Below are 57,671 nucleotides of genomic sequence, written 5' to 3'. Positions count from 1 at the left end.
CTCTTCAAATACTTTTTCTTTAAATATTCGATCGTTAAGTTTTACCCAGCGCTGTTTCTCCATCCGCACAAACTGGTACTTTTCGGCATCACTGTAAACGCCATAATCATAGCCAGTAAGCAGCGCCTGCTCTTGGGCATATTGAACAAGAGCGGCTAAACGCTTGGCTTGCTGCTCAACGATCTTTTGCTCGCTCGAACCCGATACTGACATAACAACCGAATAGATACCCATCGACATTAATAGCAATACCAAAATAACCTCCAGCAAGGTAAAACCTTGCTGGCGATTGCGATGAGCTAAGCGAGACCTCATCAATTTACTGATCTAAGTTCCAGTTACCAATATCGTCATTGGTACCTTCTTCACCATCTAAGCCGGCGCTGAAAATATCAATACGGCCTTTCTCACCTGGGCTAATTAGAATGTAGTCATTACCCCATGGGTCTTTTTGCAAACGACGTAAGTAGCCATCTTCTGGGTAGTTACGTGGCTCTGGACTTGAACTTGGTTTAGTGACCAAGGCTTCTAGGCCTTGCTCTGTGGTGGGGTAACGCGAGTTATCCAAGCGGTACATGTCTAAGGCATTTTCTAGAGCGATAATATCGGTTTTTGCCTTTTGAATATCGGCTTTTTCTTTGTTGCCTAATAAGTTAGGAACAACTAAACCGGCCAAAATACCTAGAATTACAATCACCACCATCACTTCTAGCAAGGTAAAACCTCGGCTAGTTGCTTGAGTGTGCATCGACTTTTGCATGTTACTTACTCCGAAATACCGGTAGGTGCTATAGCCCCACCATGTTATTAAGTTCCAAAATCGGCAATAGAATTGCCATTACGATAAATAGCACGATACCCGCCATGGTTACGATCAAGGCAGGCTCGAATATCCCTAATGCTATGTTCACTTGCGTTTCGAACTGACGGTCTTGGTTGTCGGCCGCGCGTTCTAACATTCCTTCCAATTCCCCAGAACGCTCACCACTGGCGATCATATGTAGCATCATCGGTGGGAACAATTTGGTAGCTTCTAGTGAAGAGTGCAAACTGCCGCCTTCGCGTACTTTAGAGGCGGCATCCAATACCTGGGCACGTGCGTAATCATTGGTGAGTACTTCACCGGCAATGCCCATACCTTCTAACAAAGGCACGGCACTGGCATTCAAAATACTTAAGGTTCTAGCAAAGCGCGCGGTATTAAGCCCCTTGCTCACCTTACCAACCACTGGCATGCCTAAAATTCGCTGGTGCCATTTCATTCTTATGCTGTCTTTCTGCAATAAACGCTGCCAAACCACCATCGCTAGCATGCCGCCGATTAAGAAGAACAGGCCATAATCACTCACTAGTTCACTTACATAAATCAAAAACTTGGTGGCGTTAGGCAACTCTTGCCCCATATGTTCAAACTGAGCCACTACCTTAGGCACTACCGACACCAACAGAATTGCAATAACACCTAAACACACAAAGGTAAGTACTGCTGGGTAGATTAAAGCTTGCATGGTTTTCATGCGCATCGCTTGGCGCTGCTCGGTGTAATCGGCTAAACGATCAAGCACTTTATCTAGGTGGCCTGATTTTTCGCCTGCAGCCACCATGGCGCAATACAGTTTTTCGAATACGTCGGGGAATTCGGCCATGCTATCGGCCAAGCTGTAACCTTCTACAACTTTGGAGCGCACGCCAAGAATAATGCTTTTGAGTTTAGGTTTATCACACTGTTGAGCTACCGCCTTAAGCGACTCTTCAATGGGCATAGCTGCAGCAACTAAGGTTGCTAGCTGGCGAGTTAATAGAGCTAAATCTGAGGTGCTAACTTTGCTTCGCAAGCGAAAACCAGCGCTGGCTTTTTGAGCACGCTCCGCCACTTGCTCAATTTTAAGTGGCGTTAAGCCTTGCTCACGCAGATGAGCGCGAACCTGACGCGCCGATTCCGCTTCATGAACTCCGTTAGATTTTTTGCCCTTTTTATTAAAGGCTTGATACTCAAATGCCGGCATTACACTAACTATCCTTCGCGGGTGACTCGCAATACTTCTTCTAGGCTAGTAATGCCCTTCAGCACTTTATTTACCCCATCTTGTCGGATGCTTGGGCAACTAGAGCGCACTGCATTCTCAATTTCTTGTTCGCTGCTACCAGAATGGATCATATCGCGAACTTCATCGGTAACCGGCAATAACTCATGAATACCGGTTCGGCCACGATAGCCAGTATTGTTACAGCTTTCACAGCCTACAGGGCGATACACCGTAGCATCTTTAGCAATGCCTAATAGCTGGTGTTCGTGCTCACTTACCAGATGAGCTTCGCAGCAATCTTGGCATAAAGTACGCACTAAACGCTGCGCTAACACCGCCAATAAACTCGATGATAATAAAAACGGCTCAACCCCCATATCGCGCAAACGGGTGACCGAACCAATCGCAGTATTGGTGTGCAGAGTAGATAATACTAAGTGACCGGTTAAACTGGCTTGCACCGCAATTTGCGCGGTTTCTAAGTCACGGATCTCACCAATCATTACTACATCGGGGTCTTGACGAAGAATCGCCCGTAAACCGCGCGCAAAGGTCATATCCACTTTGGTATTAACTTGGGTTTGGCCGATGCCTTCAATATTAAATTCAACCGGATCTTCTACAGTGAGAATGTTCCGATCTTTAGTATTAATGTCGTTAAGGCCAGCATACAAGGTAGTACTTTTACCGGAACCAGTCGGTCCGGTAACTAAGATAATACCGTGTGGTTTTTTCAGCAGTTCGCTAATCACTTCGCGGTAGTTTTCTGCCAAACCTAGGCTTTCAAGCTTCAAGCGAGAATTGTTTTTATCTAATAAACGCAGTACAACCCGCTCGCCATGGCTAGATGGCATGGTTGAAACCCGCACATCTACGGCACGGCCAGCAATACGCAAAGAAATACGACCATCTTGCGGCACCCGCTTCTCAGCAATATCCAAACGCGCCATTACTTTAATACGTGAAACTAACAAAGCGGCAAGCTTGCGGTGTGGGCGTAAAATTTCACGCAATACGCCGTCAATACGAAAACGAATCACCAGGGCTGCTTCAAAGGTTTCAATGTGGATATCACTGGCCCCTTCTTTAATTGCTTCACCTAACATGGCGTTAATCAATTTAATGATTGGCGCATCGTCTTCGGTTTCTAATAAGTCTTCGTTTTCCGGAAGCTCTTCAGCCAAGGTATAGAAGTCCATATCGTTGCCGATATCTTCCATTAACTGACGAGCTTGCGATGAATCTCGCTGATAACCTTCGGTTAAGCGCTGTTCAAACTCTTCATCAGACAATTCTTCGCAAGAGAATGTTTGCTGTAGTACGCGACGAATTTCTAATAAGGCTTCTAACTCCACCTTAGAGTTATGATAGACCTGCCAAGCGTCTTGCTTTTTTTCCAGCATTACGCCGTAAGTTTTGGCAAACATGTAAGGTAACTGCCAACCTTCTACCCCTTCCATGTGAGGGGTGTCAGACACTAAGGCCTTTTCATCTTCTAATACGTTTAGCTCAGCATCTAAGTCCATTACTCGGCACTCACTTGCTCTTTATTGGCAGCTGCCGCTTCGGCTTCTTTTGCCGCTTTCTCAGCTTCTTCTTTCTTTAAACGCTCATTCTTTTCTTTTAAGTAGTCGATGTACTCTTGAACTTCAGGCGATACATCATCTACCGAGTTAAATTCTGGCAATACAGGAACTTTAGTATCTGGCATTAATACTACGCCTAACTCTTCACGCAACAGTTGCTGAGCACGGATTTGGCTGTACTTACGCGAGCTCACGCTTTGCATGGTTACCGAGTCACGAATAATGGTTGGGCGAATGAAGATCATCAAATTACGTTTAACTTTCTTCGAATTGGTCGAACGGAACAAATGCCCTAATACCGGGATGTCGCCCAGTAGCGGCACTTTAGATTCACTCTCTTCAATTTGATCGTCTAACAAACCGCCTAAAATAATAGTGTCGCCGCTGTCTACTAACACCGTGGTTTGCAATTGGCGCTTAGCAAATACAACGTCTACCGACGTTTGACCTTGTACCTTAGACACTTCTTGTTCGATGGTTAGCTGAACTGCATCACCTTCGTTAATTTGTGGTGTTACCTTTAGCTTGATACCCACTTCTTTACGATCAACCGTAGTAAATGGATTATCGTTGCTGCTACTCGATGCCGAGCCAGTTAGTACCGGTACTTCTTCACCTACGGTAAAGAAGGCTTCTTTGTTATCAAGGGTGGTAATAGACGGTGTTGCTAATAAGTTTGAGCGAGAGTCACTAGCCGCAGCCTGAACTAACACGCCCCAATCAGCACCATAAAAACCAAAAGCGGCACCAGAAATCTTAGCCAAGGCGCTGGCTAAACCAGAGATATCGCCGGGCGTTTCTGGGTTTTCTGTACAGGTTTCACCGGTACATACGGTAGAACCTTTGGTGGGTTGAGCATCGTAGATACCTGCACCAATCTCACTAATTGATACACCGGCATCATTAAACTGGGTACCACCGGCCTTAGTGGCCCACTGCACGCCGAGGCTAATACCGTCACCTTCGGCGACTTCAACAATAATCGCTTCCACGTTTACTTGGGCACGGCGAATATCTAGTTGGTTAATTACGCCCTCAAGAGTACGCATATTATCTGGCTGAGCGGTAATTACCAAAGTATTGGTATCTTCGTGGGCTTCAATAGAGAAGTTACCACGTGAGTTGCTAGTATTGGTTTTCTTACTACCACCAGCGGCTTCTGCAGCTACCGTTTCGCTTACACCTTTAAGTACATCAACTAAGTCGCCAGCTTTGGCATACTTTAGGTAGAAAACACGGGTATTGCCGTAGGTTTCTAATTCACTATCAAGTTTTGCCACCAAGCGAACAATTCGTGCTCGAGCGCTAGGTTCACCTGATACCACAATACTATTGGTACGCTCATCGGCAACCACTTTAGGGATTAACAAACTGGCTGCCGCACCTTTACCACCCGTGCTAGCAGTAAGCGATTCAATAATTCGCACCAATTCACCGGCTGAAGCAAATTTAAGGCGAATAATATCTACCTCTTGGTCCCCGGCTTTATCCACTCGGCGGATAATTTCGACCAAACGATTCACCACTGCAGCGCGACCAGTAAGCATAATTACGTTTGATGGATCGTAGTGCACTACGTTACCGCCACCGGCATTATCATTTAGCTGACGCAATAAAGGCGCTAGTTCACGTACCGATACGTTTAGTACGGGAACCACTCGGGTAACCATTTCATCGCCAAAGGCTTGCTCATCGCGGTCCACCACCGGAATGGCTCCTGCTTTCGCATCTTTAGCGCGCACAACTTTGGTTACACCGTTTGGCATATCAATAACCGCAAAGCCGTAAACATCTAACACACTTAAGAAGAACTGATAGTACTGCTCTTCGGTAAGCAAATCGTAACTACGCACATTCACTTTACCGCGCACTGCGGGGTCTACGATGATAGTTTTATTGAGATTACGACCAACCGTGGTGATGAACTCACTAATGTCAGCACCTTTAAAATTGGCTGAAAACTCGGTGGCACTCACGACTCCACAAAGGCCTAATCCAATTAGGCCAACAAGGCTGTGGCGAACCAAGCGTAAGGCTTGCAACTTCATGTTAAATAAATCTCCGGTACTATTCATCTGGCAGGCTGAACAACACATCCTGCAACTGGCCATTGCGCTCAACGGTAACTGTAATATCCGTTAGCTCTGCCATCTCTTGCATCACTTGCATTGCTTGCGCGTTGTCGCGCAGGTCATATCCATTAAGAGCTACAGCTAAGTCATTAGCTTTCAAGCCCACTTGTTTAAATAAGGCGGCGTTTTTACCGGGGTTAATCCGATAACCACTTAAGGCTCCATCTTTACGAACCGGCGAAATACGAATGTAATCGGTTAGCTTTGAAGGGTCTTTTAATACTTCTTTTACGTCGACTTGAGCCGAACGGCTATTGCTAGACGCTTGGGTATTGCGCTTAGCGGTATTTGAACTCGCCCGAGACTGTGAGTTTTTGTCTTCTGGGTCTAGCAATAAACTTTCGTAAACACCGCGATGCAATAAAATCACCCGGTCAGTTTGAATCTCTTTTATGACAGCTTGAGTACCATTAATCGATTCATCTACACCGTAGGTTTGTTGCTTGCCACGGTGTTCGATAATGGCCAATGCTTTCGTTTGGTCACTACTCGCTACCAAACCAGACAGAGTTAACTTTAATGAGGTTTTCGGTGCATCAGTTGACGAAGGCGCTTGAACAACTGGTTTAGCCTTTTTGGCTTGATACTCACCGAACAAATGCAGTTTAGTAAGGCTAGATAAATCAACTTGAGCCGCTTTATTACTAGATTGCACTTGCTGAGGAACCCAGCGAAAAGCTTGCGAAGGCGTTGGCACTAATAACCAAGTAATAGACGCCAACTGATAAGCGGCAAAACACATCAATAGTAATGTGATTAATACGCTGCTCTTTTGCGAAGGAACGTAACGAGCAAGTTGAGTAGAAAAAGATTTAATATCCATTTATTCGTTATAATACATCTGTCATCGTTAACCGATTCTCGATCATCCTTATGAAAAAACTATGGCAAAGCGCCTCATATAGAGGGTTCTTCATTCTAAAGGGACTTAGGCGTAGAACAAGAGCTGCAAGTGTAAATTTTGCATTTAATTGGACTTTTATCAGTTTTCTGCTGGATAACGCACTAATCCAGGCCATAGCTAGCACGCATAAAACTGATATAATTTAATAGATAATATATAAGCCAGCCAAGACTTAGCATGAATTCACAAAACTCTAACAACTCTGCACCACGCATTGACAAGTGGTTGTGGGCTGCACGATTTTATAAAACCCGCGGCTTAGCTCGAGATATGGTTATGGGCGGAAAAGTGCACTACAACCAGCAGCGTTGTAAGCCAAGTAGAAATGTAGAAGTGGGGGCTACTATTAGTTTGTGGCAAGGCCAACAACAAATAGAAGTGGTTGTGCAGCAGCTAAGTGATAAACGAGGCCCTGCACCTCAAGCACAACTACTATACCAAGAGACAGAACAAAGCCTTAAAAAGCGCGAGCAATATGCAATGCAACGCAAGCTCATGGCTCAAAATGCCAGCCCAGAACGCCGACCCGATAAAAAGCAACGTCGGCAAATTATTCAGTTTAAACAACAATAGTCAGGCCTAAACATGAAGCAAGACATTCTAAATCGTTACTTATTCGAAGATTACAATCTACGGGGCGAGTTGGTGCAATTGCAGCAAAGCTACCAAGAAATCATCGATCAACAAAATTACCCTGCGCCTGTACAAACCTTGCTAGGCGAAATGCTAGCCGCAACTTGTTTGCTCACTGCAACTTTAAAATTTGAAGGCGACATTACTGTGCAGCTGCAAGGTAATGGCCCACTAAGTGTGGTGGCGGTAAGTGGTACCGACCAACAACAAATGCGCGGCATTGCCCGTTACGAAGGCGCTATCGATCCTAATATCGACTTTGCTGAACTGGTGGGTCAAGGCCACATAGTCATAACCATTACGCCTACTCAAGGCGAACGTTACCAAGGCATAGTAGAGATCAATCCACAAGGCGTTGCTGCCAGTATCGAAGCTTACTTCCAGCAGTCAGAGCAACTAAATACCAAACTATGGTTGTACACGGGAATGTTTGAAGGTCGCCCCCACGCCAGCGGCTTATTCTTACAAGCATTACCTGCCAGTAAAGATGAGGACGCGGAACACTTTGAGTTGATCTCCACCTTAAGTGAAACAACTACCGCTCAAGAGAGTTTTGAGCTAGACGCAGAACAACTGCTATTTCGTTTGTATCACGAACATAAAGTGCGTGTTTACGAGCCACAAGAAGTTTGCTTTAAATGTACTTGCTCGAAAGAACGTTGTGAAACCGCCTTAGCCAATATCGACCACAAAGAATTGCTCGAAATTTGCCACGAGAGAGGCCATATTTCGATGCATTGTGACTACTGTGGACACGACTATAAATTTAACGAAGCCGACGTTGAAAACATTTTCACGCGTAATATATCGACAAACCCTGCCAAAATTCATTAAACTGACCTCAGGAAATGCGGTGCGAATCGCATTTCCTAGATAGACCCCTAATAACCATAAAAAAAGTGCTGGTAATTTGACACCCCTCTCTTTTTGGTACCACTAAAGGGATAGAATCAGAGCCAACACCAAATAAAAAAACAATATAAATCTTACCTCTCTACCTACAGGAGACTGCTATGCTTGACGTTGCAGAAAAAGATCAGGTTATCGACCTGGCTCAATACGGCATCAAAGATGTGTCGGACGTGGTGTACAACCCCTCATACGAAGAACTATTCAAGGAAGAAACTCGACCAGAGCTCACGGGCTACGAACGCGGCATTGTTACCAAAACCGGTGCTGTTGCAGTAGATACTGGGATCTTCACCGGGCGTTCGCCAAAAGATAAATACATCGTTCTTGACGATACCACTCGCGACAGCATGTGGTGGACCTCTGAACAAGCTAAAAACGACAACAAGCCAATAGACCCCGCGGTTTGGACCGACCTTAAGAAAACCGTGACCGACCAACTATCTGGCAAACGTTTGTTTGTGGTAGACACCTACTGTGGTGCCAACCCTGATACCCGTTTAAAAGTACGCTTCATTGTTGAAGTGGCATGGCAGGCTCACTTTGTGACCAATATGTTCATTCGCCCAAGTGCTGCGGAGCTGGAAGACTACGAGCCAGACTTTGTAGTAATGAACGGCTCTAAAACCACCAACAAAAAGTGGAAAGAGCACGGCCTAAACTCTGAAAACTTCACTGTATTTAACATGACAGAGAAAATGCAGGTGATTGGCGGAACATGGTACGGCGGCGAAATGAAGAAAGGCATGTTCGCCATGATGAACTACTACCTACCACTTAATGGTATGGCGTCGATGCACTGTTCTGCCAATGTTGGCGAAGAGGGCGACACCGCTATTTTCTTCGGTTTGTCTGGTACCGGCAAAACCACCCTATCTACCGATCCTAAACGCCAGTTGATTGGTGATGACGAGCACGGTTGGGATGATGAAGGTGTATTTAACTTTGAAGGTGGCTGCTACGCTAAAACCATTAAGTTAAGTAAAGAAGCCGAGCCCGATATCTACAACGCCATTAAACGAGATGCTTTGTTAGAGAACGTGACGGTGCGTAACGATGGTAGCGTAAACTACGATGACGGTTCTAAAACCGAAAATACGCGGGTTTCTTACCCCATTCATCATATCGAAAATATCGTTAAGCCAGTGTCTAAAGCAGGCCATGCTAAGAAAGTTATTTTCTTAACCGCCGATGCTTTTGGTGTATTACCGCCAGTAGCGAAACTGACTCCAGAGCAAACTAAGTACCACTTCTTATCTGGTTTTACTGCCAAATTAGCGGGTACAGAGCGCGGTATTACTGAGCCAACACCCACCTTCTCGGCATGTTTTGGCGCAGCCTTCCTTACATTACACCCAACTAAGTACGCCGAAGTATTAGTTAAACGTATGGAAGCCGCTGGTGCAGAAGCTTACTTAGTGAATACTGGATGGAATGGCACAGGTAAGCGTATTTCGATTCAAGATACTCGTGCAATTATCGACGCTATTTTAGATGGCTCGATTGAAAAGCAAGAAACCAAGCAATTGCCAATCTTTAATTTAGAAGTACCTACAGCCCTTCCTGGTGCAGATAGCGAGATCCTCGATCCTCGTGATACTTACCAAGATCCATTGCAGTGGGAAAGCAAAGCAGAAGATTTAGCCCAGCGCTTTATCAAAAACTTTGCTAAGTACACCGACAATGCCGAAGGTCAAGCACTAGTAGCAGCTGGACCACAACTGGACTAGTTAAACACTAAGCACAAAAAAACCAGCCCGCGGGCTGGTTTTTTTATATCCGAATCTTGGTTTAACGACCCGATTTAAACTTAGTCCACAACCGGGTACGAGTACGCTCAACTTTTGGTGGAATACTCACAAAACCAAACAAGTGCTCAGAGGCTTCTTCGGTCGGATAAATACCTTCATGGCCGGCAATTTCTGGGTCAATTAAAGCAGTCGCTTTAATATTTGGGTTGGCATACCAAACGTAATCGGTCACCTTGGCAATCACTTCTGGGCGTAATACATAGTTAATAAAGGCATGCGCATTTTCTGGGTGCTTAGCATCTTTAGGAATGGCAAACATATCAAACCACACACCAGCGCCTTCTTTAGGAATGATGTATTCAAGCTCTACGCCATTATTTGCTTCTGCAGCACGATCGCCAGCCATTAATACATCGCCAGACCAACCAATCGCTACACAAATGTCGCCACTGGCTAAATCGTTAATGTACTGCGAAGAGTGGAAGTATCGAATGCTCGGGCGTAGTTGCTCCATTAAGCTTTCAATCTCACCTTTGTAATCGGCCGATTTACTGCTGTTTGGCTCTTTGCCCATGTAGTTGAGCATAGACGCCACTACTTCACTTGGCGCATCTAAATAAGCAATACCACACTGGCTTAACTTAGCGGCAATTTCAGGGTCAAACACTAAAGACCAAGAATCTAGCTCTGCATCTTCGCCTAAAATCTCTTTCACCTTATTCACGTTGTAACCAATACCGGTGGTACCCCACATATAAGGAATACCGTATAGGTTACCCGGATCGTAAGCTTCTAAGGTAGCAAGCAATTTAGGATCAAGGTTGTCCCAATTGCTTAGCAGGCTGCGATCTAGCTTTTGATAAACCCCTGCCGTAATTTGACGAGCATAAAAATCGTGCGACGGTGAAACAATATCAAAGCCAGTACTACCAGATAGTAACTTAGCTTCTAATACTTCATTGGAATCAAATACGTCATACACAACTTTAATACCGGTTTCTTTTTCAAACTCGGCAATGGTGTCTTCGGCAATATAATCAGTCCAATTATAAACATTTAGTACTTTCTCTTCTTGAGCAATTACTCCGCCAGCATTAATAGCCAACAGGCTTACCAGCAACATGTTTAGTTTATTCACTCATGCAATCCTCGTGGTGGTGTGATAGCAAATCACGCAATAGTTAATTCAGTGTAGTAAAGCTTTCACCTCAGGCAAAACCAGTTAGATTTAGCCCGTAATGAAATCTCGCGAGATAGTAACGGTAAATTTATCTAAACCCAAGTGCTGGCTGGCTAACAATTATCCAAAAAAGCGCTTTGAAAAGGCTTTACACACCGCTAAAATTAACGATTAACTAAATTTTTGAGTTAACTGCGTGCATACAGGACTAAGTCGCGCTTAACACATATAGGAAGGAAGACTTTCAAAACAATGATTAGCGACCAACAAATAGAGACTATTCGTCTGCAACTCGTCGAGCAATTGAACGAAACTGAACAACGTCTTGAGCAAGACAGTCAGTTATTTAAAGACAAAGAAGATTCTGGTGATGACGTAGATCGTGCCAACCAGGAAGAGTCTCAACAACTTCAGTTGAACCGTCGCCAACACGACCTTGCCCACGTTAAAAGCATTAAAGACGCATTGCGTCGGATTGAAGAACAAGACTACGGATTTTGTGAAGGCTGCGGCGAAGACATTAGTGTTGCCCGTTTAAATGCCCGTCCAGAGTCTCGCTACTGCATCGATTGCCAAGATTATCGCGAACGAAAGAACAGCCAATACGCTTAATTGAGCCATTTAGCTAAATAATCTTAGTATTCCTCATTAAGATCATATTCACTGACTCTGCTCGCTGTTATAATTCTGTTCCGATTTCACATCGGATTAGGATCTGCGAGCATGAACAACCCGCTTTATCAGAAGCATATTATCTCCATCCCTGATTTATCCCGTCAGGAACTCGAATTAATCGTCGACACCGCCCAAAGTATTAAGCAACAACCCCGTCCCGAATTACTAAAAAACAAAGTTGTTGCTAGCTGTTTTTTTGAAGCCTCAACCCGTACTCGCTTATCATTTGAGACCGCCGTTCAGCGCTTAGGTGGCAGTGTGATTGGTTTTGCCGATGGCGGAAATACCTCGCTGGGTAAAAAAGGCGAAACCTTAGTGGATTCGGTAAAAGTGATTTCTTCGTACAGTGACGCGTTTTTTATGCGCCATCCGCAAGAAGGCGCTGCTCGATTAGCCAGCGAATTCTCTAGCGTACCGGTTGTGAATGGCGGAGACGGATCCAACCAGCACCCTACCCAAACCTTGCTCGACTTATTTACCATTTACGAAACCCAAGGCTCACTTGAGGGCTTAAAAGTCGCATTTGTTGGCGACTTAAAATATGGCCGCACGGTGCACTCTCTCACTCAAGCCCTGTCACTATTTGGTTGCGAGTTCTACTTTATTGCGCCTAAAGCGCTGGCAATGCCTGATTACATTATCGAAGAGCTGAATGAACGTGAAATCACATACAGCCTGCACGACAGTATTGAAGAAGTAGTCAACGAGCTGGATATTCTTTACATGACACGGGTGCAAAAAGAGCGCTTCGACGAAACCGAATACCAGCACATGAAATCGAGCTTCATTTTACGCGCTAACATGCTTGAGCAAGTAAAAGATAATTTGAAAATTTTGCACCCATTACCACGGGTAGACGAAATTACTACCGATGTAGATATCACACCGTATGCCTATTACTTCGAGCAAGCAGAAAATGGTGTCTACGCTCGCCAAGCCTTACTCGCATTAATCATGACCAATGAATTTGGAGCGCAATAATGAAGAAGAAGCTGCAAGTAGAAGCCATTGCGCATGGCACCGTAATTGACCACGTTCCTGCTGGGCAAGGCATTAAAATTCTTAAGTTCTTTCAACTCTCGGCTGCGCAAGAGCGAATCACAGTAGGCCTTAACTTACCTAGTGGCGAGCAACAGCAAAAAGACTTAATTAAAGTTGAGAACACGGTGTTTGACGAGAACCAAGCTAACCAATTAGCTTTATTTGCGCCCAATGCCACCATTAATGTGATTGAAGATTTTGAGGTAGTACGTAAGTTTCATGTGTCTACCCCAGAACAAGTAAAAGCAGTGTTTGCCTGTCCAAATAGTAACTGCATTAGCCATAACGAACCCATCGACAGTAACTTTTATGTGCGCCACCAGCAGCAAGACATCAAGCTAAAGTGCCACTACTGCGAAAAAACCTTTGATCGCGGCTTATTCTCAGAACTTGACTAAACCCTGCTATTCAAGAAAAACAGAGCGCTAGCCGCTCTGTTTTTTTCGCCTTTAAATCGACTATAAAAACTTCCAGCCAAGCAGGTTTATTCTATAGTTAAAGCAGCTAAGCTTTTTAATAACAATCCAGTCATTTAAAGCTGATAAAACCAAGCTATTGCTCCCAAGTGATACCGAGCTTGGTTGCTAGCTAAGCACGCAAACTTGCTGAGTAGAGAGTACTAGGCGAAGTAATAAGTTCAACAAAATTGTGCTTACAAAATGACTAGCTTAAGTTAAGGTAAAGCTATAAATGTATTGATCTATTTAAGTTTTCTTAACGTAAACAGTGTAATCCAAGCTAATGATTTAACTCAGATTACCTGATACAAGGATGTGACTAATGTTTAAACGAGTAAGTTCGCTACTCTGTTGCGGTATGCTATTTAGTTTCACTGCCGACGCCCGCCCTTTAGCAGAAGCGCCGGGCTGGTCTGCCACTATTAACTTGAACGTGGGTTATGTAAGCGGCCAGAATCAGTTTTCTACTGATGACGATAACCAAATTACCGATGATCTAAATAACAATGGCAAAAGCTCTAGTTCTGCAATTGTTTACCCACTCTTGCGGGTAGACTACACAACTCAAGACTTAAAGAATCAGTTCTTCTTGGGTAACAGCCGCGAAAACTTAGGTCGAGCACAGTTTCAATACGAACTGGGTTATACCCGCGCAATTAGTGACCGCAGCAAAATTACCGCAGCATACTTCCCTGAGCTCCCTTTACTTAACGACACATGGGCAGATCCATACTTAGTTGGCAGTGCTCGGCAAAAGACCGATGAGAATTATCAAGGTGGCCGCTTACGGTTTGAATCCATTGCCGACAGCCCACTAACTCTGGAATATGTTTACGCCAATCGCACTGTAGATAACGAACAGAGCGGTGTAAGCATTGCGGGTCTAAGCCAAAGTGACATTCAGTCACTACGAAGAGACGCCAACTTACATCGATTAATTGCCGAAACCTTTGTGCCTTTATCCCGTAAATGGTTCTTAGCGCCCGCCGTGGCTTATACCACCGCTAAAGCCGACGGCAGTGCGAACGACTTCGACCAATATACTTTACGTTTAACCAGCATTTACCGCTCGGGTCCGCACGTGTTCACACTGAATACGGAATACGGTCAAACCAAATACTCAGGTAGCAATCCCGTGTTTGATATGCAAACTCAAAAAGACGACAAGATATCGCTATTTGGCATTTATGTATTTAACGAGCCCTTTGGTTGGAAAAACACCATGTTTAACGTTTTGGGTGGCTACAACAATACTGATTCCAACATTACCTTTTACGACAGTAAGGGTGGCATTGCAGCCCTTGGCTTTGGTTACACATTTAAATAACCTGAGCTCGGGATATGTAATGCACAAAAAAGGCAGCCTTGGCTGCCTTAATTTTTTTAATCAACTCATGGACATTCGGTCAATCTTGGCTCAAGTCTAGCTCTGCAAAGTAAATAGCAGTTTTCTCTTCGTGGCTAGAGTAGTAACTGCAATACACTTTATTGCCTCGCTGCACCAAACCTGGGTAACTGGTATCACCATCTGATGGCAGAACTTGAAACTCTTTTAGCTGAGCCTTATCAGCATCTAACCAACACAAGCTAGTGCGCACCGGTTGATATAAACGCACAGCACAGAGCAAACGGCCATCATCAAGTTTGATCATTGCTGGGCCGCCAATTTGCTGTTGTAAATCTTGCCATTGCCAATCTAGATAAGGTGGCTTGGCATAACCCAGCTGCCCGGTACCGGTATCTTTATCACGACGCAATAAACACAATGCAGAGCCATCATCCATTAAACACAAATCATGCTCATTGGGGTAAGCCAAACCATTTTGTTGCAAGCTAAATAAAGGATCCAAGTGCAGCTGATAGTTACCCTGCGGGTCCATTCGATAAAGATTTACTTTATCTAAGCTGTAGTTGTAAGCCACAGCGTAAGCGCTATCGGCTAAATAACGGCTGCGCCATAACCACATACCTGCATCACCTTGAGCACTTAAATCGCTCCAGTTTTCACCATCGTCCGACCATGCTATATAGCTTTGTAAATCAAACTTCTCGCTGCTGCGATTTACCCCTGCGCAGGTTAGTAGCAGCCGTCCGTCTGGGCTTTCAACTAACTTGGGGTCACGTAAATCAATACCTGGTAGGTGAATTAACGCTGCCGACTCAAAGCGAGTGTCATCTGCAGCACGACGTAAAATACGAATATCGCCCTCATCACTAACATGGCCCTCAGCTTCGCGAAAACACAACCACAGTGCGCTTTTATACTCGCACAAGTCTGTGAACGCGTTATGCTCTCCGTCATCCCATACTCGCTCAACTGAGCATAACTTCATAAACCCCTTCTCCTTTACAACCTTCGGCGCCAGCATAAGCGAATGATTTAGCTAGCAAACTAGCCTACACAGCCCACTGAGTAAAAGCTTAGCAACTTAATACCCTTATCGACTATTATCAATTAAGCTGAATAATAGATTCTCTTAATCGCAAAAATATCCCAAGGAGGGACCATGTTTTTGGATTTTTTCGCTTTAGGGCTACTGTTCTTTGTAGGCTTAACCTTGTTCTACGGCATCATTGCCATTCACGATATTCCTTACGAAATATCAAAACATCGCAATCACCCTCACCAAGATGCCATCCATGTGGCCGGATGGATAAGTTTATTCACCCTCCATGCTATTTGGCCCTTTTTATGGATATGGGCCACTTTATACCGGGAAGATCGAGGTTGGGGTTTTAAGCAGTTACAACAGCAAGAACAAGAGCTCGAACAAAAAGAGCAACAACTGGAAGATCAGAACGAAGAGTTAAGTGCAGAAATTACTAAGCTAAAACGCCAAGTAGCGATCATTAGCAAACATGTGCAGCAGCTCGAGCAACAACAGGGGAATCAATAATGGATTTATTGCTTATTCTCACTTACGCCGGGATCTGCATCGCGGTATTCAAAATTTTTAATATTCCACTAACTAAATGGACCGTGCCCACTGCAGTACTAGGTGGCATTGTAATCATTGGGGTTTTAATGATCCTCATGAACTACAACCACCCCTTTACTGCTAATGCTCGGCAGGTGTATACCTCTGTGCCCATCATGCCCTTGGTGCGCGGAAAAGTCATAGAGGTTCCAGTTAGACCTAATCAGTTGATTAAAGCTGGTGATGTATTGTTTAAACTCGACCCCGAGCCGTTTGAGGCAGTGGTAGAGCAGCGCGAAGCAGAAGTCGCAGCAGCCCAGCAACAAGTACCACAGTTGCTAGCCCAATTGGCCAGCGCCCAGGCCACCACCAATGCAGCGAAAGCTGAGCGAGACCGCACTCAAAAAGCTTATCAACGTTATGCCGAAGGGCGTAAAAAAGGCGGTAAAAATAGCCCCTTTACTGAGCTAGAAGTAGAAAACCGCCAACAAGCTTATTTAGCAGCAGAAGCCCAGCTGCAAGTTGCTCAGGCTAACCAAACCAACGCTCAACTGGCTTACGACTCTCAAATAAACGGAGTGAATACCAACGTTGCTCGTTTACAAAGCCAGTTAGATAAAGCCTTGTTCGACCTTGAGCAAACCGTGGTGCACGCACCTACCGACGGCTATGTCACTCAATTAGGCCTACGTAAAGGAATGGTGGCGGTGCCTATGCCCTTGCGACCTGTTATGACCTTTATACCTAAAGAAGAAAGCATTTTTGTTGGTGCCTTTTGGGAAAATTCCATCAAGCGTTTAAAAGAAGGTGACGAAGCGGAATTTATTGTAACGGCCCAACCAGGTATTGTTTTTAAAGGCACGGTCGTTCAGGTAATGCCAACCATTGCCGAAGGTGAATTCCAAGCGAACGGTAGTCTACGTGGTGCAGAAGCTTTCTTTGTACATAGCCGCAGTTTGGTGATTATTGACCCAGAACCGCGCTTTGATGAATTTGATTTCCCTATGGGCATCAGTGGTCAAGTGGCCATTTACACCGAGCACTTCCATCATGTATCGATGATTAGAAAAGTATTGTTACGCATGCAAGGTTGGGTGAACTACATCTTCCCCTTCCACTAACATTAGTAATCTTTATCACTAAAAGGGCCAGCAAGTTGCTGGCCCTTTTTACTATTGCTCTAACTGCTTAACCCGCTGTTTTAAATCAGCCAGTTCTTGGCGCAATACATCAATTTGTTGCTGTAATTCAGCATTTTGCTGAGTGGCCACCGGAGCGCTAGCCTCTACATGACTTGCTGCTGGCAAAGCCGGCTCACCCGAAAACAAATGAGCATAACGAGACTCTCGCTTACCCGGTTCTCGTTCAAGCTTAAGCACCAGCTTACCTGCATCATGCTCGGCTAACTCAAGCAAACTTTGCTCTACTTCTTGCACACTGGCAAAGTTGGCTAGGCGCTGGCTACGGGTACGCAGCTCACCAGGAGTTTGCGGCCCACGTAAAAACAGCAAACAGATAATGGCTCGTTGCCCCTCCGTTAACTGCAAACCACCAAATTGGCTATTGCAGAAACGGTGTTGATAACGCACCACTCGACCTGCCATTGGTGCTTCGGTAACAATGCGTAAGTCTTGCAGTTGCACCAATACATCTTGAACTTCAGCTTCACTCAATGCCATAACTGGCTCGCGATTACTCTTTTGATTACACGCTAAAGTGAGAGCGTTAAGTGATAGAGGGTATTGATCTGGGGTAGTTGTTTCTTTTTCTAGCAGCGCGCCAATAACACGGGTTTGCTCTAAGCTTAAATTCTGTTCCACTCTTCACCTCTTTAAAACAACAACGAAACGTAAGTTTTCTCATTTATCGTTTAAGAATACGTTAATCTCAAAACAGAAGCAGCTGCTTGTCACACGTTTCTGAAAGCTGCGCAATTCAATATTCTAAGCCCTCACTTTGTCGACTAAATTTTATGCAATAAACACTCTTATTTGAGCTTTTTTTGATGTAGATTAGTTCTACTGGTCTGATAACTCGTTAAGGTGGGCGTCCACTCAAACGGGTCATTACAGCGCAATACCCATGAGTAGCAATTAACTAGGCACAGCTGGACGCAACATAGTATGGAATCATTTCGTTGGACATCAGATTTTGAAACAGGGATCTCTGTTGTTGACGAGCAGCATCGCCACTTAATTGATCTCATTAATCAAATTGGTGAACAGCTCACCGACAGCCATCCCCTGCAACACGCCGCGATCGAGTCGCTTAGCCAAGAGCTAAACAATTACGTTAAAGAACACTTTCGTGAAGAAGAATTGCTTATGGCCAAACACAAAGTGGACCCGCGCCATTGCCAAGCTCACGTAAAGGCTCACAAAGAATTTTTAAGCGAAGTGGCCAAGCTAAGCCAATTCAACAACGACAATAAACAAAGCAAAATTAAGCATCTGCTCGATTATCTCATTCAATGGTTGGCTTATCATATTCTGGGCATCGACCAAGTGCTCACCAAGCAGCTGCATTTCATAGAAGCGGGTGACAGCCCTGCTTCAGCCTATAGCAAAATTGAGCAACCCAACGATCTTGCCACCGAGCCTCTAATTACCGCCTTGCGTGGCTTATTTCACCAAGTTAGCGTGCGTAACAACGAGCTGCTAGAACTCAATCAAAATCTTGAGCAAAAAGTACAAGAACGCACCCTAGCGCTGCAAAAAACCAATCAGCATTTACAATCTTTAGCGCATACCGATGTGCTCACTGGCTTACCTAACCGCCGCCATGCAATGATTCAACTCATGGAGCTTTGGAAGCAATCGCTTGAAAGTAACAGTCCATTAGCTTGCATGATGATAGATGCCGATCACTTTAAACAAATTAATGACCGAAATGGTCACGATGCTGGCGATGCGGTGTTAATGCTACTGGCACGCGCATTGCGCGAATCGGTGCGTAACGATGATGTAGTAGCCCGTTTAGGTGGCGATGAGTTTTTATTAATCTGCCCCAACACCAGTTCAGAAGGTGCATTAAACCTTGGGCACAGCATTCGCGAACGTATTGCTAATATGCAACTCAACCATCAGCGCTATAGCGTTACGGTAAGTGTAGGTATTGCAAGTCGTAACAAAGACATGCAGCACCACGAAGCGATTATGAAAGCAGCCGATAAAGCGGTTTATAAAGCCAAGGCTGAGGGTAAAAACTGCGTACGCAGCTATGAAGATGTATCCAAGCAACAAGCCTGCTAAGCACTAAGGGCTGCTTATCTTTCGCGGTTAGATTTTGTTTGTGAAAAATCAACTCAAAAGATACACAGCCCCTAACCTTTTCTAACAAGACAGAAAAATCCACTCAGGTTACACTCATTATTCTAAGCCCCTTGGATTAGCGCTTGTTATAGGAAATCTGCCCATGACCATAGATATTAGCTGGCCAGCACTTGCCGCCTTTTCGCTAATACTGTTGATTCCGATTGGGCTTAATTGGCGTTTTAAACTTAGCCTAGGTAAAGACATAGCCAGCAGTTTAGTGCGAATGGTGCTGCAGCTTGTATTGCTCGGCTTGTATCTGCAGTTTTTGTTTGATTTAAACAGCTTGTGGGTCAACCTGCTTTGGTTGGTCGTTATGCTTGTGGTGGGCGCTAGCGCCATTCTTGGCAAAGCCAAATTAGCTAAAAGAAACTTGTTTATACCAGTCTTGTTGGGGCTGGTGCTGGGCTTAAGTCCTTTACTGATACTGCTGCTATTCGCCTTACTAAAGCCGAGCCCTAGCTATAGCGCTCAGTACCTCATTCCGCTAGCAGGTATGCTTTTAGGCAACAGCCTTAGTGGAAACATTGTGGCTTTACAGCGCCTATTTAGCGCACTGGATGAAAAAACCGCCGAATACCACGCTTATTTAGCGCTTGGCGCTAATCGACTACAAGCAACTCAAGGCTTTGTGCAAAATGCTATGCAGCAAGCTTTTGCACCTGTTTTAGCATCTATGAGCACAGTGGGTTTAGTCACACTCCCCGGCATGATGACCGGTCAAATACTCGCAGGCAGTGACCCAATGGTAGCGGTGAAGTATCAACTGGTTATTCTGATTGCTATTTTTGTCATGCTAAGTGTCTCAATTTCGACCACGCTTAGTATTAGCATTCGAGTCGCCATTAGCCCAACCGGGCTGGTTAAATCAAGTCAATGCATCCACTAGTGACACAAAACTTACTAAAGGTTTCATATTGATATAAATATCTATATTATACGGTCTCTAGTTTATACCAAATGCACATTAGAATTATCAATAGAATCAGGGAATTGAAATGAAACGTTGGATCGGTATATTTCTACTTACTTTTACCTCGATATCACATGCAAATGATTGCCTTGTAAGGCAAAACTCTCCTCAGTTAACACCAGATGAAACTGAACAGTTGTTAGTAACACCGACTACATCCACAATGAATGGAGAAACTCGAAAGCTCTTCCATTTTAAAAATGGTTCTTTGCTAATTGCTCAATGGAACGAATGCGAGTTGGGGATCAGTTTTTTGCTTTTAAGCTTGGATAATAAAGCCAATACAGAAATGCGCATTAAGAATGCTCTGTGGCTTGATAGTTTGTTCCGCAATAGTAATTCAAGCCAAACTCAGATTTCAGCCGCTATCAAACAAAATCCAAATACGTACTCCCTGTCTATATCACAGACTAATGGAGCCATAATCGAACTTCATTGGGAGAACTTGGTAAGTGAAGATATGGCACCTGCGAGCATGTTTAGTAGCTCCGCAAGTTACAGATGGTTTGGCCCAGAGGGAATGTAAAAGGACTTTATAAATGCAATTAAAACAAAGTGTTGGAAAACAGGGTAAGAATCTCAATTCTGATGTACTTACTGTACAAAAAGGGTTAAATACAGTGCCGTTTAAAAGTCCATTTACAAAGTTAGATGAAGATGGCCGCATAGGAAAAAATACGATTAGAGTGATAGAAAGATTTCAGCATGACTTTGTTAAAATGGCTAACCCCGATGGTAGAATTGACCCTAACGGACGCACTGTAAAAGTAATCAATGCCTATGTTAAAAAGAACTCTACAAAGCAACCGTATGTGTATAGCCCAATATCTCTCCATGGAATAAGCTCAACGAAAAGTATTAGATATAGAGCTAATGCTCAAAAACTGCTAAGTCAATACACAAAGTCGGTACTAAAACAAATGATGATATTGTCTAATGTAGATAGTATCGATATTTCAAGTACTTGGCGCTCTCCTGAAGACCAAGCTAGAATTATGCTAAATGACAACCTCAAAGCATTCCAAAAGGGTATTTCCATAAGGTCCCACAGAGGTTACGGATACGGACCGACAGGACAAGCAGTTGATAAAGTATTCGCTGACAACAACGGTAAGCGAACTGAGGCTGAAATTCATGCTTTGATGGTTCAAAAGGTGAAATCCAAATTAACTGAAGGTAAGCGAACATCCCAGCATTGCGTGACAAAACCCATGTATCAGCAAAACAACATATTTGATATCCCATATTCAGGGATTATTACAAGTAAACGAGATGAATTTGAATCGATTCTCTTAGCATACAGCGCTAAATTCAATAAACGAAAATATTCGAAAGGCAACATTACCACTTACAACGCCATTCAAAAACCGATAGCAAAAGTAATTGTTGAACGCTCTTGCTGGCATGTGGAGTTACCTCAGAATCAACAAAAACTTCCAATATTGCCTTAAGGGGCTTCGAAACTCCTCGCGGGTTCGCCCATCATGGCAAACCCGCTTCACCTGATTACTTATAATGAGAAACGCTTGCTCAATGTTGCTATTTCAGCACCTAAGGCTTTAACGCGCTGATCCATATCTGCATCGGTTAATTGTCCTTCACTATTAAATACCTGATAAGAAGAACCAACAGCCACTTGGTTTGGGCTAACCATTACCCCTAAGTTGAACAAAATATCACGGGTATGTGCCAAGCCACGGATACCCCCTAAACCGCCCGGAGAAGTCGCCATGATACCGGCCACTTTACCTTGGAAGGCCGAGCCAATATCAGCATCCTTAGAAGGGCGAGATAACCAATCTAAAGCATTTTTTAGTACGCCAGAAATAGAGCCATTGTACTCAGGGCTGGCGATCAACATGCCGTCGGCCTGCGCAAAAAGGTGTTTTAAATCATTAACTGAAGCAGGCGTACCCTCGGCCTCTAAATCTTCTGAGTAAAGTGGTATGGCAAAATCAGCTAAGTCTACATAGCGAACTTCAGCGCCCGCTTCCTCGGCACCTTTGGCCGCAATTTTTACCAAGTTTTTATTGAACGATTGAGCGCGTAAGCTGCCTGCAATAGCAATTAATTTAGTCATGTTGTGCTCCTAGGCCTAGCCTGAAAATGGTATTTGTTTTCGATTTGAGAGCATTCTTACACAAGCAAATTTGAAGAAAAACAACACCTGTGCAACACTTCTGTGCATGAATGCACATAAGAATGATTGGAACGACATCCATATAGCTTATAAGGTTGCAACCTTAGGCACGCTTACCGCAGCCGCAGAAGCACTGGATGTACACCACAGTACGGTATTACGGCGAATAAATGCCTTGGAAGAGCGCCTAGGCACCCGCTTGTTTCATCGCCATGCACGCGGCTACCAAGTCACCGAAGCAGGTTTGTTACTTACCCAAACCGCCGAAAGCACCCAAAACGACTTTAACCGTTTATTGGGCAAACTGGCCGGCACCGACAATCAGCTTTCCGGAACCTTGGTATTAACCACAGTGAACAATATGGCCGAGCTGCTGTTACCAATGCTGGCCGAGTTCCAAGCGCTTTACCCCAATATCAAATTGGAATATGCCGCCGACAGTAGAATTTTGAAACTAGAACACGGCGAAGCTCACGTAAGCATTCGCCCTGGTAAAAAGCCTAAAGATCTAGACTATGTGGTGCAGCACTTAGCCGATAGCCCTGTAACTCTCTATGGCTCAAGTGCTTATCTTAAAAAATACGGAAAAATAAAAAGCTTAAACAAGGTGGCGGGACATAAGTTTATTTCAACCATTGAGCCCTACTCGCAAATTAGCTTTATTAATTGGATGAATAGCGAGTTAGATCCGCAACAAATTGCTTTGCGGGTAAACGACTTTAATGCCTTTATTCCAGCCATAAAAGCGGGGTTTGGCGCAGCGCCACTCAATTGTGAAACCGCTAAGGCCTACCCAGACCTGCTGCCTCTAATGGCACCACCAGAACATTGGGCCATTCCACAATGGCTTACCACCCATGTAGATATGCACCGCACCAGTAAAGTTCAGGCCTTCACGCAGTTTTTGAAGCAGCGCTTTAAAGCACTAGCCAACTAATTGAAGTGCTTAGTCTACCTCAGGTAAATAACGGTAATGGCCGGTTATTTGATAACTAAACAGCATGTCGTTTAGTTGCGGCCCTAGGCCAATGTTATGAACAATTTTGGGAACGCCAGCTGCAGTGTATTGGTCACTCACAATGCCAATATGGGGCAGATTACCGGGGAGCATCCAAGTCACAATATCACCCGGCAAATAGCTGCTAGCGCTATCACTAACAGCTAACGATTCACCATGGCGGGTAAAAAACACCTGAAGATTAGGCACTCGACGGTGGTCAATATTACGATCGGTGCGGCTTAAGCCCCAGATACGTTTAGACGGATACTGCGCAAAATGCTGCTTCATGTCTTCATGTACTTGAACCTGTAGATCAATGCCAAGTGCACGGTAGGAACGAATAAGCACATCGGTGCACACCCCAAAGTGTTCGGGCACATCACCATTAGGATAATCCAACGCAAAGTAGGCACCATTGTATATCACCGTGTGCTCAGTTCGCGCCAAGGCAGCATCAACCAACTGTTGTGATAAAGTGCTGCCAAGCACCGGTAATGCAACCACGCCTACGAGCAACAACACCAACCTAAACATAATACTCCCCGCCAATAACTTACCATTCACTCACTCAACGCTATCTTACTTATTTTCAGCATCATTACTAACAATTGAGTCAATGTAGAGACGCCATTCACCCTTATTTAGCGATGCGAGCTTATAGTGCATAGCTAGATCCAGCTCACTAAATAAGCAAAATTCTCTAATACTATGGAGGTAGCTCTAAACCTCAATTGATGTAGATCATTTTTTGTAGGCTATTCGCTGGTTATGTTGAAAGTGTAACAACAATAAATAGAGGTAATAAAAATGGAATTAATACAAGATCCGCGTTGTTATACCGACGTTTGTATAGACGGCCAATGGTACCACTACGACCATTGCGGCACTTCTGCTTATATGCTTAAAGGTGGAGCGTCTTCGGGCATAGAATTGCAAAGCATTCCCACCACCGAAAACGAATTAATCGAATTACTGTCTAGATAAGAGCTGGTAACTTGCGCCTGTTCGAGTTGAACGGGTGGTTAGTTTTGCCAAAGCATGCGCCACACATCGATTGGCTAGACAGCTAAGTGCAAAGCCTCCATTTCTGCTTGTGCCTTTCCCCTACACCAAAGACTAGCAAAGAAAAACGGCTACCCGAAGATAGCCGTTGTTGCTGCTGCAGTATCGGCTGCAGTGTTTACCAGATTTATCCCTTCACTGGTAAGCCATCACCACGTGCAGCCAAACGAGGCTGAACGAATACTGCAGTGGTCATAGCGGGTACTTCAAAAGTGCCGTCAGCAAACTCAGCGTCTTTAACCACTAAGTCAGTTGAACGTTGCTGTACAGGGTGCAACTCAAAACCCTGTGCATTGTTAATACTAATTTGCTGGGTTTCTGCTGTTGCGTTCACCATCACCACAATCGCATCGTAGTTACTGTCTAGGTCAGCACCTGAATGAATACCATTGTCGATTGATTGCACAATCACACCCGGTATTTGGTCTACCCCGGTATTGTGGAAGTCGATACGCGCCATAATGTCTTGCTTAGCATTCATGCGGAAAAGCGTTGAGCTGGTGCGCATTTCCATTAAATCAAAGAAGCGTAGTTTGGCATCTTCAATATGTTGCGGCTCGGCTTGCGTTTCAGGGTTAGCAATGATTTTCTTAATCACATCATAGTTTGCACCATCGATGTGTTTCATCGGCAAACCCTTGTTCCAGTTGTTATCTTGGGCGGTGAAATCAACACGGTTGTACCAATCACCCGAGTCGTAGCTATCACGCTCCATTGACTTAGAACGTAACAACTCAGAGCCCATGTGGATAAACGGTATACCTTGACCTGTCATCACCGTAGATAAAGCAACGGTTTGCATACGTGCACGTTGCTCTGACGTTAACTCTTCAGCCAATTTGTACTGATTAATGTCCCACAGAGTTTGGTTATCGTGCTTAGATACGTAAGAAATATTCTCTTGAGCACTTTCGGTGTAGCCTGCTGGTTGCTCATCACCACCATAAAGCAATTCACTGCCTTTAATGCGATCGCCATTACGGTCAACAAATTGGAAATCGGCCAAGTTACCCGCCATACCTACACGGATAAGGTCGGCGTTGTACATCCAAGTTTCGTTGTAAGTGCTGTCAGGCGTATCGGCATTGAGTTCATTGGCTAAAACCGCATTGGCAAAACCTTGCTGCTTACGTAGCTGATCACCATCATCAAATGGGCTACCACCACGAATACCATCACGTAAACGGTCAGAGAAGGTACCTATCCCAGTGCCCGCCATGTTTAGCTGGTTTGCTTGAACAAAACGAGCGTCATCTTGCACTTCACCAAAGGTCCAGCCTTCGCCGTAAAAGTAATTATCTGGCGATACTTTTTGCACTTCTTCTAGTGCTTCGATCATCAAGTCTTTTGGTTGGTGACCCATTAAGTCAAAACGGAAACCATCAATTTGGTAATCACGCGCCCACACAATTAACGAGTCAACCATCAGTTTACCCATCATTTTGTGTTCGGTAGCGGTGTTGTCACAACAGGTTGAGTTTTCCACTACACCGGTATCAATGGTTAGGCGTTGGTAGTATCCCGGTACAATTTTATCCAATACCGACTTATCGTTGCTAGGGCCAGAACCATGGGTATGGTTATACACCACATCCATAATCACTCGCATATCTTGCTGATGTAAATGCTTCACCATTTGGCGGAATTCTAGAATACGCTGTTTGCCATGTGCATCAGTAGCATAGCTGCCTTCTGGCACATTAAAGTGGAACGGGTCGTAACCCCAGTTAAAGCTATCGTACTGGCGTAAATCGTTCACTAAAGCTTGCACTTTTTCAGTGGCAGGATTTTCATCAACATAAGCTTGCAGCACATCTTCAATCACTGCTGACTTATCGGTACCGTCTTCACACACGCCAGCATTGGCATTTAGCTCACACAGTTCACCAATGGTGCCATCAATGTCTACACGATTTACTTCATCAACCGTAGCAATATCAAACACTGGTAACAGGTGCACATTATTTAAACCGCGATCGCGTAACTGCATTAAATGCTTGTAACTGGCGCGTTCTTCATCGGTAAAGGCTAAGTACTTACCGGTATATTCTGGGTTGCCGTCTTCATCGGCAAAACTAAAATCTCGTACCTGCGTTTCGTACAATACGTAATCGGTAGGAGAGTCAATGGTTGGCGGAACAATGCTGTCCCAACCACTTGGGAACAATTCACTATCATTTTGTAAATCAACGACCTGCGAATGGGTGCTATTAGCCGATAAACTTAGTGAGTAAGGGTCGGTCACCATTAGCGTTTCAATACGCTGGCTATTTGGGTGGTATACCTCCACTTGGTAACGGTAAAAAACATCCACCATATTAGGCATCGCTTCGCTAGACCAAATACCCGTTGCAGGATCAAACTCCATAGCCACAAAGCCTTGATCGGCGTGTGCGCTTAAGTCTTCATCGTACAAGGCCAGATTTACATCTTTAGCCGTTGGCGCCCAAAGACGGAAAGTTGTTAAGCCGTCTTGAATTACTGCACCCAGCGGCTCATCTTTAGCATTTTCCCAATACAGGTCATCTAGCGCCCCAGGAATTTGCAACAAGGTAGCAGCGACCACTTCTTCATCTTGATTATACGCCGCAGCCACTAGCTGACCTTTTATCACTTCGGCAGCTTGTTCTGCATTTAATTCGTAAGCTTGTAAATGCGCCAAATGAGGGAATTGAGCTTTCACATCTGCTGGCATCTCGGTAATGTTTAATTCTAGGGCTTCGCCACCCACAATCGTTTTATCTTCGACATTTACCGAAATGCCGGCATTGGCAGAATGGTACAGTTTAAACTGGCTACCATTTGCATCCCATAGAATGAGATTATCACGCACCCAATGCGCACTTGCGCCTACAATGCCAACTGGAGGTTGGTTTACCTCGGTGTAATCGGTATCTACATACACCTTGTCATCGCCCGCCTTTATCAAGCCATGTTTGTAGTCAGTGTAGTAGAAGCGTAGGTCACCAGTTTGGCCACCCTGCTCTAAATTACGCGGGATCATATTGATACACTCACCGGCATGATAAGCGTCAATCACCCAGTAAGCGCCGTAAGTCTCGTTAATGCCGGTGTACGCCATGCCAGCATCCCAACCACCTGTAGCGTCACCGTCGCTGCCATCGCCCCAACCATTACAACTGGCATCGTTCCAGCCGTGAATAGTCCAACCTTGGTAGTATTCCTCTAAAGACTGATTGCTTGCTTTAGCATCGTCTAAACGGTAATAAACGGCAATTTGACCGTCTTTTAGGTCTACAAGACCGTTTTGATCACCATTGTCATTGTTACTGCTGCTATTACAGGCAGCCAACGAAACCGCCGCCAGCACAGGCAAAGTTAACTTTGCAACTTTGGATAATTCCATTCCGAGATAACCTCATTAGTTTTATTTTTATAGTGTTTAATGCTTTGAAACTTTCATTTTTTAGCCTATACACCTAAATAAACCAAAACTGTGAGATATGCCTAGCTCAGGTTTAAGCGCTCAAATATCAACCAAGCAGTTTCTAATTTGCCAGCCTTTGTCACTATATTATTCTAAATAATAAAAATAACTTAGATAATAAAACCATAAAAAGTGTAATTTCAGACCTTTAAGGATTTTGAGAGGTAGTTTGCAAGCACTGGCTTAAAAAAGAAAAGCACCAGTAATCAGAATTAGTGCTTAAAAAAGGGCTAACTTTCCATTGAGTAAGTGCTAGTAGAAACAGCACTAAACTAGGCCTAGTTACGCCCCAAAAACCATCAGATACGCGCCATAGTAGTGCGTTTAATTGCAGCCTTTTTTGAAACAAATTTCTCCAGCCCTACTCGCAGCAATTTTATGTGCAAACGGTACATTTCGTGCAGAACAAAAATCACCCATTTGCACAACAAAACTCAAGCCAAAAGAAGAGCATATTTGGCACAGCTTTTGGAACGCTTAACACGATGGAATAACTAGCGTGACCACCAATATAGCGATTGTTGTCACCAATAGATGGAGTTAACACAATGAGCCAAACTAATGATTTTCCACTCTCGGCGGTTCCACAAGACGCCCGTAAAGGTTTTTGGTCTACCGCTTTTGTACTTTTAGGGTTTACTTTCTTCACTTCCACCATGTGGGCAGGTGGCACACTGGGCACCTCATTTAGTTTCACCGAGCTGCTGTGGATCATACTAATAGGCAATTTGCTATTAGGTAGCTATGCCGCTGGACTGGCTTATGTGGCGTATAAAACCGGCTTAAACTCGGTATTGCTAGGGCGATACTGTTTTGGAGAGCATGGTAGCAAGCTGTCTGACATTATCTTAGGTTTTACCCAGATAGGGTGGTACGCCTGGGGTACCGCCACCATAGCGATTATTTTGCTTAAGCTGCTCAACTTACCCGAAAGCTACGCAACACCTTTAATGGTGCTGTTAGGTTTTGGCTTTTGTATTACCGCGTTTATTGGCTACAAAGCCTTAGAAATTCTTTCCAAAATATCCGTCCCCGCCATGTTGGCATTTATCGGCCTGTCGATTTACCAAGGCAGTATTGATATTGGCGGCTTCTCCCAACTGAGCAGCATTGCGCCAAGCGATACCATGGCATTTTCTGCGGCAATTACTTTGGTATTTGGCACCTTTGTAAGCGGCGGAACCCAAGCAACCAATTGGAGCCGTTTTGCTAAGTCTGGCCGCATAGCGGTTATCACTACTTTGTTAGCTTTCTTTATTGGCAATGGTTTAATGGTATTTGTCGGCGCATTCGGCGCGATGGTTTACCAGCAAGCCGACATCGTAGACGTACTAGTAAGCCAAGGCTTTATTCTGGTTGCTATTCTGATGTTATTTGCCAACATCTGGACAACCCAAGACAACACTATTTATAACTTTGCCGCCGCCGGCTGTAACTTGATGAGAACCGACAAACGCCGCTTAATTACTCTAGTAGGTGCGGCCATCGGCACCCTGCTAGCAGTATTTGGCATGTATAACCTGCTTATCCCATTTTTAATCCTTTTGGGCACTTTTATTCCACCTATTGGCGCCATCATCATGGCTGATTTTTGGTTCAAACATCGTGGAAACCCACCAGCATTAGAGCAAATTAAGCTACCTAGTTTCGATAAATGTGGTTTAGCCGCATACGTGGTTGGTTCGGCTGCAGCTTACTATTCCCCTTGGATAGCGCCGTTAGTTGGGATTGTTGTGTCGGCCAGTTTCTATGGTGTATTGCTGCACATTAGCTCGGCTCAGCCCTTAGCCAAAAAAACGGCCAGTTAAGGAGGTAGTGCTTGGCTATTCGCGCTAAAGATATTCCCCTAATCCCCGGTTTAGAGAGCATTAACTTGCTTACCGGGGAAGCTTCTCAACAAGCTATTCGCTGGCCATACTTAGCCGAGAACAAAGAGCTAGCACCTTGGTTAACCGGTGGTGAACTCATCTTTGTTACCGGCATAAATTTGCAACGAAGTGAACAAGAGTATTATCAACTTATAGATGAAGCTTTAGAAAAGTCGGCGGCAGGCATGGTGATTCTAACTCACTCAGAATTTATCGACACCATTCCCGAGAGCGTGATTAGTTATGCCAACCAACATCAATTTGCAGTACTAGAGCAGCCTTACAGCTTGCCTATGGTTAAAGTGACCGAGCTAATTTGTAAGGCCTTAATTCAAGACAACCTATCTAGCCACTCGCTACAACATTTTATTAGTCATGTGATTAATAGCCCCAACCAACTGTCGATGTTGTCTCGACACCGCGCCAAAGAGTTAGGCTTAAACTTTGATTCGGCCATTAGTATTGCCCAGCTACAACCACAAGTTAGCGATGCAAGTGACTTAAATGTTTGGGTATTTCAACTTCGTCAGTGGCTAAATCGCATGCGAAGCCCCTACCCGCTAATTGAAGATCATCACGGCTGGTATTTATTGTTGCCCATACAACCTCAAGACTCTTTAGAGCAACAGCGTAGCCTTTGGCAGCAACTTAATCAGTATTTAATGCAACAAAAGCTTAAATACAATTTGGGTGTGAGTGTTAGCCCACAAGGGCTAAACCAGTTAGCCAATGCCGCTTTGCAGGCTAGACAAGCTGCTGAGTTTAGCCAATTACAAAGCCATCATTCCGCCATTGTGCACTACTTAGATTTAGGGGTGAGCCGAGTATTTGCCGCCATAGAAGATCCGCAAATTTTACTGCATTTTTGCTGCGACAAACTCGGGCCCTTATTCCATTGCCAAGAACCTAGCTTAATCACCCTTAAGCATACTCTGCGCTGCTACTTTGACAATTTAGCCAGCTTAAGACAAACCGCCAAAGAGCTAAATATTCACCGAAATACGCTCAGCAACCGTCTCGCCAAGGTACAAACACTCACTGGTTGTGACCTAGAACAAGCTCAGCAACGTCTAGAATTACAAAATGCCCTGCTGATGGAGCCAATAACAATCCAGCGGCAACAACATTCTGTTCAAGGATTATCATGAAAATTATTAACGCACGTTTAAGAGGGCAAACAGAGCTGTTTAGTCTATCTGTTGCCCAAGGGCTAATTACTCACATCACTCCGCAAACCGCGGCTTTATCAGCTAACTTGCCAGAATATGAAGAAGCGATAGATGCCGCCGGTAATTTATTGTCTGCTCCTTTTGTTGAGCCGCATATTCACTTAGACGCAGTGCTCACTGCCGGGCAGCCCTCTTGGAACATGAGCGGAACCTTGTTTGAGGGGATTGAGCGCTGGAGCGAACGTAAACCGCTGCTCACCCCCGAAGACATCGAACAACGCGTGTTAAAAACTGTGCAACTGTTGGTTGAAAATGGGGTGCAGTACATTCGCACCCATGTGGATGTGACCGATCCACAACTCACCGCGCTTAAAGCCATTGCCAAACTAAAATCTAAGCTGTCTTCTGCAATCAATTTACAAATTGTTGCCTTTCCCCAAGAAGGGATCTGGTCTTTTCCCAATGGCAAAACCTTAATGGAGCAAGCCATTGAAGAGGGAGCAGATGTAATAGGCGGAATTCCCCATTTCGAATTTACCCGCGAATATGGGGTAGAGTCGATGCGCTGGGTGGTTGAGCTGGCCAAACAACATGACCTATTGGTAGATGTACACTGCGACGAAATAGACGACGAAGCATCGCGCTTTTTGGAGGTGCTAGCCACCGCAGCCTTAGAGCTTGATATGGGTGAGCGCGTTACCGCCAGCCACACTACCGCGATGCATTCTTACAACAACGCCTATTGTTCTAAATTATTTAGGCTACTCAAAAAATCTAAAATAAACTTTGTCTCTTGCCCTACCGAGAGCATTCACTTGCAAGGCCGCTTTGATACCTACCCTAAACGACGCGGCGTAACTCGAGTGAAAGAGCTATGCGAAGCCGGCATGAATGTCTGCTTTGCCCAAGATTCTATACAAGACCCTTGGTATACCTTAGGCAACGGTAAACTGCTACGAGTATTAGACGCTGGCTTACACATCTGCCACATGATGGGCTATAAAGAGCTATCTAAAGCCTTAGATCTTATTACCGACAATGGCGCTAAAACCTTACAAGTAGAAGCTGAATACGGTATTGAGGTAGGCAAACCTGCAAACTTTATTTTGCTGGAAGGGGAAGACGATTTATCGGTGATTCAACGCCAAGGCGAAGTACTGTTATCGGTACGAAATGGCGAAATACTGATTCAGCGTCAACCAGCTAAGCTAGTCAAACACTGTTCATTTTAGGCTGAGAAAACGACAAGTAATCGGCTAGAAGGCGCTTTAACAGCGTATAAAAAAACGGACCTAACAGGTCCGTTTTTGGATAACTATAGCTATATGTTTATTCGGCAGTAAAGTTAAACTTCTGTCCGCCAATACTGGCTTCATACATTAAACCACCTTTAGCTAAGGTGAATACTGCATAACCACTTACATAATGCGCTTTAGATTGGGTTTCACCCGCGGCTGCTCCAGTACCAGAAGTACCCGCTTGAGCGGAAGCGCCAACGGTTAGAGCCACTGCGCTAGCTTGAGCACCAAACTCGAAGCTACCGCTAGTAAACTCGTCGTAAGCGCGTTTATCTTGAAGGAAAATGATTTGGCTAAACGCTTGCCCACCCAGCTGGAAACCAAGTGTAACTTGACCCATATTCACGCTGCCTGTGGATGCTCCGCCTCGGTAAACTTTACCTTCGCCGTAAGCGCCACCAATACCAATGCCACCCTTACCAATGGTAGGAAACACCGCATAGCCATAAGCATTGTTAAAAAATGGGGTAGTTCGATCAGATTTTTTAAACTGCTGAATCGTAGCTTGATAATCGTCTGCGACGGCTTGAAAGCTTAATACAAGCACACCAACGCACAGTGCCAACCATTTCTTCATAAATAAACATCCCTAGATTTGGAGTATGGTGCAAGCAGCATACACGATGTGTGTGAAAATCGGTACGCTGCCTACAAAAACTTCAATATTTAGGAAAGTTTATGCCGTGGGTTGATACAGGCGATAACATGTTTGATATTGATAACGTTCGCCTGGCTTTAACCAACAGCTTTGGTGTGGCCAATCTGGGCGGTTGGGAGAGTCTGGCAAGAATTGGGTTTCTAAAGCAACGCCACTATGAGCCTGATACACTTCGCCATTGTGCCCCGGATTACCGGTTAAGAAGTTACCAGTATAAAGCTGGATCGCAGGTTTATTAGTATAAACTTCCATTGCTAACGACGCGTCATCGGCAATAATACGGGCTACTGGCTTGCCTTCACTCACTACCTGCTCCTGCAGCAAGTAACTATGATCGTATCCGCCCACTAACTGCTGATCGGGATCTTTCTTAAGATCTTTAGCAATCAGCTTAGCTTGCCTAAAATCAAAGCCAGTTCCTTCTACAGGTTTTAAGCCATCAACCGGAATACCATCTGCTGCTACTGGCAGGTAATGATCTGCTGCGATGTATAAGTGGTGCTGTAATACCGTTGAGCTAGCGGCATTCAAATTAAAATAACTATGGTCGGTGAGATTTACCGGACAGGCTTTATCTACAGTAGCTGAGTAATCCAGTACTAACTGATTATCTTCATCTAAGGTGTAATCAAGCTGCGCTTGCATATTACCAGGAAAACCACACTCTCCATCGACTGAGCTAATAGTAAAACGAACTTTGTTGTCTGCCAGCTGCTCACCTTGCCAATCGCGGTGGCTAAAATCATTGGCGCCATGTAATTGATGCTCATCTTGATTGGCACTTAAGGCATAAACCTGCCCTTGGTACTCAAAGCGCGCTTGCTTGATGCGGTTAGCATAGCGCCCCACCGTAGCACCTAAGTAAGCGTCTTGTTTTAGGTAATCCTCAAAGCTGTCACAACCCAGAACCACTTCACGTAACTCACCGCTACTAAGTTTTATTTTTAAACTGGCTAGGGTGGCTCCCCATGCTAATACGGTGGCCTCACTCCCCTTAGCATTCTTAAGGGTAAACGTTTGCACTTTTTTATCTTGCTGTGCGAAAGGCATGAAAAACTCCTAAAACTAATTCAATACAATGAGAGTAACAAAAAGGTGGAAAACCTCTGCAACCCGCTAAATAAGGCGATACTAGCCTAGCTTAACGGAAGATTTTTGATGCAGTCCACAGTTCAACATAAGACGCAAAAAACGTAATAGCCTTAACAACAAAAAAGTGAAGTTCATCACCTTTCATACTAGGCGAAATGACAATGTTTTCACAACCATTATTGCTGTTTGAGTTAACTAAACAGCCAAATACATGCGCTTACCGCAAATTTTTAACAAGGTTGGGGAGTACCCAAAGTTTATCTTCATCAATCGGCGTCTTGGGATGTAAAGACGGGTTGCGTAGTTTAAACACCAAGCGATTTTCCATTAAATCTGCCAATTTATGGTAATTAAACTTTCTAAATAGTGCGTCGAAACTGCCATCATCAATGGCCAGCCTTAAGCCTTGCTCTAAACGCTCTGCTAAGGCGGTGTTTTCTGGGTTTACGAAGTAATAAATGGGTGCGGGATAACTGAGTAATATTCTTGGCTCTGCAACAAAACCTTCCCGTTGATGCTGTTTTAATTCAGCGCCTATTTCACTAATACCTCGAGGGAAATAATCAAAACGACCGCGCTCCAACATGCCAAACAAACCTTCATAGGTTTTGCCCTCAATTACTGGCAAACGATTGTATTCTAGTATCTCGATATCAGGCCAGCCCATACCTTGCCCTGCACGCATTTGAGCCAACTCACTAAGCTGTTGAATGTCCTTAAATCGACGTAGGTCCTCTCGGCGGATCATCAATACCCGCTGGCCTAATAAGCCCTTCAATAAAGGAATGCGTACAGCCAGCAGTTTTGACTCACGCTCAAGGCTGGTCATTGTCCAAACAATATCGATACAACGCTTACGCTGAACTTGCTGTAAGGCTCGGTCTTGCATCATCCTAACAGCGCAGGTTTGGGTTTTATAAGGACCATGGCTCACCTCTGTTTTACTTAAGGCGAGATCTAATAATTCAATAAAGTATTGATGTCGCTGATCTTTGTCGCTTTCTGGCTGAACGTGTCTCACCACTAGGTTTGCCGCATTGGCCCCAGTAACGAGGGTAAAAATCACTAACAGCATTAAACAGCGATGCGGCATTGGCATTATTCACAATTGTGTTATCAAGTTGATTGTATGTAATCAACAAGCTTAATAACAATCAAATAGATCAACAAAACGTCAAGGCGTGTAAAAGTTCTCTCCCAGTTAAAACTGATGGCCTTACTAAGAGCTTAGTCGACTTTAATCCAAAGCGGGCTTTGCTCACTAGGCGTACTAGCGTGTAAAAAAGGGTTATTTAGTTTAATCACCGTGCGAGATCTTAGCTCGTTAACTAAGTTGTCGTATTGATAGCGAGAAAACAGTGCATCAAAGCTACCATCGCTAAAGGCGATCCATAAACCTTGTTCGATACGCGCTGCTAACTCGCGGTTTTGTTTGCTTACAAAATAATAGATAGGTGCACGATAACTAATTACTAAGTGCGGCTCAGCCACAAAGTTTTCACTTTTATGCTGCTCTAATTCATCAAAGATTTCGTTAATTCCACGTGGGAAATAATCAAAGCGCTGACGTTGTAACATGCCAAACAAACCTTCGTAATTCATGCCTTCAATTACGCCAATATTGTTAGCACGTAGTATTTTGTTGTCTGGCCAGCCGCTGCCTTGACCAGCACTAAAAGCTTGTAAGTCTTGAAGAGATTCCACCTTGGCAAAACGACCAATATCTTGTTGGCGAATCATCAATAAGCGCTGTCCAAGCAGCCCTTTGAGCAGTGGGATCCGTATGGGTAATAAGGCCTCTTCTCGCTCTGCGGTGCTCATTGTCCACACCACATCAATACCGTCGTTATTTTGCAGCTGCAGCAAGGAGCGATTTTGGCTCATTTTGGCTTTATTGCTCTCAAGACGAAAAGGCCCAAGCTCCTGCTCAGTTTTAGACAAGACCAAGTCGAGTAAATCGATAAAGTAGCGATTTCGTAAATCTTTTTCGCCTTGCGGCGCAATATGGCGTACCAGCTGAGGGCTTAGCTCAGCGGCAATAGATATCGAACAGAGCGATAGACTGGTAAACACAACGAGAAATAGATGTTTCATTGTTGCTCAAGCTGTACTCATTTACTGCTTAGTGTACAAAATATCAGCAAGTGACAATAGCCTTTCTGTCAATTATTGCCTAAGTACTCAACAATTAATTAGTCAAAACTCTCTCTACTTGCCAGTGAAGCTGGCGATGTATCATAAGACTATCACTAAGGTTTATACTTGGCTTAGCTTCAACAACAAGGATTGGCTTTGCGGCATTCATTATTCAACAACAGCGTAATCATTTTAAGCATATTTTTACTCACTGCTTGCTCCACTGGGGACCATGGGTCCTATGCCGAGCGCAGCTTCTATCAAGGGGATGCTAGCAGCTTAGAATATATTGGCCCCGCAAGTGGCGAACACTGCCAAACTTATGCTTTATATCTATTTCCATTAAAGCAAAGCCCATCAACTGCGCTCGCTTTAGAGCAAGCAAAGCAATCTCAAGACTCCACCCTAATGCTAAGCGATCTTAGTATTGGTGACGTTACCCAATGGGGATTTGGCTACGCTAAACGCTGTATATTGGTCACTGCAGATGCCTACGGGAAGTAACGTTTTCGATAGTTAGGTGATGATGAACTAAAGCCAAAAGGCAACCCCCTACCTTCTTCGTTAATACTAAGCTGCAGAAAGCAAAAAGCCTGCTCGATGAGCAGGCTTTTTAGAAGGTGGTCGGTGATGAGAGATTCGAACTCCCGACCCTCTGGTCCCAAACCAGATGCGCTACCAAGCTGCGCTAATCACCGATTTTCTTGATATTTCAGAAGACTAAACCCTCTGGTCCCACTCTTTATGAGCTTCGCGATGATGCGCTACCAAGCTGCGCTAATCACCGATTTTCTTGATACTTCAGAAGACTAAACCCTCTGGTCCCACTCTATATGAGCTTCGCGACGATGCGCTACCAAGCTGCGTTTATCGTCTTAGTTATTTTAGAGCAAGCTCTTAGCAATAACCAAACTATTGCGATAACAACGAAACTCGTTGCATCTAAATAATGGGGTGAGTAATGGGATTTGAACCCACGACAACCGGAATCACAATCCGGGGCTCTACCAACTGAGCTATACCCACCACTGAGTATTTCGAGCGTTTCCGAAGCAATGGCGCACCCGACAGGAGTCGAACCTGTGACCTTCGCCTCCGGAGGGCGACGCTCTATCCAGCTGAGCTACGGGTGCTCAATGCTGGCGGAGGCGTATATTAGGGTTTTCGCTCCGCCCTGTAAAGACATTTTATAAAAAAACTGGTAATTGCTGGCTTTTCCAGCAAGCCTAGAAAAAGCCCTTAATTTCAAGGCTACTTAAGCAACAAAATAGCTGCTTAAATAGCCAATAAAACAACACTACACTGCGCTAAAGCCTGCGTAAGCTATGCCACTTAAATGCGCCATTTCTCGATGCCAAGTTGCCAAATCGTCTTTAGTGAATTGATTAAGATGATGATGCCCACATGCTCGCGCCATAACCTGCATTAGCGCTACCGATGCGTCAAAGAAATTAGCCAGTTGCTGAGCCGATTTGTCCACATTTAAACGCTGGCGCAAGTCAGCATTTTGCGTAGCAATTCCAGCCGGGCAATTATTGGTATTACAGATCCGCGCTGCCACGCAACCTATGGCTTGCATGGCGCTATTAGATACTGCTACACCATCGGCGCCTAAAGCCATGGCTTTGACAAAATCCATAGGTAAGCGCAAGCCGCCGGTAATAATCAAACTCACTCTGCCACTGGCACCTTGTTGGTCAAGATAGCGTCGCGCTCTGGCTAAGGCTGGAATGGTGGGCACACTAATATGATCCCTAAATATTTCTGGTGCCGCACCAGTACCGCCACCACGCCCATCTAAAATGATGTAGTCAGCGCTGCTATCTAAAGCAAATTGAATATCTCGCTCGATATGGTTGGCACTTAACTTAAAACCAATGGGAATGCCGCCGCTTATTTCACGCACCCGATCGGCAAAGTGTTTAAAGTCTTTGCTACTGTGTAAATCGGCAAAGGTAGGCGGGGAGATTGCCGGTTGTCCTTCAGCGATGCCGCGAACCAGAGAAATTTTGCCATGGTTTTTATTGCCAGGTAAATGCCCTCCGGTACCGGTTTTTGCACCTTGGCCTCCTTTAAAGTGAAAAGCTTGAACTTGAGTAAGCAGTGATTCTTGATAACCAAATTTGGCGCTGGCTAACTCATAAAAGTAACGGGAGTTTTGCTGCTGCTCTTCAGCCAACATGCCGCCTTCACCAGAACAAATCCCTGTTCCGGCCAGCTCGGCGCCTTTAGCCAGCGCGGTTTTAGCTTCTTCCGATAAGGCTCCAAAACTCATATCAGAAACAAATAGAGGAATCTTTAGCTGCAGTGGCTTTTTCGCCTCTGGGCCGATAATTAGTTCTGTGGCCACAGATTGCTCTTCCATCAAAGGCTTTTTGGCCATTTGTGCCACCATCACTTGGATGTCGTCCCAATGTGGCAGAAGATGCCTAGGTACCCCCATTGAGGTCATTGCTCCATGGTGACCCAGTTTTGATAAACCTTCACGCGCCAATTGATGAATAAAGGCAACGGTGGGTTCTTCAGTTGTAGGAGTGGCTTGCGGTGCAGCACTTTTAGTTTGAGGCTGTGGGGCTTCTTGGCCTATTTGTTCGGCACTAAACTGCTTATGGCTGCCGTCACAAAATGGGCTATTTGCCGTGGTTTTACACGCACATAAATAAGCATCACCAGTTTCTTCTGCGGTAAAAGCCTTGGGGCTAAGGCCGGTACCAGCATGGCTGCCATCACAAAAGGGTTGGGATTTAGAACGACCACAGCTGCAAAAGTAGTATTGGTCCCCCTTAGTTAAACTCACCTTCTTGGGTTTGTTATCGGCAATAATCGGCTTAGTCATACCCTCTCCTTGCGCAAAAATGGCGGGGCATACTCGCCCTGCATTTACTTAGCTTAGACGCTTTCTATCCAAAGAGGAGCAACAAAACCTGAGTAACAAAGGATGCTAAAGGCTATTAAAAACAAACCTTAGATTAGCGCTGTAAGGCGTCTTCTGCGCTAAATGTTTTTTTGAAACTAAAGGCCTGAGCCGTATCTCCGTGCTGCCTCAATAACTCTAAACGCTGCAGTGCCTCAACGGTGCTGGGAACATGGCCATCTTCCACCCACCACAATACGTAAGTTGCCAACGGCGATTTATCAAACCACTCTGCCCGGCGTTTCATAATGTCGATGTGATGAGTTTTAAACATAAAGTGCTGCAGACTAGCTAAGGACTCCCATACCGATAAATTGACAATCATCCTTGGGTTATCAAAAGCTTGCACATCAGTCGCATTGCCGGTGTCATCTTTAAGCCGCCAAATAAAGCCCTCGCTCGCATCAGCAATGGCATTAATGGGATCTAAATTATCGACAAAATCTTTGAGCAGGGGTGAATCTAAATCATCTTTGGCGGTAGCAATATTTAACTGCGCTAGTTGCATGTTTTCTCCTTAGTTTGCTCATTGAGTGTTAGGCGCATTGGCACATCGATAATGCCCTTGGTATTGCGCTGTTCTTGCTCGGCAACAAAGCCCCAAGCCTGATACATTGCTTTAGCAGATAACGACGCATTAACCGTAAACTCGCCCTTATTGCCGTTTGCTATACATAGGGCTTTAGCGTGTTTCCAAAGGCGACTTGCTAAGCCTTTTCCTTGAGCAAGCTCGGCAACAAAAAGGTGATAAAGGTGGCTGTTATCCCTAGTGGCAACCACACCTAATAACTCCACCTTTCCTGCCTGTTTCTGCTCGGCAAGGTGATAGCAAAAACCCTCGCGGATATAAGAACGAATAGCCCTTTCGCTCATCGCTCTTAGCAAGCGTTGTGCTCCTTGCTCGGTAAAATCGTCCACCAAGTAACGACGAGACAAATCGCAAAGTAATTGGCTAATGGCCGCAGCGTCCTCCACTTTGGCAGCTCGGATGGTTACATATGAATCCACTTGTTTTCCTCGTAAAAACCAAAGCTTGAACTAGGGTCTGTTGACCTTTGGTGTTAAAGATTTGTTCGAGATAAGCGGGCTTTAATCGCGGCGAGCACGTAGAAACCTAGTGGGCTAAGTAAGAAGTGCTTAACAAAGAGTAAAGTTCGCTTATCCGCACCCTTCGGGCAGCATTTGCACAAACAATAAGCATAGCCCTTATTTGTTAGCTTTCCCTCTTGTCAGCTCCATTAAAGTGAATATGATGGGGCTGCAATTCAGTGCTCACTGAGTACTTTCTATTCCCTAACCTTGGTCAATCATGCTTAGTAAAAACATTACCTTACAATTTTGGCGCTATTCCATTCCTTCGGTCGTAGCAATGATTGTGAGTGGTATTTATCTGATTGTTGATGGCATGTTCATTGGCCAAGTGCTCGGCGCAGAAGGGTTAGCAGCCATTAACCTAGCTTGGCCGATTATATTTTTAGTCACCGGTTTAGGTTTAATGGTTGGAGTAGGTGGCGGTGCGTTAATCTCTATTGCTACCGGTGAGGGTAAAACCAGCAAGGCGCAGAGTTTGTTAAGCCACGCCTTCTTGCTCATGCTAATTATGGCGGTGCTGTTTAGTGCCATTTTGGCCTTATTAGGCGCCAAACCCATTACCTTGCAAGGGGCCAGCGGCAATATTCAACATATGGCCGAGAGCTACTTAGGCATTTTAGGTAACGGCGCGCTGGTTGTATTGTTTAGCTGCGCCCTGCCCATATTAATTAGAAACGACAACTCTCCCAACTTTGCCACCCTATTGATGATAGTGGGCGCATTGGCCAACATCGGCCTCGATTATTTATTTATTGTAAAGTGGGATTGGCAGCTAGCGGGTGCGGCTTACGCCACCTTAGGCGCACAAGCCTTGGTAATGTTCTTGGCCATTGCATACTTTTTCTCTCGCTACAGCAGCTTGAGTTTTCAAGTAAGCGGTTTTAGCTTAAAGCCAAAGTACCTCGCCAATATAAGCAATTTAGGTTTAAGCAGCTTTTTTACTACGGTATACACCGCCTTTATTACCTTGGTGCACAATTACTTATTTTTACGTTATGGCAGTGTGACCGATACCGGCGCCTATGCCATTGTGTTGTACTTAAGCGTTATTTATTACTTTATTGCCGAAGGGTTTGCGAACGGCATGCAGCCTCTCATCTCCTTTAACTTTGGCGCTAAACGCTACGACAATGTACTCAAAGTGATGGCGCTAGGCTTTAGCATTATCCTAGGCAGCGGTGTAGCGGCGGTGTTTTTGATGAACCTATTTAGCGAACTTAGCGTGTCGATATTTAACAACGATGACCCTGCACTATTAGACGCCACCGTAAGCGGTATTCGCTTACACCTGTGGGCCATGCCATTAGATGGCTTAATTTTTACCGGCGCGGTGGTGTTTCAGTCGATAAACCGCGCCAATCGCGCTAGCTTTATTTCGGTCGGCAATATGGCTATTCAACTGCCGTTTATGTTGCTGTTACCCGCCGCCTATGGTGTGGTGGGGATCTGGCTGGTAATGCCGCTATCTACAGTAATACTTAGCGCAGTAGTAGCATGGTGGCTGGTAAGCTTGGTAAAACAACTTAAAGCAAAGTTCACGCCACCAGCAGCGTAGCTTTACAAACAAAAACGCCGAGCATTAGCTCGGCGTTTTTTTCTGCAACATGCAGTGTTTAAGGTAAAGCCTTGCCACGCGATGTGACATACAACTGATACCATTGCTCGCGACTAAGCTGCAGTTTAGTCGCATCACCACAGGCGCGAATGCGGTCTGGGTTTACACTGCCAATCACAGGCTGAATTCCGGCAGGGTGGCGCATTAGCCACGCTAGTACAACGGCCTCTGGCGAACTTGAGTTTTGATCGGCGTATTGGCGAACGAGCTGCGCGGTATCACGCTGGGCTTGGCTGGCATTTGATAAATCGGCACCGCTAAATAAGCCACGCGATAAACTTCCCCAAGCCTGAATTTGCACCTTATTCATAGCACAATACTCAAGGGTACCAGGCACAAAGCTGTGGCCTTTTACCTGTTCGTCGTTTACTGCAATATTGTGGTCAAGCCAGTCTAGTTTCGACAAGCTCATCTCTAACTGATTAGCCACTAGCGGAAAACTCAGCAGCGATTGCAAATGCGCAATTTGCGCTCCACTCATGTTAGACACGCCAAAGTGCTGCACTTTACCACTGTCTTTAAGCTCGCTAAGCACCGCGGCCACTTCGTCCATTTCGGCCAAGGGATCTGGGCGGTGCAGCATCATCACATCAATGGTTTCACTTTGTAAGCGGCGCAGCGAATCTTCAACACTTTGACGAATGTAATCTGCCGACCAATCATAACGACCACACCACTGCTCATCACCAAAACGAATTGCCGCTTTAGTTTGCAGAATAATTTGCTCACGCAGCTCTGGGCGCTGTGCCAATACTTGACCAAATACTTGCTCAGCCTTACCCATGGTATAGATGTCGGCGTGGTCAAAATAGTTAATACCTATTTCTAAGGCCGCATCAATAGCGGTATGCGCTTGGCTTAAATGATCTTGCGTTACAGGTGAGTTATCCCAGTTTCCGCCTAAGCCCATGCAGCCGTATACAAGGCGACTTGCCTTAGGAAAAACCTGATTAATCGGTGATGCAGCCATTACGTGCTTACCTTTATGATTACGAATATTAGGCAAGTATAACGATAAATCAGCAGACGCTAATAGGTTTATAGGCAGAAAACACGAACTATAGTACGAGAAACAAGGATTGAACGGCTGGCGCTTGGCCAGCCGATAGTACTAAAGCAAATCCCGAATTCGGTAATAGGTCATGGCAAGCACTAAGGCAGGAGTACGTAATAAGCGCCCACCGGGAAAAGGCATGTGTGGAATTTTATCGAATATGTCAAAGCGCTCTGAGGTGGCCATAATTGATTCTGCCATTAACTTACCCGCCAAACCCGTGGCTGCAATGCCGTGGCCGGAGAAGCCTTGAGCAAAATACACATTTGGCGCTATTCGGCCAAAGTGTGGCGCACGGTTAATAGTGATGCCTACATTACCACCCCAGGCAAACTCCACCGGTTCATCGCTTAATTGGGGGAAAACCCAATCCATGCGTTGTTTCATGGTTTGCGCTAAATTACGTGGTTCAATTCCCGAATAACTCACTCGGCCACCAAACAACATGCGGTGATCGCCAGAACAACGGTAATAATCCAGTACAAAGTTGATGTCGCATACCGCCATGTTGTTGGCAATCAGTTCGCGTGCACGCTCTTCACCTAAAGGTTTCGTGGCACAAATATAAGTACCTACCGGCATTACTTTGCTTTCTAACTTACTGTTTAATCCTTCCATATAAGCATTACAGGCCAACACCACATGTTGGCAACTAACGCTAGCCTGCTCGGTATGAAGCCTAACCTTAGCGCCGTGTTCAATTTTGATGACCTTGCTGTCTTCATAAATGCTAGCGCCAGCATTTTCAGCAGCCTTTACCAAGCCTAAGGTGTAATTAAGCGGATGTAAGTGACCGCTATTTGAATCAAACATGCCGCCTAAATAACGGGGGCTTTTTAACTGGCTTTCCAGCTTATCTTGCGACCAATATTCTAAATGCTCATAGCCGTAATCTTCACTAAGCTGTTGCTGCCATTCTTTTAACTCGCGAACATGACGATCTTTAATCGCAACATGAATTTGACCATCTTGCCAATCACAATCAATTTGGTGTTTGCGAATGTTGTCTTTAGTAACAGCTAGCGATTCAACCGAGAGGTCCCAGAGTTTTTTGGCATCATCTTTACCAACCAATTTCTCTAGGGTGGACTGCTCACTGGCCCAGCCAAAAATAGCTTGTCCGCCACTTCGTCCCGAGGCTCCCCAGCCTACTCGGCTGCCTTCCAGCAAAATAACCTTATAACCTTGGCTAGCTAACTCTAGTGCGGTGCTAGCGCCGGTTATACCTGCTCCTACTACACATACATCAGCTTGATGCTCGCCTTGTAGTTGCGGATAGTCCAACTGTAGGTTGGCACTTGCTGCATAATATGAATTTGCATGTTGCGCTTTCATTTTCTCACCTTAAACATAAAAACAAATCTGCTGTTCGCACTACACCATTTGCTGATACCACTGCTGCTCTAAAGGTGTCACTTGCGCCTCAAAGCGCTGCCACTCATTAAGTTTGTTGGCATGGTACACATGGCTAAAATCTGCACCTAGGAGCGACCACAAGGTGGAGTGCTCAAATTCGGCTAAGGCCTGTTGCCAGGAACTCGGCAAAGCAGGGGCTGGTACTTTACTGGCATCGCCGCTCACTGCTTTAGGGCAATCAAGCTGTTGTTCTATGCCATGGGTAATCCCGGCCAATAAGGCCGACATAACAATATAAGGGTTACAATCGGCACCCGCTACACGGTGCTCGATACGGGTATTTTCAGTGCTACCAGAAGGAATGCGCAAGGCAACGGTGCGGTTGTCCCAACCCCAATCGGCTTGCAATGGCACAAACATATCTGGTTGGAATCGGCGATAAGAGTTGGCATTAGGTGCTAACAAAGCAATGGCCTGGGGCATGGTGTCTAAAAGCCCGGCCAAGGCGAATTCCAGCAAGCTTTGTTCAGTGGAAAAGCGGTTATGGCCCTGCTTGTCTAACATACTAATGTGCACGTGGCAGCCATTGCCAGAATGCTCGGCATAAGGTTTGGCCATGAAAGTGGCTAAATAGCCATGTTGTTTGGCTACTGCTTTAATTGCGCGTTTCAAGAGAATGGCTTGATCGCAAGCCAGCAGCGGGTCGTGCTGATGCTGCAATGTCACTTCAAACTGCCCAGGAGCGTATTCTGCAATAACGTTGTCGCTGGGAATATTTTGGGTATGGCAGTAATCCTGAATATCACGAATAAATTCATCAAATTCATCGAGTTCATCTAAGGAATAAACTTGGGTTTGTTGCATACGTTGTTGCGATTTTGGCAACAGCGGCGCTTGTGGTTGGCGGTTTTCACTACGTGCATCAAGTAAGTAAAACTCCCACTCAATAGCCACACAAGGAAACAAATTTTGCTGATGTAATCCTTGCAATACTTTACTAAGTAATTGTCGTGGGTCTGCAAAAAATGGCGAACCATCAACTTCATGCATGGTTAATAAAGCTTGCGCGGCATTTTTTTTCCAAGGAATCATCGACAAGCTATGCGGTAACAAGTGACAAATACGATCGCCATCGCCTTGTTCAAAGCCCAGTCCGGTTTGCTCTACGGTGTCACCGCAAATATCTAGCGCAAATACCGAAGCCGGTAAACACATCCCCTCTTGGGCAATTTTGGCTAAGGACGCCGCTTCTATGCGTTTACCGCGGATCACACCATTCATATCAGATAGCATTAAATCAATGCTCTCTAACTGTGGATGAGCCGCCAAAAAATCCTCTACTTGTTGAAGCATACTGATTGGCTGAATCTGTGGCTGGTGTTTCAACATAATTAACAGTCCCTTGGTAAAAGCGTCCCTTAAACCCTATAAATTTACAACACAGTGTTAAGTATAATGCAAATTAAATTGCACAATAAGCTAAAAAAGGGGCTATATTTAGTTTTTATTTAACACTCTGTTGACTTTGGCGAAAAATCATGACAATTCTAATTAATACGGGGCAAAAATTAAGCTAAACAAGAAAATGCCCCTATTTACTTAACAGATTTATGACAGGTGATTATGGATAACGTCAGGAAGTGGTTTGAGGAAAATCGTATAACCGAAGTTGAGTGCCTCATCCCCGATATAACCGGTAATGCTCGCGGCAAAATCATTCCCGCCAGCAAGTATCTAAAAGAAGGCGGTATGCGCCTGCCTGAATCAATTTTCTACCAAACAGTCACTGGCGACTGGCCCGACGATGATGACTTATTCGATTGGACCGAAAAAGACATGAACCTAGAGCCCGATACCGACAGCCTGCGTTTTGTTCCTTGGGCCAAAGAGCCTACCGCTCAGCTTATTCACGATTGTTACGACAGCCAAGGCGAGCTGATAGGCATGGCGCCACGCTCGGTACTAAAAAAAGTACTCGCGCTCTACGAAAAAGAAGGCTGGAAGCCAATTGTGGCGCCAGAACTAGAGTTTTTCTTAGTGAAGAAAAACCTCGACTGGGATTACCCACTAGAGCCACCCATTGGACGTAATGGCCGACCAGAAACAGCACGTCAATCTTTTAGCATTGATGCGGTAAATGAATTTGATCCGCTGTTTGAAGACATGTACGACTACTGCGAAGCTCAGAACCTAGACGTAGATACCTTGGTACATGAATCTGGTGCAGCGCAAATGGAAATTAACTTTGATCACGGCGAGCCGACGTTAGCCTGTGACCAAGTATTCCTTTTCAAACGCACCATGCGCGAAGCAGCCTTACAGCATGATACCTATGCCACGTTCATGGCTAAGCCAATGGAAGATGAGCCCGGCAGTGCGATGCATATTCACCAAAGCTTAGAAGACCATAATGGCAACAATTTGTTTGCTAATGAAGATGGTAGCAACAGCCAAATGTTTTTAAGTTTTATCGCCGGTTTACAGCAATTTACTCCCGCTAGCATTGCCTTTTATGCCCCTAACGTGAATAGCTATCGACGCTTAATGTTTGGCGACTCGGCGCCAATTAATTTGCAGTGGGGCATCGACAACCGCACCGTGGGTTTACGCGTACCGCTATCAGATAAGCAAAATCGCCGCGTAGAAAACCGCTTTGCCGGCGCCGACGCCAACCCTTATCTAGCCATGGCACTTACCTTAGCCTGCGGTTACATCGGCATGAAAAAACAACTAACACCTTCTGCAGAGGAAAAAGGTGATGTAAGCGAAGATCGTTACACCCTGCCCGGCACCTTAGAAGAAGCATTAGTTAAGTTAGAGCAATGCGACGAACTCAAGGAAATTCTGGGTGAACGCTTTGTGAACTGTTACGTGGCAGTAAAACGTAAGGAATACCAAACCTACTTCAAGGTCATTAGTTCTTGGGAACGTGAGTTTTTGTTACTCAACGTATAAACCCAGAGTTAACTCAGCCACAAGGAGGCGAAATGAGCACAGCAACATTGACGATACAACAACAAGACAGCGCCCACTGTTTGCACCCTTTCACTAACTTTAAAGAGTTAAATGCCAAGGGAGCTCGAGTGATAGAACGAGGCGAAGGTGTGTTTGTATTCGACAGTGAGGGCAATAAGTTGCTCGATGCCATGGCCGGCCTGTGGTGTGTGAATCTAGGTTATGGTCGCCAAGAGTTAGTGGGTGCTGCAGCCAAACAAATGCAGCAGCTGCCCTACTACAACCTGTTTTTTCAAACGACTCACAGCCCGGCGGTTGAATTATCTACCCTGCTAGCCGAGCTAACACCAGAGGGCCTAAACCATGCTTTTTTTACCGGCTCGGGTTCAGAGTGCAATGACACCGTAGTACGCATGGTACGCCACTATTGGGCCAGCAAAGGCCAGCCCAATAAGTTAGAAATAATTAGTCGCAACAACGCCTATCACGGCAGCACCATGGCGGGAGCAAGCCTTGGTGGCATGGGCTTTATGCACGCCCAAGGTGGCTTGCCATTGCCTAATATTAGCCACATCGATCAACCTTATTGGTTTGAAGAAGGCCAAGGCCAAGATCCACAACAGTTTGGTTTAGAGCGTGCTCAGCAATTAGAGCAAAAAATTCTAGAGCTAGGCGAAGATAAAGTAGCAGCTTTTATCGCCGAGCCTATTCAAGGTGCCGGTGGCGTAATTATTCCACCCGACTCTTATTGGCCTGAGATTCAACGCATTTGCGACAAATACGATATTTTGTTGATAGTAGACGAAGTGATCTGTGGATTTGGCCGCACCGGTGAATGGTTTGCCTGCCAAACCTACAACATTAAGCCAGATTTACTGTGTTTAGCGAAAGGCATTACCTCTGGCTATTTACCAATGGGCGCAGTGATGGTGTCGGACAAAGTAGCTCAAGGCCTAACCGAGGCCGATACCGAATTTGCTCATGGCTTTACCTATTCCGGCCACCCTGCAGCTTGCGCGGTAGCCATTGAAAACATTCGCATCATGCAACAAGAGAACATTATTAGCCATGTACGCGATGACATAGCCCCTTATCTAGCCCAACGCTGGCAAGAACTGGCTAGCCATCCCTTAGTCGGCGAGGCTCGCAGTAAAGGCATGGTGGCTGCCATAGAGCTGGTTGCCGATAAAAATACCCTGCAACGCTTTAGCAAAGAGCAAGGCGCTGGCGGTGTGTGTCGCGATATATGCATAAACAATGGGCTTATCATGCGCGCTTGCGGCGATACCATGATTATTTCACCCCCATTGGTTATTACAAAACAACAAGTCGATCAGTTAATTACACTGGCAAAACAAAGTTTGGATGACACTCTGCAGGCATTGAGTTAATCCGCGAAGCAGTACGAGCAATCACCACAAGGATTTGGAGAACAACATGAAAAACGCTAGCTTTACCCTAACCCTAGCCTCCCTGTTAGCTGCCAGCGCATTTACCCTGCAGGCAGCCGAAGAAAAAGTACTTAATGTGTACAACTGGTCTGACTATATCGCCGAAGATACCATCGCCCAGTTTGAAGCCGAAACCGGCATTAAAGTGGTTTACGATGTATTCGATTCAAACGAAGTACTTGAAGCCAAGATTCTTTCTGGCTCAACCGGTTTTGACATTGTGGTGCCAACTTCAGACTTTTTAGCCCGCCAAGTTCAGGCTGGTGCGTTTATCAAATTAGATAAAACAAAGTTGAGTAATTACGCCAACTTAGATGATAAAATCATGTCAATGCTTGATGAAACTGCAGATCCGGATAATCAATATGCAGTGCCTTACCTTTGGGGAACCACAGGTTTAGGTTACAACGTAGACAAAGTTAAAGAAGTATTAGGTGACGACGCCCCAGTAGATAGTTGGGATCTGGTATTTAAGCCAGAGAATATGGAAAAACTACAAAGCTGTGGAGTGGCATTTTTAAATGCTCCAACCGAGTTATTTGCAGCAGCGCTGCATTACGTAGGTAAAGATCCAAACAGTGTTGATCCGAACGACTACAAAGACACTGGCGAGGCATACAAACTGCTCAAATCAGTACGCCCTTACGTGACTTATTTTCACTCTTCGCAATACATTAACGACTTAGCGAACGGTGATATTTGTGTGGCTATTGGCTGGTCTGGTGATGTACTGCAAGCCTCAGATCGCGCTGCCGAAGCCGATAACGGAGTAGTGGTTGAGTACGTTATCCCGCAAGAAGGGGCCTTAGCCTGGTTTGACCTAATGGCCATTCCAGCTGATGCACCACATAAAGATAATGCACACAAATTCATTAACTTCTTGCTACAGCCTAAAGTGATTTCGGAGATCTCTAACTACGTATGGTATGCCAACCCAACGCCTGCCTCTAAAGAGTTTATTGATCCTGAAATTATTGAACATCCGGGTATCTATCCAAGTGACGAAACCTTGGCTAAATTATATGGAGCCAAGGTAATGCCAGCAAAAGCGTCTCGAACTCTGACACGCTCTTGGACTAAGTTTCTTCAAAACTAAGTAATCACTTGCCACCCTTGGGTGGCAAGTGCGTTTTTGATTCTTTATGGAGGATCCGCAATGGCTGCGGTGTCACACATTTCAAAGCTTCCAGTTGATGGAGAAAAAGCCCCGGAACCTTTGTTACACATTGAAAATTTGAGCAAAGACTACGACGGCGCAATTGCCGTAGACAACGTAAGCCTAACCATAAACAAGGGCGAAATTTTTGCCTTATTAGGTGCATCGGGTTGTGGTAAATCCACTTTACTAAGGTTGTTAGCTGGCTTCGAAAAGCCCAGTGCTGGCAAAATTATTCTCGATGGCCAAGAGCTGATTGGTGTACCTCCACATCAGCGCCCAGTGAATATGATGTTTCAATCCTATGCGCTATTTCCCCACATGACCGTGGAACAAAATATCGCCTTTGGCCTAAAACAAGACAAGCTGCCCAAAGATGAAATTGGCGCAACAGTAGCTAAGATGCTCGAGCTAGTGCGCATGAAAGACTACGCTCGCCGCAAACCGCATCAATTATCGGGTGGACAACGCCAACGTGTGGCACTGGCACGTAGCCTAGCTAAACGTCCAAAACTGTTACTGTTAGACGAACCGATGGGTGCACTAGATAAAAACCTGCGTGGTCAAATGCAGCTTGAAGTAGTGGATATTCTAGAAAAAGTTGGCGTTACCTGCGTAATGGTAACCCACGACCAAGAAGAAGCCATGACCATGGCAAGCCGCATTGCCATTATGAATCGCGGCCAGTTTATTCAAGTGGGCGAACCAGAAGAAATTTACGAATACCCTAACTCACGTTTTAGTGCCGAGTTTATTGGCTCTGTAAACGTATTTGAAGGTGTGTTGCGTGACAATGACAACGACAGCGCAACTATCGACAGCCCAGAGCTTGGTTATCCGATTAGCTTAAATCATGGCGTATCATCAGCCCCTGGCGTTCCGTTCATGGTGGCAGTTCGCCCCGAAAAAATGAGTATTTTCAAAACCCTTAAAGGGCGCCATAACAATGTATGTCAAGGCAAGGTAGAAGACATCGCCTATCTTGGCGATCAGTCTATTTACTATGTGCGTTTAGCCAGCGGTAAACGGGTCACCGCCGCTATGCCTAATAGCAGCCGCCACCGCAACAATATGCCAACCTGGGAAGACCAAGTGTACTTGTGCTGGCAAGCCGACAGCTGCGTGGTACTCAAAATATGACCACGCTTAACGACAAACTTAAACAAAGGCTTAATCGCTGGGTGCCAAGTGGGCGCTGCGCCATTATGGCGGTGCCTTACTTTTGGCTATTTTTGTTCTTTTTAATGCCGTTCTTTATTGTCTTTAAAATCAGTTTTGCCGAGGCAATGATTGCCATTCCTCCCTATAGTGAGTTAATCACTATGGTGGATGAGCAAGTGCAAATACTGCTCAATTTAGGCAACTATGGCTACTTAATCGAAGACGATCTCTACATTAGCTCCTACTTGCAGTCGGTACGCATTGCTTCGATTTCTACCTTTTTGTGTTTTGTGATCGGCTTTCCAATGGCCTGGGCCATCGTACATTCAAGCCCAGCTAATAGAAATATTTTACTGATGCTGATTATTCTCCCCTCGTGGACCAGCTTTCTAATTCGGGTTTATGCCTGGATAGGCATTCTTAAAAACAACGGTTTCTTAAACAACATCTTACTTTACGTAGGTGTTATCGACGAGCCGCTGCAAATACTGCACACCGACACAGCGGTTTATATTGGCATTGTGTATACCTATTTGCCGTTTATGATCCTGCCCTTATACACCGCACTTATGCGCGTTGATTACTCGCTAATAGAAGCGGCACGTGATTTAGGCGCCTCGACCCTAACGGTATTATTCAAAGTGCTACTGCCGCTAACCAAAGCTGGCATTATTGCGGGCTCAATGTTGGTATTTATTCCCGCTGTAGGTGAGTTTGTTATTCCTGAGTTACTGGGTGGGCCCGACTCAATTCTTATTGGTAAAGTGCTGTGGCAAGAATTCTTTAATAACCGTGATTGGCCAGTCGCTGCTGCGGTAGCTTCGGTGATGTTATTACTATTGATGGTGCCAATTATGTTCTTTTATCGTTATCAAAAACGTGAATTGGAGGCCAGCTAATGGACGCGATCCCGGTTTACAAAACTAAGTGGAAGTGGCTGATACTTAGCCTTGGCTTGGCCTTTTTATACCTGCCGATTTTAAGCCTTATCGCTTACTCGTTTAACGCTAACCGTTTAGTGACGGTGTGGAGTGGCTTTTCTACCAAGTGGTATGGGGCGCTGTTTAACGACTCACTACTAATGAATGGCATTAGCTTAAGCTTACTCATTGGCTTTTTATCTGCCTCCGCAGCTGTAGTATTAGGTACCCTTGCTGCCTTTGTGATGACCCGCTATAGCAAATTTAGAGGCGAAACCAGCTTTGCCTTTATGATTACTGCCCCACTGGTGATGCCAGAAGTTATCACCGGCTTAAGCCTGTTATTGCTGTTTATTTCTTTAGGCCAAGTATTTGATCTATTTAGCCAACGCGGCATGCTAACTATTTGGATTGCCCACGTCACCTTCTGTACAGCCTATGTATCGGTGGTGGTGAGTTCGCGCTTGCGCGAGCTAGATAAAAGCATCGAAGAAGCCGCTATGGACTTGGGCGCGACACCTTTTAAAGTGTTTTTCGTTATCACCCTGCCGACAATTCTTCCTGCCTTAGTGGCCGGCTGGTTATTGGCCTTCACTTTATCCTTAGACGACTTGGTTATTGCCAGCTTTGTATCGGGCCCAAGTGCCACAACCTTACCGATGGTGGTGTTTTCTAGCGTAAGGTTAGGGGTAAGTCCCAAAATTAATGCCCTAGCTACCCTGATTATTGGTGTAGTATCTGTCGCTACTTTTATTGCTTGGTGGTTAATGGCCAAAGCAGAAAAACGCCGCTTGCTAGAATTAAAGATTAGCAATGCTAAATAGGCGTTGAATTTTGAGGAATAAAACTTAATGGATGTTGGAAAACGCCTTAAAAGTATTCGCCTAATGCGCGGCATTTCGCAACGTGAACTGGCCAAATTAAGCGGGGTCACTAACAGCATGATCTCGCAAATTGAGCAAAACCAAGTTAACCCTTCGGTAGGCTCTTTAAAAAAAATACTTGATGCGATTCCTATTTCAATGGGCGAGTTTTTCACCCTTGAAATGGAAAGTGACGACAAGATTTTCTATAGCGCCGAAGAACTTACCGACCTAGGTGACGGCAAGGTCAAAATGTTATTGGTTGGTAGTAAACACAATGGCCGACAGCTGGCGATTTTACGCGAGATTTACCCACCAGGCGCCGATACTGGCACCGAGTTTATTCAACACGAAGGTGAAGAAGGTGGCATTGTAATCCGCGGAGAAATAGAAATTACCGTAGGCAGCAAATCTAAAGTGCTAAAAGCTGGTGATTCTTATTACTTTGAAACCCGTAAGCCACATCGCTTTCGCAATAAAAGTAAGGAAGAGTGTGAGCTCATCAGCGCCGCGACGCCACCTACTTTCTAAGCTCTATTGAGACTAAAATACTGAATAAAAAAGCCGCTTTAGCGGCTTTTTTATTCTTTGAGGCTTTACTAATGCGCCACAGTGGGCTCACCTACCGATGGGATTTTGCGTTTGCCTTTGGCAATTATCGAAAAGACCACTGGCACAAAGAAGAATGACAGCATAGTGGTAAGCACCGTACCACCAGCAATGGCCACCGCAAACGGCGGCCAAAAACCGCCACCTTCTAAAATTAGCGGTAAGAAGCCACCCACCGTGGTGATGGTGGTAGAAGTAATATGCCGAGTACAACTAAGCACCCCAAAACATATCGATTCATGATCGCCAGCGCAGGCTTTGGCATCGGATTTTAGCTCCGCAACAATCACAATAGCCGCGTTAATCGCTAAGCCCACCAGACCTAGTAGCCCAATAATAACGGTAAATCCGAAGGGGTAATTAAATACAAATACACTTAACAAACCCAAACCTGCCGCTTGAATAGCAGTAATCATAATCAAGAAGCTTAAACGGAAGGAGTTAAACGACAGCACCACCACAGTAATCAGTAGCACCGCGATAATGCCGACACTGGCCAATAAATTGCCCACCGCCTCATTACGCTCGGCGCCTTCACCACCAAACTCCAAGCTGTATCCAGCGGGAAGCGGAATATCAGCTTGCTCTAAACGCTCTCTAAATACTTCCAAAACCTGTTCTGGCAGAATATCGGTTTGCAAATAGCCTTCTACGGTATTTACTCGTTTACCGTTCCGGCGCGGTATTTCGCCACGGCTGGGGCGAATATCTAGTTCAGCGATAGACGCTAGCGGTATATTCCCAGCTATTTGGCTGGTAAGGGTTATATCACCTAAATTCTCAACGTGCTTACGTTGCTCATCAGCCAATCGGATCCTAACCGGCAAAGACTCACTTGCCTCGAGCACGCTACCGTTGATCCGACCTTGCAGGTTTGCCTGTAACTGACCAGCAATATCAGTTAATACAATGCCGCTTAAGCGAGATGCTTCTTCATTAACCTTTAACCACACCTTGGGCGTGCCCGCCAACAAAGTAGCGCGCGTATGAGTAACGTGTGGGATCTCGGAAAGAATGCGGCGGTATTGATCTCCCAGTTCTTTAAGTTTATCTAGGTTTGGCCCGTAAACCCGCAGCTCAATTGGAGCATTAAACGGAGGCCCCTGTTCTAGCTTCCTGACTAAAATTTGCGCTTCGGGATAGAGCAAATCAAACTCGATTTGTAGCTTAGGAATTAAGTCATTCGCAGCCCTAAAGTCGTCAGTCTTAATCATTGCTTGGGCGTAGTTTTTGGCCCCCTGTTGGCGCAGCATCAAGTTGTAGTAAAACGATGGGGCGTTGTTGCCTACAAACCAACTCACCGAGCTAATTCCTTCTTTAGCATATAGATGCTCAGTTAGCTTTTCGGTCAAACGTTCGGTGGCATAGATACTCGACTGCGGCGCCATGTACACTTCAATTTGGAACATGTCACGATCAGACGGCGGAAAGAATTGCTCGGTTAAACTACCGGCGCTGTAGAAACCCAAAATTGGTAAGCTAGATACCACAATAATTGCTAGTTTAGGATAGCGCAGACTAGTACGTAAACAGGCTTTAAAGGCACCGCTGAGCCAAGCAACTTGCACGCCTTTTTCGTACCAATGATCGGCAGTTTGTTGTGAAGGCAAAAAGTGCCCAGAGAAAATCGCTACTAGGGTATGCGAAATAAAGTAAGAACCAATTAGCGAGAAAATCACGCTAAGTGCAATACCACCAACAAACTCACCCGCTGGCCCTGGCATTAATACAATCGGTAAAAACGCAAGAATGGTTGTTAAGGTAGAGCCCAGCAACGGCAGCCATAAATGAGCTAAAGACTCTTTTACCGCCTGTAAACCGCTCTTGCCCTGCTGGCGCTTTTGGGCAATGGTGTCGGCCATTACAATGGCGTTGTCCACCATAATACCCAAGGCCACCACCAAGCCAGTTACCGACATTTGATGGATGGGCAAGCCATAAAATTTCATACAGGCTAAGGTAAACATTACCGTCAAGGGCAGTGACAAACCAACAATCAGCGCCGAACGCCAACCTAAGGTAAGCAGCAATACCACCACAATAATGGCAAAACCAATAAGCACGTTAACCACCAGCTCTCCTAAGCGTTTGGCGGTGTAACCATCTTGCTCAAAGATGATGTCGGCACTGACATTACTAGGCAAAATAGTGCGGTAGTCATCCAATGCTTGGTTCACTCGGGCGCTCCACAAATCAACCCGATATTCAGAGAGCATTCTTATGCCCACTACCACCGCATAATCGCGCTCAACCACAGCAATTTGCTCGGGTGGAGATTTAAGCTGGCGTGTTACCTTGGCCAAATCTCCTAAACGGAACACATAACCATTTTCGGCGCTGCTTACTGGGATATTCTTAATCCGCTCTAGCGAGTTAAGTTCACCCTCCAGCTCTAGTTGCATCCGTGTATTATCGTTAGTCAGTTCGCCCGCCGATACCTTAGCGTCCGCTCCGGCGATAATTTGCGACACTTGCTCGGTAGTTAGCTGCATAGCGCCTGCTTGGTAGGGCTCAATTTCTACCAGTATTTCTTCTTCACCCTGCCCTTGTAAGTCAACAAAATCGGTACCTGCCACATTGCGCAAGCGGTTTTGTAGCTCTTTAGCATAGCGGCCGAGAATGGCTAAATCGGTATCTCCGGGGCCTGTCCAACGCAGTGCAACCAAGGTGGTAAACGCATAACCTCGGTCATCATCGACTACTGGCTCAGAACTTCCCAAGGGCAACAAGGGGGGGAGTTCTCCCACCAAATCACGCACCCTTGCCCATACGGGAACAACATCGATAACTTCATCTTTTAATTCAACTTGCAGCACCGAAAAGCCAGGACGAGAAGAGGATTGAACCCGTTTAATCTCTGGCAATTTGCGAATTTTGTTTTCGATTAATTCGGTCACCAAGGCTTCAACCCGTTCTGCAGACGCTCCGGGATATTGGGTCACAATACTGGCAAAACGACTGGTTATTTTAGGGTCTTCGCTGCGTGGCAAGGTGCTAACCGCCCCCATGCCTGCCACCAAAATAAGCGCTATAAGTAAGGAAATTAAACGCCCATTATTATAAATAGCTGCAATCATTGGCTAAGCGCCTTGCTTGGGTTAACGGTTTGCCCAGGCACGTAGCGGTGCATGCCTGTGGCAACAATGGCTTCGCCAGCTTGCAGCGCGCCTCTTACAAATGCTTGCTCTTCGGTGGCATATCGCACACTCACATCACGGCGTTCTAACTTAAAGCTGCCATCACTTTGCGCCACAATGGCATATACATTCCACAAGCCTCGCACACCATCGGTAATCGCGCTCACTGGCACCCAATAGCCAGGCTCTTTAACGGTTTCCACTACATTTAGATAGGCCAATTGCCCACTCACCAAACTATCGTTATCAGGTAAAGCAAACCGCAGCTGTACGGTGCGAGTAACCGGGTCAACCTGCCCCCCCGCAGCCACTAAATCTACCGAATAATGACGCTTAGCCACTGTTACCGATTTAGGAGTGACCATATCAACCTGCTCGAGCAAGCGCACCGGCACACCTACTTTTACCTCGTTGGCGCCTTGCTGTAATACCGTCAGCACCGGCTGAGAAGCGCCAACTACCGTACCTTCCGACACCGTTCGTTTATCGATAATACCGTTATAGGGAGCCAGTAATGTAGATTTTTCAATGCGGGTGCGATTAGCTTTAATTGAGGCGTCGATACGCGCTTTATTGGCTTTTAAGGATTTTTGCTGGGCAACCAACTCATCGACACTTTGCGCCGAGGCATAACCGTCGCTCTTAAGGGACTTAACCCGTTTTAAGTTAGCTTGAACTAGAGCAGCATCGGCTGCTAATTGTTGTAGTTGCGCTTGTAAGTCAATGTATTCAATTTCTAGCAGCTCGGTGTCTAGCTGCATCAACACATCACCTTGCACAACACGTTCGCCTTCATCTACGAATATTTTGGATATTTTACCTGCTAGTTCAAAGCCAATGTCTGCACGTTGTTTAGCTATAACTTGCCCAACAAACTGCCGTTCAACCGCATAATCCTCACTTAATACCGGCACAAAAGCTTTTACTTGTTGCACATTTACCGCAGTGTCGGCAAACAGTTCATCATCTGCGGCAACAGCATGCTGACTCAATGCATTCACTGCCATCCCCCCCAAAGC

51 protein-coding genes and 3 tRNA genes (1 of these 54 only partly in view) are annotated in these 57,671 nt (G+C 45.3%); 27 read left to right on the top strand and 27 right to left on the bottom strand.

Annotated elements, in window-relative coordinates:
• The 6 genes in view from gspH to gspC are tightly spaced (at most 28 nt apart) and all read right to left on the bottom strand, a layout consistent with a single transcriptional unit that may run on beyond the window.
• Window positions 1-315, bottom strand: the 5' portion of a protein-coding gene (gspH, locus tag OV592_RS01730; RefSeq protein WP_016399779.1) for a type II secretion system minor pseudopilin GspH. 273 nt of this gene lie to the left of the window's left edge; only the first 315 of its 588 coding nucleotides appear in the window; it begins with the start codon at window positions 313-315; its stop codon lies beyond the left edge, outside the window.
• A gap of 4 nt (window positions 316-319) precedes the next feature.
• Complete coding sequence (gene gspG, locus OV592_RS01725) at window positions 320-760, bottom strand: type II secretion system major pseudopilin GspG (RefSeq protein WP_016399780.1); 441 nt, start codon at window positions 758-760, stop codon at window positions 320-322.
• Window positions 761-788: 28 nt separating this feature from the next.
• A complete protein-coding gene (gspF, locus tag OV592_RS01720; RefSeq protein WP_016399781.1) occupies window positions 789-2,006 on the bottom strand; it encodes a type II secretion system inner membrane protein GspF in 1,218 nt (405 codons plus the stop codon).
• 8 nt (window positions 2,007-2,014) lie between these two features.
• Window positions 2,015-3,553 carry a type II secretion system ATPase GspE gene (gspE, locus tag OV592_RS01715; protein WP_016399782.1) on the bottom strand — a complete coding sequence of 513 codons (1,539 nt, stop codon included), beginning with the start codon at window positions 3,551-3,553 and terminating at the stop codon, window positions 2,015-2,017.
• Window positions 3,553-5,661: a type II secretion system secretin GspD gene (gspD, locus tag OV592_RS01710; RefSeq protein WP_406611408.1), complete on the bottom strand. Its 2,109-nt coding sequence runs from the start codon at window positions 5,659-5,661 to the stop codon at window positions 3,553-3,555. Before gspD ends, gspE begins: the two co-directional genes overlap by 1 nt.
• A gap of 19 nt (window positions 5,662-5,680) precedes the next feature.
• Window positions 5,681-6,568 carry a type II secretion system protein GspC gene (gene gspC / locus OV592_RS01705; RefSeq protein WP_016399784.1) on the bottom strand — a complete coding sequence of 296 codons (888 nt, stop codon included), beginning with the start codon at window positions 6,566-6,568 and terminating at the stop codon, window positions 5,681-5,683.
• Between the two features lie 258 nt (window positions 6,569-6,826).
• Here gspC and hslR point away from each other — a divergent pair, with 258 nt between their 5' ends.
• From hslR to pckA, 3 genes are all read left to right on the top strand, one after another.
• Window positions 6,827-7,222, top strand: a complete 396-nt coding sequence (gene hslR, locus OV592_RS01700; RefSeq protein WP_152783629.1) for a ribosome-associated heat shock protein Hsp15 — start codon at window positions 6,827-6,829, stop codon at window positions 7,220-7,222.
• Between the two features lie 12 nt (window positions 7,223-7,234).
• On the top strand, window positions 7,235-8,116 hold the full coding sequence (gene hslO, locus OV592_RS01695) for an Hsp33 family molecular chaperone HslO (protein WP_406610195.1): 882 nt from the start codon (window positions 7,235-7,237) through the stop codon (window positions 8,114-8,116).
• A gap of 179 nt (window positions 8,117-8,295) precedes the next feature.
• Window positions 8,296-9,921, top strand: coding sequence for a phosphoenolpyruvate carboxykinase (ATP) (gene pckA / locus OV592_RS01690; RefSeq protein ID WP_016399787.1), 1,626 nt, complete (start codon window positions 8,296-8,298; stop codon window positions 9,919-9,921).
• Window positions 9,922-9,982: 61 nt separating this feature from the next.
• Here the strand turns inward: pckA and OV592_RS01685 are convergent, their stop codons facing one another.
• Window positions 9,983-11,065, bottom strand: a complete 1,083-nt coding sequence (locus OV592_RS01685) for an extracellular solute-binding protein (RefSeq protein WP_152784036.1) — start codon at window positions 11,063-11,065, stop codon at window positions 9,983-9,985.
• A gap of 309 nt (window positions 11,066-11,374) precedes the next feature.
• Here OV592_RS01685 and OV592_RS01680 point away from each other — a divergent pair, with 309 nt between their 5' ends.
• From OV592_RS01680 to OV592_RS01665, 4 genes are all read left to right on the top strand, one after another.
• Complete coding sequence (locus tag OV592_RS01680; protein ID WP_016399790.1) at window positions 11,375-11,734, top strand: TraR/DksA family transcriptional regulator; 360 nt, start codon at window positions 11,375-11,377, stop codon at window positions 11,732-11,734.
• Between the two features lie 111 nt (window positions 11,735-11,845).
• Entirely contained in the window at window positions 11,846-12,778 is a 933-nt protein-coding gene (pyrB, locus tag OV592_RS01675) for an aspartate carbamoyltransferase (RefSeq protein WP_016399791.1), read from the top strand.
• Window positions 12,778-13,236, top strand: coding sequence for an aspartate carbamoyltransferase regulatory subunit (gene pyrI, locus OV592_RS01670; RefSeq protein WP_152783633.1), 459 nt, complete (start codon window positions 12,778-12,780; stop codon window positions 13,234-13,236). The genes pyrB and pyrI overlap by 1 nt, the downstream gene beginning before the upstream one ends.
• A 382-nt stretch (window positions 13,237-13,618) precedes the next feature.
• The gene (locus OV592_RS01665; protein ID WP_406610193.1) at window positions 13,619-14,623 is read left to right on the top strand and encodes a DUF2860 domain-containing protein; all 1,005 of its coding nucleotides are present in this window, start codon (window positions 13,619-13,621) and stop codon (window positions 14,621-14,623) included.
• Between the two features lie 79 nt (window positions 14,624-14,702).
• On the opposite strand, the gene OV592_RS01660 is transcribed toward OV592_RS01665, so the two are convergent.
• Window positions 14,703-15,629, bottom strand: coding sequence for an exo-alpha-sialidase (locus tag OV592_RS01660; protein WP_406610192.1), 927 nt, complete (start codon window positions 15,627-15,629; stop codon window positions 14,703-14,705).
• Window positions 15,630-15,803: 174 nt separating this feature from the next.
• On the opposite strand from OV592_RS01660, the gene OV592_RS01655 reads away from it, so the two are divergent.
• Together OV592_RS01655 and OV592_RS01650 are read left to right on the top strand one after the other, a co-directional pair.
• Complete coding sequence (locus OV592_RS01655; RefSeq protein WP_152783639.1) at window positions 15,804-16,193, top strand: DUF3302 domain-containing protein; 390 nt, start codon at window positions 15,804-15,806, stop codon at window positions 16,191-16,193.
• Complete coding sequence (locus OV592_RS01650) at window positions 16,193-17,335, top strand: HlyD family secretion protein (RefSeq protein ID WP_338623377.1); 1,143 nt, start codon at window positions 16,193-16,195, stop codon at window positions 17,333-17,335. Before OV592_RS01655 ends, OV592_RS01650 begins: the two co-directional genes overlap by 1 nt.
• Window positions 17,336-17,386: 51 nt before the next feature.
• Here the strand turns inward: OV592_RS01650 and OV592_RS01645 are convergent, their stop codons facing one another.
• Window positions 17,387-18,034 carry a YceH family protein gene (locus OV592_RS01645; RefSeq protein ID WP_406610191.1) on the bottom strand — a complete coding sequence of 216 codons (648 nt, stop codon included), beginning with the start codon at window positions 18,032-18,034 and terminating at the stop codon, window positions 17,387-17,389.
• A 303-nt stretch (window positions 18,035-18,337) separates the two neighbouring features.
• Between OV592_RS01645 and OV592_RS01640 the strand changes: the two genes are divergently transcribed.
• The 4 genes from OV592_RS01640 (at window position 18,338) to OV592_RS01625 (ending at window position 21,949) form a co-directional block, all read left to right on the top strand.
• Complete coding sequence (locus tag OV592_RS01640) at window positions 18,338-19,465, top strand: GGDEF domain-containing protein (protein ID WP_406610189.1); 1,128 nt, start codon at window positions 18,338-18,340, stop codon at window positions 19,463-19,465.
• Window positions 19,466-19,628: 163 nt separating this feature from the next.
• Complete coding sequence (locus OV592_RS01635) at window positions 19,629-20,414, top strand: ABC transporter permease (protein ID WP_406610188.1); 786 nt, start codon at window positions 19,629-19,631, stop codon at window positions 20,412-20,414.
• A gap of 109 nt (window positions 20,415-20,523) precedes the next feature.
• Entirely contained in the window at window positions 20,524-21,024 is a 501-nt protein-coding gene (locus OV592_RS01630) for a hypothetical protein (protein ID WP_406610187.1), read from the top strand.
• A gap of 13 nt (window positions 21,025-21,037) precedes the next feature.
• Window positions 21,038-21,949, top strand: a complete 912-nt coding sequence (locus OV592_RS01625) for a hypothetical protein (RefSeq protein WP_406610186.1) — start codon at window positions 21,038-21,040, stop codon at window positions 21,947-21,949.
• Between the two features lie 59 nt (window positions 21,950-22,008).
• Here OV592_RS01625 and OV592_RS01620 read toward each other — a convergent pair whose 3' ends face one another.
• Window positions 22,009-22,578 carry an NADPH-dependent FMN reductase gene (locus OV592_RS01620; RefSeq protein WP_406610185.1) on the bottom strand — a complete coding sequence of 190 codons (570 nt, stop codon included), beginning with the start codon at window positions 22,576-22,578 and terminating at the stop codon, window positions 22,009-22,011.
• A gap of 106 nt (window positions 22,579-22,684) precedes the next feature.
• Here OV592_RS01620 and OV592_RS01615 point away from each other — a divergent pair, with 106 nt between their 5' ends.
• Entirely contained in the window at window positions 22,685-23,575 is an 891-nt protein-coding gene (locus OV592_RS01615) for a LysR family transcriptional regulator (protein WP_406610184.1), read from the top strand.
• A 9-nt stretch (window positions 23,576-23,584) separates the two neighbouring features.
• Here the strand turns inward: OV592_RS01615 and OV592_RS01610 are convergent, their stop codons facing one another.
• Window positions 23,585-24,172 carry a DUF1287 domain-containing protein gene (locus OV592_RS01610; RefSeq protein WP_406610183.1) on the bottom strand — a complete coding sequence of 196 codons (588 nt, stop codon included), beginning with the start codon at window positions 24,170-24,172 and terminating at the stop codon, window positions 23,585-23,587.
• Window positions 24,173-24,445: 273 nt separating this feature from the next.
• Here OV592_RS01610 and OV592_RS01605 point away from each other — a divergent pair, with 273 nt between their 5' ends.
• Entirely contained in the window at window positions 24,446-24,622 is a 177-nt protein-coding gene (locus tag OV592_RS01605; protein ID WP_016399804.1) for a hypothetical protein, read from the top strand.
• Between the two features lie 205 nt (window positions 24,623-24,827).
• On the opposite strand, the gene pulA is transcribed toward OV592_RS01605, so the two are convergent.
• A complete protein-coding gene (pulA, locus tag OV592_RS01600; RefSeq protein WP_406610182.1) occupies window positions 24,828-28,067 on the bottom strand; it encodes a pullulanase-type alpha-1,6-glucosidase in 3,240 nt (1,079 codons plus the stop codon).
• Window positions 28,068-28,696: 629 nt separating this feature from the next.
• Between pulA and codB the strand changes: the two genes are divergently transcribed.
• The 3 genes from codB to codA are packed head-to-tail and all read left to right on the top strand — an operon-like array spanning window position 28,697 to window position 32,417.
• Window positions 28,697-29,956, top strand: a complete 1,260-nt coding sequence (gene codB, locus OV592_RS01595) for a cytosine permease (protein ID WP_406610181.1) — start codon at window positions 28,697-28,699, stop codon at window positions 29,954-29,956.
• A gap of 11 nt (window positions 29,957-29,967) precedes the next feature.
• Complete coding sequence (locus OV592_RS01590) at window positions 29,968-31,164, top strand: PucR family transcriptional regulator (protein ID WP_406610180.1); 1,197 nt, start codon at window positions 29,968-29,970, stop codon at window positions 31,162-31,164.
• Window positions 31,161-32,417, top strand: coding sequence for a cytosine deaminase (gene codA / locus OV592_RS01585; RefSeq protein ID WP_406610179.1), 1,257 nt, complete (start codon window positions 31,161-31,163; stop codon window positions 32,415-32,417). The genes OV592_RS01590 and codA overlap by 4 nt, the downstream gene beginning before the upstream one ends.
• Window positions 32,418-32,514: 97 nt before the next feature.
• On the opposite strand, the gene OV592_RS01580 is transcribed toward codA, so the two are convergent.
• From OV592_RS01580 to OV592_RS01565, 4 genes are all read right to left on the bottom strand, one after another.
• The gene (locus OV592_RS01580) at window positions 32,515-33,060 is read right to left on the bottom strand and encodes a YSC84-related protein (protein WP_016399811.1); all 546 of its coding nucleotides are present in this window, start codon (window positions 33,058-33,060) and stop codon (window positions 32,515-32,517) included.
• A gap of 99 nt (window positions 33,061-33,159) precedes the next feature.
• Window positions 33,160-34,191, bottom strand: coding sequence for a galactose-1-epimerase (gene galM / locus OV592_RS01575; RefSeq protein WP_406610178.1), 1,032 nt, complete (start codon window positions 34,189-34,191; stop codon window positions 33,160-33,162).
• 259 nt (window positions 34,192-34,450) lie between these two features.
• Entirely contained in the window at window positions 34,451-35,326 is an 876-nt protein-coding gene (locus OV592_RS01570; protein ID WP_406610177.1) for a substrate-binding periplasmic protein, read from the bottom strand.
• A gap of 134 nt (window positions 35,327-35,460) precedes the next feature.
• Window positions 35,461-36,327 carry a hypothetical protein gene (locus OV592_RS01565; RefSeq protein WP_406610176.1) on the bottom strand — a complete coding sequence of 289 codons (867 nt, stop codon included), beginning with the start codon at window positions 36,325-36,327 and terminating at the stop codon, window positions 35,461-35,463.
• A gap of 198 nt (window positions 36,328-36,525) precedes the next feature.
• On the opposite strand from OV592_RS01565, the gene OV592_RS01560 reads away from it, so the two are divergent.
• Window positions 36,526-36,873: a hypothetical protein gene (locus OV592_RS01560; protein WP_406610175.1), complete on the top strand. Its 348-nt coding sequence runs from the start codon at window positions 36,526-36,528 to the stop codon at window positions 36,871-36,873.
• Between the two features lie 117 nt (window positions 36,874-36,990).
• Here OV592_RS01560 and OV592_RS01555 read toward each other — a convergent pair.
• The 6 genes from OV592_RS01555 to OV592_RS01530 all read right to left on the bottom strand — a co-directional run bounded on the left by OV592_RS01555 (window position 36,991) and on the right by OV592_RS01530 (window position 40,291).
• Window positions 36,991-37,067 (bottom strand) — tRNA-Pro (locus tag OV592_RS01555).
• 252 nt (window positions 37,068-37,319) lie between these two features.
• Window positions 37,320-37,395, bottom strand: a tRNA-His gene (locus OV592_RS01550).
• 30 nt (window positions 37,396-37,425) lie between these two features.
• A tRNA-Arg gene (locus tag OV592_RS01545) sits at window positions 37,426-37,502 on the bottom strand.
• 164 nt (window positions 37,503-37,666) lie between these two features.
• Window positions 37,667-39,205, bottom strand: a complete 1,539-nt coding sequence (locus tag OV592_RS01540; RefSeq protein WP_406610174.1) for a glutamate synthase-related protein — start codon at window positions 39,203-39,205, stop codon at window positions 37,667-37,669.
• 133 nt (window positions 39,206-39,338) lie between these two features.
• A complete protein-coding gene (locus OV592_RS01535; protein WP_406610173.1) occupies window positions 39,339-39,791 on the bottom strand; it encodes a DUF3291 domain-containing protein in 453 nt (150 codons plus the stop codon).
• Window positions 39,782-40,291: a GNAT family N-acetyltransferase gene (locus tag OV592_RS01530; RefSeq protein WP_406610172.1), complete on the bottom strand. Its 510-nt coding sequence runs from the start codon at window positions 40,289-40,291 to the stop codon at window positions 39,782-39,784. The genes OV592_RS01535 and OV592_RS01530 overlap by 10 nt, the downstream gene beginning before the upstream one ends.
• Before the next feature lie 301 nt (window positions 40,292-40,592).
• Between OV592_RS01530 and OV592_RS01525 the strand changes: the two genes are divergently transcribed.
• Complete coding sequence (locus OV592_RS01525) at window positions 40,593-41,930, top strand: MATE family efflux transporter (protein ID WP_406610170.1); 1,338 nt, start codon at window positions 40,593-40,595, stop codon at window positions 41,928-41,930.
• 58 nt (window positions 41,931-41,988) lie between these two features.
• Here the strand turns inward: OV592_RS01525 and OV592_RS01520 are convergent, their stop codons facing one another.
• The 3 genes from OV592_RS01520 to OV592_RS01510 form a co-directional block, all read right to left on the bottom strand.
• Complete coding sequence (locus OV592_RS01520) at window positions 41,989-42,960, bottom strand: aldo/keto reductase family oxidoreductase (protein WP_406610169.1); 972 nt, start codon at window positions 42,958-42,960, stop codon at window positions 41,989-41,991.
• Window positions 42,961-43,101: 141 nt separating this feature from the next.
• Window positions 43,102-44,379, bottom strand: a complete 1,278-nt coding sequence (locus OV592_RS01515; protein WP_406610168.1) for an NAD(P)/FAD-dependent oxidoreductase — start codon at window positions 44,377-44,379, stop codon at window positions 43,102-43,104.
• Window positions 44,380-44,418: 39 nt separating this feature from the next.
• Window positions 44,419-45,789 (bottom strand): glutamine synthetase family protein, encoded by a 1,371-nt coding sequence (locus tag OV592_RS01510; RefSeq protein WP_016399822.1) that lies wholly within the window; start codon window positions 45,787-45,789, stop codon window positions 44,419-44,421.
• Window positions 45,790-46,023: 234 nt separating this feature from the next.
• Here OV592_RS01510 and OV592_RS01505 point away from each other — a divergent pair, with 234 nt between their 5' ends.
• The 7 genes from OV592_RS01505 to OV592_RS01475 are packed head-to-tail and all read left to right on the top strand — an operon-like array spanning window position 46,024 to window position 53,437.
• A complete protein-coding gene (locus OV592_RS01505; protein ID WP_016399823.1) occupies window positions 46,024-47,355 on the top strand; it encodes a glutamine synthetase family protein in 1,332 nt (443 codons plus the stop codon).
• A gap of 32 nt (window positions 47,356-47,387) precedes the next feature.
• Complete coding sequence (locus OV592_RS01500; RefSeq protein ID WP_406610167.1) at window positions 47,388-48,746, top strand: aspartate aminotransferase family protein; 1,359 nt, start codon at window positions 47,388-47,390, stop codon at window positions 48,744-48,746.
• 46 nt (window positions 48,747-48,792) lie between these two features.
• Window positions 48,793-49,902: an extracellular solute-binding protein gene (locus OV592_RS01495; protein ID WP_406610166.1), complete on the top strand. Its 1,110-nt coding sequence runs from the start codon at window positions 48,793-48,795 to the stop codon at window positions 49,900-49,902.
• 60 nt (window positions 49,903-49,962) lie between these two features.
• Window positions 49,963-51,102, top strand: coding sequence for a putrescine ABC transporter ATP-binding subunit PotG (gene potG / locus OV592_RS01490; protein ID WP_016399826.1), 1,140 nt, complete (start codon window positions 49,963-49,965; stop codon window positions 51,100-51,102).
• Window positions 51,099-52,022, top strand: coding sequence for a putrescine ABC transporter permease PotH (potH, locus tag OV592_RS01485; protein ID WP_406610165.1), 924 nt, complete (start codon window positions 51,099-51,101; stop codon window positions 52,020-52,022). The genes potG and potH overlap by 4 nt, the downstream gene beginning before the upstream one ends.
• A complete protein-coding gene (locus tag OV592_RS01480) occupies window positions 52,022-52,867 on the top strand; it encodes an ABC transporter permease subunit (protein WP_016399828.1) in 846 nt (281 codons plus the stop codon). Before potH ends, OV592_RS01480 begins: the two co-directional genes overlap by 1 nt.
• A 27-nt stretch (window positions 52,868-52,894) precedes the next feature.
• Window positions 52,895-53,437: a cupin domain-containing protein gene (locus OV592_RS01475; RefSeq protein WP_016399829.1), complete on the top strand. Its 543-nt coding sequence runs from the start codon at window positions 52,895-52,897 to the stop codon at window positions 53,435-53,437.
• A 68-nt stretch (window positions 53,438-53,505) separates the two neighbouring features.
• On the opposite strand, the gene OV592_RS01470 is transcribed toward OV592_RS01475, so the two are convergent.
• A complete protein-coding gene (locus OV592_RS01470; RefSeq protein WP_406610164.1) occupies window positions 53,506-56,592 on the bottom strand; it encodes an efflux RND transporter permease subunit in 3,087 nt (1,028 codons plus the stop codon).
• Complete coding sequence (locus tag OV592_RS01465; RefSeq protein WP_406611407.1) at window positions 56,589-57,659, bottom strand: efflux RND transporter periplasmic adaptor subunit; 1,071 nt, start codon at window positions 57,657-57,659, stop codon at window positions 56,589-56,591. Before OV592_RS01465 ends, OV592_RS01470 begins: the two co-directional genes overlap by 4 nt.
• Between the last annotated feature and the right edge of the window lie 12 nt (window positions 57,660-57,671).

This window comes from Agarivorans sp. JK6 (assembly GCF_045277145.1).
Lineage (GTDB): Bacteria > Pseudomonadota > Gammaproteobacteria > Enterobacterales > Celerinatantimonadaceae > Agarivorans > Agarivorans albus.
This window is presented reverse-complemented; position numbering and strand designations above follow the sequence as displayed.

Coding starts and splice junctions, on each gene's coding strand:
- gspG (WP_016399780.1), bottom strand. CDS start 760: ATGCAAAAGTCGATGCACACTCAAGCAACTAGCCGAGGTTTTACCTTG.
- gspF (WP_016399781.1), bottom strand. CDS start 2,006: ATGCCGGCATTTGAGTATCAAGCCTTTAATAAAAAGGGCAAAAAATCT.
- gspE (WP_016399782.1), bottom strand. CDS start 3,553: ATGGACTTAGATGCTGAGCTAAACGTATTAGAAGATGAAAAGGCCTTA.
- gspD (WP_406611408.1), bottom strand. CDS start 5,661: ATGAAGTTGCAAGCCTTACGCTTGGTTCGCCACAGCCTTGTTGGCCTA.
- gspC (WP_016399784.1), bottom strand. CDS start 6,568: ATGGATATTAAATCTTTTTCTACTCAACTTGCTCGTTACGTTCCTTCG.
- hslR (WP_152783629.1), top strand. CDS start 6,827: ATGAATTCACAAAACTCTAACAACTCTGCACCACGCATTGACAAGTGG.
- hslO (WP_406610195.1), top strand. CDS start 7,235: ATGAAGCAAGACATTCTAAATCGTTACTTATTCGAAGATTACAATCTA.
- pckA (WP_016399787.1), top strand. CDS start 8,296: ATGCTTGACGTTGCAGAAAAAGATCAGGTTATCGACCTGGCTCAATAC.
- OV592_RS01685 (WP_152784036.1), bottom strand. CDS start 11,065: ATGTTGCTGGTAAGCCTGTTGGCTATTAATGCTGGCGGAGTAATTGCT.
- OV592_RS01680 (WP_016399790.1), top strand. CDS start 11,375: ATGATTAGCGACCAACAAATAGAGACTATTCGTCTGCAACTCGTCGAG.
- pyrB (WP_016399791.1), top strand. CDS start 11,846: ATGAACAACCCGCTTTATCAGAAGCATATTATCTCCATCCCTGATTTA.
- pyrI (WP_152783633.1), top strand. CDS start 12,778: ATGAAGAAGAAGCTGCAAGTAGAAGCCATTGCGCATGGCACCGTAATT.
- OV592_RS01665 (WP_406610193.1), top strand. CDS start 13,619: ATGTTTAAACGAGTAAGTTCGCTACTCTGTTGCGGTATGCTATTTAGT.
- OV592_RS01660 (WP_406610192.1), bottom strand. CDS start 15,629: ATGAAGTTATGCTCAGTTGAGCGAGTATGGGATGACGGAGAGCATAAC.
- OV592_RS01655 (WP_152783639.1), top strand. CDS start 15,804: ATGTTTTTGGATTTTTTCGCTTTAGGGCTACTGTTCTTTGTAGGCTTA.
- OV592_RS01650 (WP_338623377.1), top strand. CDS start 16,193: ATGGATTTATTGCTTATTCTCACTTACGCCGGGATCTGCATCGCGGTA.
- OV592_RS01640 (WP_406610189.1), top strand. CDS start 18,338: ATGGAATCATTTCGTTGGACATCAGATTTTGAAACAGGGATCTCTGTT.
- OV592_RS01635 (WP_406610188.1), top strand. CDS start 19,629: ATGACCATAGATATTAGCTGGCCAGCACTTGCCGCCTTTTCGCTAATA.
- OV592_RS01630 (WP_406610187.1), top strand. CDS start 20,524: ATGAAACGTTGGATCGGTATATTTCTACTTACTTTTACCTCGATATCA.
- OV592_RS01625 (WP_406610186.1), top strand. CDS start 21,038: ATGCAATTAAAACAAAGTGTTGGAAAACAGGGTAAGAATCTCAATTCT.
- OV592_RS01620 (WP_406610185.1), bottom strand. CDS start 22,578: ATGACTAAATTAATTGCTATTGCAGGCAGCTTACGCGCTCAATCGTTC.
- OV592_RS01615 (WP_406610184.1), top strand. CDS start 22,685: ATGAATGCACATAAGAATGATTGGAACGACATCCATATAGCTTATAAG.
- OV592_RS01610 (WP_406610183.1), bottom strand. CDS start 24,172: ATGTTTAGGTTGGTGTTGTTGCTCGTAGGCGTGGTTGCATTACCGGTG.
- OV592_RS01605 (WP_016399804.1), top strand. CDS start 24,446: ATGGAATTAATACAAGATCCGCGTTGTTATACCGACGTTTGTATAGAC.
- pulA (WP_406610182.1), bottom strand. CDS start 28,067: ATGGAATTATCCAAAGTTGCAAAGTTAACTTTGCCTGTGCTGGCGGCG.
- codB (WP_406610181.1), top strand. CDS start 28,697: ATGAGCCAAACTAATGATTTTCCACTCTCGGCGGTTCCACAAGACGCC.
- codA (WP_406610179.1), top strand. CDS start 31,161: ATGAAAATTATTAACGCACGTTTAAGAGGGCAAACAGAGCTGTTTAGT.
- OV592_RS01580 (WP_016399811.1), bottom strand. CDS start 33,060: ATGAAGAAATGGTTGGCACTGTGCGTTGGTGTGCTTGTATTAAGCTTT.
- galM (WP_406610178.1), bottom strand. CDS start 34,191: ATGCCTTTCGCACAGCAAGATAAAAAAGTGCAAACGTTTACCCTTAAG.
- OV592_RS01570 (WP_406610177.1), bottom strand. CDS start 35,326: ATGCCGCATCGCTGTTTAATGCTGTTAGTGATTTTTACCCTCGTTACT.
- OV592_RS01565 (WP_406610176.1), bottom strand. CDS start 36,327: ATGAAACATCTATTTCTCGTTGTGTTTACCAGTCTATCGCTCTGTTCG.
- OV592_RS01540 (WP_406610174.1), bottom strand. CDS start 39,205: ATGACTAAGCCGATTATTGCCGATAACAAACCCAAGAAGGTGAGTTTA.
- OV592_RS01535 (WP_406610173.1), bottom strand. CDS start 39,791: ATGCAACTAGCGCAGTTAAATATTGCTACCGCCAAAGATGATTTAGAT.
- OV592_RS01525 (WP_406610170.1), top strand. CDS start 40,593: ATGCTTAGTAAAAACATTACCTTACAATTTTGGCGCTATTCCATTCCT.
- OV592_RS01520 (WP_406610169.1), bottom strand. CDS start 42,960: ATGGCTGCATCACCGATTAATCAGGTTTTTCCTAAGGCAAGTCGCCTT.
- OV592_RS01515 (WP_406610168.1), bottom strand. CDS start 44,379: ATGAAAGCGCAACATGCAAATTCATATTATGCAGCAAGTGCCAACCTA.
- OV592_RS01510 (WP_016399822.1), bottom strand. CDS start 45,789: ATGTTGAAACACCAGCCACAGATTCAGCCAATCAGTATGCTTCAACAA.
- OV592_RS01505 (WP_016399823.1), top strand. CDS start 46,024: ATGGATAACGTCAGGAAGTGGTTTGAGGAAAATCGTATAACCGAAGTT.
- OV592_RS01500 (WP_406610167.1), top strand. CDS start 47,388: ATGAGCACAGCAACATTGACGATACAACAACAAGACAGCGCCCACTGT.
- OV592_RS01495 (WP_406610166.1), top strand. CDS start 48,793: ATGAAAAACGCTAGCTTTACCCTAACCCTAGCCTCCCTGTTAGCTGCC.
- potG (WP_016399826.1), top strand. CDS start 49,963: ATGGCTGCGGTGTCACACATTTCAAAGCTTCCAGTTGATGGAGAAAAA.
- potH (WP_406610165.1), top strand. CDS start 51,099: ATGACCACGCTTAACGACAAACTTAAACAAAGGCTTAATCGCTGGGTG.
- OV592_RS01480 (WP_016399828.1), top strand. CDS start 52,022: ATGGACGCGATCCCGGTTTACAAAACTAAGTGGAAGTGGCTGATACTT.
- OV592_RS01475 (WP_016399829.1), top strand. CDS start 52,895: ATGGATGTTGGAAAACGCCTTAAAAGTATTCGCCTAATGCGCGGCATT.
- OV592_RS01470 (WP_406610164.1), bottom strand. CDS start 56,592: ATGATTGCAGCTATTTATAATAATGGGCGTTTAATTTCCTTACTTATA.
- OV592_RS01465 (WP_406611407.1), bottom strand. CDS start 57,659: ATGGCAGTGAATGCATTGAGTCAGCATGCTGTTGCCGCAGATGATGAA.